The 57,349-nt window shown below is 70.0% G+C and carries 52 protein-coding genes, 3 tRNA genes and 1 pseudogene (1 of these 56 only partly in view); 38 read left to right on the top strand and 18 right to left on the bottom strand.

Annotated elements, in window-relative coordinates; translation table 11 throughout:
- Positions 1-455 carry the beginning of a homoserine O-acetyltransferase gene (locus H976_RS0104595; protein ID WP_027860589.1) on the bottom strand. It extends 757 nt beyond the left edge of the window, so only the first 455 of its 1,212 coding nucleotides appear in the window; its start codon is at positions 453-455; its stop codon lies off the left edge, out of view.
- 88 nt (positions 456-543) lie between these two features.
- Between H976_RS0104595 and H976_RS0104590 the strand changes: the two genes are divergently transcribed.
- Positions 544-1,092 (top strand): OsmC family protein, encoded by a 549-nt coding sequence (locus tag H976_RS0104590; RefSeq protein WP_027860588.1) that lies wholly within the window; start codon positions 544-546, stop codon positions 1,090-1,092.
- Between the two features lie 4 nt (positions 1,093-1,096).
- Positions 1,097-2,353, top strand: a complete 1,257-nt coding sequence (locus H976_RS0104585; protein WP_081682658.1) for an NAD(P)-binding domain-containing protein — start codon at positions 1,097-1,099, stop codon at positions 2,351-2,353.
- A 297-nt stretch (positions 2,354-2,650) separates the two neighbouring features.
- Here H976_RS0104585 and H976_RS24510 read toward each other — a convergent pair whose 3' ends face one another.
- The gene (locus H976_RS24510) at positions 2,651-3,601 is read right to left on the bottom strand and encodes a LysR family transcriptional regulator (protein ID WP_051276176.1); all 951 of its coding nucleotides are present in this window, start codon (positions 3,599-3,601) and stop codon (positions 2,651-2,653) included.
- 311 nt (positions 3,602-3,912) lie between these two features.
- Here H976_RS24510 and H976_RS0104570 point away from each other — a divergent pair, with 311 nt between their 5' ends.
- From H976_RS0104570 to H976_RS0104535, 8 genes are all read left to right on the top strand, one after another.
- Complete coding sequence (locus tag H976_RS0104570; protein WP_027860586.1) at positions 3,913-5,307, top strand: LLM class flavin-dependent oxidoreductase; 1,395 nt, start codon at positions 3,913-3,915, stop codon at positions 5,305-5,307.
- Complete coding sequence (locus H976_RS24505) at positions 5,304-6,755, top strand: NtaA/DmoA family FMN-dependent monooxygenase (protein WP_081682657.1); 1,452 nt, start codon at positions 5,304-5,306, stop codon at positions 6,753-6,755. The genes H976_RS0104570 and H976_RS24505 overlap by 4 nt, the downstream gene beginning before the upstream one ends.
- 25 nt (positions 6,756-6,780) lie before the next feature.
- Positions 6,781-8,430 carry an ABC transporter substrate-binding protein gene (locus H976_RS0104560; protein ID WP_036224530.1) on the top strand — a complete coding sequence of 550 codons (1,650 nt, stop codon included), beginning with the start codon at positions 6,781-6,783 and terminating at the stop codon, positions 8,428-8,430.
- A gap of 7 nt (positions 8,431-8,437) precedes the next feature.
- On the top strand, positions 8,438-9,445 hold the full coding sequence (locus H976_RS0104555; RefSeq protein ID WP_051276174.1) for an ABC transporter permease: 1,008 nt from the start codon (positions 8,438-8,440) through the stop codon (positions 9,443-9,445).
- On the top strand, positions 9,442-10,296 hold the full coding sequence (locus H976_RS0104550) for an ABC transporter permease (RefSeq protein WP_027860583.1): 855 nt from the start codon (positions 9,442-9,444) through the stop codon (positions 10,294-10,296). The genes H976_RS0104555 and H976_RS0104550 overlap by 4 nt, the downstream gene beginning before the upstream one ends.
- Positions 10,293-11,966, top strand: coding sequence for an ABC transporter ATP-binding protein (locus tag H976_RS0104545; protein WP_051276172.1), 1,674 nt, complete (start codon positions 10,293-10,295; stop codon positions 11,964-11,966). The genes H976_RS0104550 and H976_RS0104545 overlap by 4 nt, the downstream gene beginning before the upstream one ends.
- A complete protein-coding gene (locus H976_RS24500) occupies positions 11,963-13,213 on the top strand; it encodes an acyl-CoA dehydrogenase family protein (RefSeq protein ID WP_051276170.1) in 1,251 nt (416 codons plus the stop codon). Before H976_RS0104545 ends, H976_RS24500 begins: the two co-directional genes overlap by 4 nt.
- 126 nt (positions 13,214-13,339) lie before the next feature.
- Entirely contained in the window at positions 13,340-13,837 is a 498-nt protein-coding gene (locus tag H976_RS0104535; RefSeq protein WP_027860581.1) for a flavin reductase family protein, read from the top strand.
- Between the two features lie 297 nt (positions 13,838-14,134).
- Here the strand turns inward: H976_RS0104535 and H976_RS28505 are convergent, their stop codons facing one another.
- Both H976_RS28505 and H976_RS0104525 read right to left on the bottom strand, forming a co-directional pair.
- Positions 14,135-15,457, bottom strand: coding sequence for an ATP-binding protein (locus H976_RS28505; RefSeq protein ID WP_027860580.1), 1,323 nt, complete (start codon positions 15,455-15,457; stop codon positions 14,135-14,137).
- Positions 15,454-16,116, bottom strand: coding sequence for a response regulator transcription factor (locus tag H976_RS0104525; RefSeq protein ID WP_027860579.1), 663 nt, complete (start codon positions 16,114-16,116; stop codon positions 15,454-15,456). The genes H976_RS28505 and H976_RS0104525 overlap by 4 nt, the downstream gene beginning before the upstream one ends.
- A gap of 91 nt (positions 16,117-16,207) precedes the next feature.
- On the opposite strand from H976_RS0104525, the gene H976_RS0104520 reads away from it, so the two are divergent.
- From H976_RS0104520 to H976_RS24480, 6 genes are all read left to right on the top strand, one after another.
- Entirely contained in the window at positions 16,208-17,788 is a 1,581-nt protein-coding gene (locus H976_RS0104520) for a hypothetical protein (protein ID WP_027860578.1), read from the top strand.
- Positions 17,785-18,555, top strand: coding sequence for a polyprenol monophosphomannose synthase (locus H976_RS24490; protein WP_081682655.1), 771 nt, complete (start codon positions 17,785-17,787; stop codon positions 18,553-18,555). The genes H976_RS0104520 and H976_RS24490 overlap by 4 nt, the downstream gene beginning before the upstream one ends.
- On the top strand, positions 18,542-19,216 hold the full coding sequence (locus H976_RS28500; RefSeq protein ID WP_196803950.1) for a GtrA family protein: 675 nt from the start codon (positions 18,542-18,544) through the stop codon (positions 19,214-19,216). Before H976_RS24490 ends, H976_RS28500 begins: the two co-directional genes overlap by 14 nt.
- Complete coding sequence (locus H976_RS0104505; protein ID WP_051276166.1) at positions 19,149-20,138, top strand: phytase; 990 nt, start codon at positions 19,149-19,151, stop codon at positions 20,136-20,138. Before H976_RS28500 ends, H976_RS0104505 begins: the two co-directional genes overlap by 68 nt.
- Positions 20,139-20,267: 129 nt before the next feature.
- Entirely contained in the window at positions 20,268-22,019 is a 1,752-nt protein-coding gene (locus H976_RS0104500; RefSeq protein ID WP_027860576.1) for a hypothetical protein, read from the top strand.
- 81 nt (positions 22,020-22,100) lie between these two features.
- Positions 22,101-23,072 carry an FKBP-type peptidyl-prolyl cis-trans isomerase gene (locus H976_RS24480; RefSeq protein WP_036224528.1) on the top strand — a complete coding sequence of 324 codons (972 nt, stop codon included), beginning with the start codon at positions 22,101-22,103 and terminating at the stop codon, positions 23,070-23,072.
- 9 nt (positions 23,073-23,081) lie between these two features.
- On the opposite strand, the gene H976_RS0104490 is transcribed toward H976_RS24480, so the two are convergent.
- Both H976_RS0104490 and H976_RS0104485 read right to left on the bottom strand, forming a co-directional pair.
- Positions 23,082-25,535 carry an FAD-dependent oxidoreductase gene (locus H976_RS0104490; RefSeq protein WP_027860575.1) on the bottom strand — a complete coding sequence of 818 codons (2,454 nt, stop codon included), beginning with the start codon at positions 25,533-25,535 and terminating at the stop codon, positions 23,082-23,084.
- A gap of 1 nt (position 25,536) precedes the next feature.
- The gene (locus H976_RS0104485) at positions 25,537-26,463 is read right to left on the bottom strand and encodes a choline/ethanolamine kinase family protein (protein ID WP_036224694.1); all 927 of its coding nucleotides are present in this window, start codon (positions 26,461-26,463) and stop codon (positions 25,537-25,539) included.
- Positions 26,464-26,499: 36 nt separating this feature from the next.
- Between H976_RS0104485 and H976_RS0104480 the strand changes: the two genes are divergently transcribed.
- On the top strand, positions 26,500-27,954 hold the full coding sequence (locus H976_RS0104480) for an NAD-dependent succinate-semialdehyde dehydrogenase (protein WP_027860573.1): 1,455 nt from the start codon (positions 26,500-26,502) through the stop codon (positions 27,952-27,954).
- Positions 27,955-28,041: 87 nt separating this feature from the next.
- Here H976_RS0104480 and H976_RS0104475 read toward each other — a convergent pair whose 3' ends face one another.
- Positions 28,042-28,266, bottom strand: a complete 225-nt coding sequence (locus tag H976_RS0104475; RefSeq protein ID WP_027860572.1) for a DUF2630 family protein — start codon at positions 28,264-28,266, stop codon at positions 28,042-28,044.
- Between the two features lie 43 nt (positions 28,267-28,309).
- Entirely contained in the window at positions 28,310-28,666 is a 357-nt protein-coding gene (locus H976_RS0104470) for a UBP-type zinc finger domain-containing protein (protein WP_027860571.1), read from the bottom strand.
- 116 nt (positions 28,667-28,782) lie between these two features.
- Here H976_RS0104470 and H976_RS24475 point away from each other — a divergent pair, with 116 nt between their 5' ends.
- Positions 28,783-30,213, top strand: a complete 1,431-nt coding sequence (locus H976_RS24475; RefSeq protein ID WP_036224525.1) for a carboxyl transferase domain-containing protein — start codon at positions 28,783-28,785, stop codon at positions 30,211-30,213.
- 69 nt (positions 30,214-30,282) lie between these two features.
- Here the strand turns inward: H976_RS24475 and H976_RS24470 are convergent, their stop codons facing one another.
- The gene (locus H976_RS24470) at positions 30,283-30,831 is read right to left on the bottom strand and encodes a TetR/AcrR family transcriptional regulator (RefSeq protein WP_155917956.1); all 549 of its coding nucleotides are present in this window, start codon (positions 30,829-30,831) and stop codon (positions 30,283-30,285) included.
- The gene (locus H976_RS0104455) at positions 30,828-32,162 is read right to left on the bottom strand and encodes a cytochrome P450 (protein ID WP_027860570.1); all 1,335 of its coding nucleotides are present in this window, start codon (positions 32,160-32,162) and stop codon (positions 30,828-30,830) included. Before H976_RS0104455 ends, H976_RS24470 begins: the two co-directional genes overlap by 4 nt.
- Before the next feature lie 47 nt (positions 32,163-32,209).
- Here H976_RS0104455 and H976_RS0104450 point away from each other — a divergent pair, with 47 nt between their 5' ends.
- Positions 32,210-33,073: an oxygenase MpaB family protein gene (locus tag H976_RS0104450; protein ID WP_027860569.1), complete on the top strand. Its 864-nt coding sequence runs from the start codon at positions 32,210-32,212 to the stop codon at positions 33,071-33,073.
- Between the two features lie 2 nt (positions 33,074-33,075).
- On the opposite strand, the gene H976_RS0104445 is transcribed toward H976_RS0104450, so the two are convergent.
- Positions 33,076-35,076, bottom strand: a complete 2,001-nt coding sequence (locus H976_RS0104445) for a prolyl oligopeptidase family serine peptidase (RefSeq protein ID WP_027860568.1) — start codon at positions 35,074-35,076, stop codon at positions 33,076-33,078.
- 39 nt (positions 35,077-35,115) lie between these two features.
- On the opposite strand from H976_RS0104445, the gene H976_RS0104440 reads away from it, so the two are divergent.
- The gene (locus tag H976_RS0104440; protein WP_027860567.1) at positions 35,116-36,285 is read left to right on the top strand and encodes an acyl-CoA dehydrogenase family protein; all 1,170 of its coding nucleotides are present in this window, start codon (positions 35,116-35,118) and stop codon (positions 36,283-36,285) included.
- A 201-nt stretch (positions 36,286-36,486) separates the two neighbouring features.
- Positions 36,487-37,896 (top strand): DEAD/DEAH box helicase, encoded by a 1,410-nt coding sequence (locus tag H976_RS0104435; protein WP_027860566.1) that lies wholly within the window; start codon positions 36,487-36,489, stop codon positions 37,894-37,896.
- A gap of 9 nt (positions 37,897-37,905) precedes the next feature.
- On the opposite strand, the gene H976_RS0104430 is transcribed toward H976_RS0104435, so the two are convergent.
- Positions 37,906-38,115: a hypothetical protein gene (locus H976_RS0104430; RefSeq protein ID WP_027860565.1), complete on the bottom strand. Its 210-nt coding sequence runs from the start codon at positions 38,113-38,115 to the stop codon at positions 37,906-37,908.
- Positions 38,116-38,228: 113 nt separating this feature from the next.
- On the opposite strand from H976_RS0104430, the gene H976_RS24465 reads away from it, so the two are divergent.
- The 3 genes from H976_RS24465 (at position 38,229) to H976_RS0104415 (ending at position 40,676) form a co-directional block, all read left to right on the top strand.
- Positions 38,229-39,134, top strand: a complete 906-nt coding sequence (locus tag H976_RS24465) for a pirin family protein (RefSeq protein ID WP_036224522.1) — start codon at positions 38,229-38,231, stop codon at positions 39,132-39,134.
- A gap of 61 nt (positions 39,135-39,195) precedes the next feature.
- Complete coding sequence (locus tag H976_RS0104420; RefSeq protein WP_036224519.1) at positions 39,196-40,095, top strand: homocysteine S-methyltransferase family protein; 900 nt, start codon at positions 39,196-39,198, stop codon at positions 40,093-40,095.
- A complete protein-coding gene (locus tag H976_RS0104415) occupies positions 40,092-40,676 on the top strand; it encodes a DNA-3-methyladenine glycosylase I (RefSeq protein WP_027860563.1) in 585 nt (194 codons plus the stop codon). The genes H976_RS0104420 and H976_RS0104415 overlap by 4 nt, the downstream gene beginning before the upstream one ends.
- A 10-nt stretch (positions 40,677-40,686) precedes the next feature.
- Here the strand turns inward: H976_RS0104415 and H976_RS24460 are convergent, their stop codons facing one another.
- On the bottom strand, positions 40,687-42,507 hold the full coding sequence (locus H976_RS24460; protein ID WP_231388788.1) for an MDR family MFS transporter: 1,821 nt from the start codon (positions 42,505-42,507) through the stop codon (positions 40,687-40,689).
- A gap of 163 nt (positions 42,508-42,670) precedes the next feature.
- On the opposite strand from H976_RS24460, the gene H976_RS0104405 reads away from it, so the two are divergent.
- Together H976_RS0104405 and H976_RS0104400 are read left to right on the top strand one after the other, a co-directional pair.
- A complete protein-coding gene (locus H976_RS0104405; protein WP_036224516.1) occupies positions 42,671-44,086 on the top strand; it encodes an amidase in 1,416 nt (471 codons plus the stop codon).
- A 1-nt stretch (position 44,087) separates the two neighbouring features.
- Entirely contained in the window at positions 44,088-44,984 is an 897-nt protein-coding gene (locus H976_RS0104400; protein WP_027860561.1) for an alpha/beta hydrolase family protein, read from the top strand.
- A gap of 64 nt (positions 44,985-45,048) precedes the next feature.
- Here the strand turns inward: H976_RS0104400 and H976_RS0104395 are convergent, their stop codons facing one another.
- Positions 45,049-45,384 carry a hypothetical protein gene (locus H976_RS0104395; RefSeq protein WP_027860560.1) on the bottom strand — a complete coding sequence of 112 codons (336 nt, stop codon included), beginning with the start codon at positions 45,382-45,384 and terminating at the stop codon, positions 45,049-45,051.
- Positions 45,381-46,157 carry a thioesterase family protein gene (locus H976_RS0104390; protein ID WP_027860559.1) on the bottom strand — a complete coding sequence of 259 codons (777 nt, stop codon included), beginning with the start codon at positions 46,155-46,157 and terminating at the stop codon, positions 45,381-45,383. The genes H976_RS0104395 and H976_RS0104390 overlap by 4 nt, the downstream gene beginning before the upstream one ends.
- A gap of 118 nt (positions 46,158-46,275) precedes the next feature.
- Here H976_RS0104390 and H976_RS0104385 point away from each other — a divergent pair.
- From H976_RS0104385 to H976_RS28490, 5 genes and pseudogenes are all read left to right on the top strand, one after another.
- Positions 46,276-46,348 (top strand) — tRNA-Thr (locus H976_RS0104385).
- 55 nt (positions 46,349-46,403) lie between these two features.
- Positions 46,404-46,477: transfer RNA gene (locus H976_RS0104380), tRNA-Met, on the top strand.
- Positions 46,478-46,519: 42 nt separating this feature from the next.
- Positions 46,520-46,690 carry a 50S ribosomal protein L33 gene (gene rpmG / locus H976_RS0104375; RefSeq protein ID WP_027860558.1) on the top strand — a complete coding sequence of 57 codons (171 nt, stop codon included), beginning with the start codon at positions 46,520-46,522 and terminating at the stop codon, positions 46,688-46,690.
- 74 nt (positions 46,691-46,764) lie between these two features.
- Positions 46,765-47,796: a UDP-N-acetylmuramate dehydrogenase gene (locus H976_RS0104370; protein ID WP_027860557.1), complete on the top strand. Its 1,032-nt coding sequence runs from the start codon at positions 46,765-46,767 to the stop codon at positions 47,794-47,796.
- A 40-nt stretch (positions 47,797-47,836) separates the two neighbouring features.
- Positions 47,837-48,490, top strand: a pseudogene (locus H976_RS28490) (TMEM175 family protein).
- Between the two features lie 12 nt (positions 48,491-48,502).
- On the opposite strand, the gene H976_RS30565 reads toward H976_RS28490, so the two are convergent.
- From H976_RS30565 to H976_RS0104345, 3 genes are read right to left on the bottom strand one after another with little or no spacing between them, the layout of a single operon-like run.
- Positions 48,503-49,216 carry a DUF4190 domain-containing protein gene (locus tag H976_RS30565; RefSeq protein WP_231388787.1) on the bottom strand — a complete coding sequence of 238 codons (714 nt, stop codon included), beginning with the start codon at positions 49,214-49,216 and terminating at the stop codon, positions 48,503-48,505.
- A complete protein-coding gene (locus H976_RS0104350; protein ID WP_231388786.1) occupies positions 49,213-50,286 on the bottom strand; it encodes an adenosine deaminase in 1,074 nt (357 codons plus the stop codon). Before H976_RS0104350 ends, H976_RS30565 begins: the two co-directional genes overlap by 4 nt.
- A gap of 8 nt (positions 50,287-50,294) precedes the next feature.
- The gene (locus H976_RS0104345) at positions 50,295-51,587 is read right to left on the bottom strand and encodes an aminotransferase class I/II-fold pyridoxal phosphate-dependent enzyme (protein WP_027860553.1); all 1,293 of its coding nucleotides are present in this window, start codon (positions 51,585-51,587) and stop codon (positions 50,295-50,297) included.
- A gap of 136 nt (positions 51,588-51,723) precedes the next feature.
- Here H976_RS0104345 and H976_RS0104340 point away from each other — a divergent pair.
- From H976_RS0104340 to H976_RS0104310, 7 genes are all read left to right on the top strand, one after another.
- Positions 51,724-51,796 (top strand) — tRNA-Trp (locus H976_RS0104340).
- Positions 51,797-51,855: 59 nt separating this feature from the next.
- Positions 51,856-52,086, top strand: a complete 231-nt coding sequence (secE, locus tag H976_RS0104335; RefSeq protein WP_036224513.1) for a preprotein translocase subunit SecE — start codon at positions 51,856-51,858, stop codon at positions 52,084-52,086.
- Positions 52,087-52,149: 63 nt separating this feature from the next.
- Entirely contained in the window at positions 52,150-53,148 is a 999-nt protein-coding gene (gene nusG / locus H976_RS0104330; protein ID WP_081682651.1) for a transcription termination/antitermination protein NusG, read from the top strand.
- A gap of 198 nt (positions 53,149-53,346) precedes the next feature.
- Entirely contained in the window at positions 53,347-53,775 is a 429-nt protein-coding gene (rplK, locus tag H976_RS0104325) for a 50S ribosomal protein L11 (RefSeq protein WP_027860550.1), read from the top strand.
- Between the two features lie 71 nt (positions 53,776-53,846).
- Complete coding sequence (gene rplA, locus H976_RS0104320) at positions 53,847-54,560, top strand: 50S ribosomal protein L1 (RefSeq protein ID WP_027860549.1); 714 nt, start codon at positions 53,847-53,849, stop codon at positions 54,558-54,560.
- A gap of 144 nt (positions 54,561-54,704) precedes the next feature.
- Positions 54,705-56,717 carry a hypothetical protein gene (locus H976_RS0104315; protein WP_027860548.1) on the top strand — a complete coding sequence of 671 codons (2,013 nt, stop codon included), beginning with the start codon at positions 54,705-54,707 and terminating at the stop codon, positions 56,715-56,717.
- A complete protein-coding gene (locus H976_RS0104310; protein ID WP_027860547.1) occupies positions 56,714-57,220 on the top strand; it encodes a hypothetical protein in 507 nt (168 codons plus the stop codon). The genes H976_RS0104315 and H976_RS0104310 overlap by 4 nt, the downstream gene beginning before the upstream one ends.
- Positions 57,221-57,349 lie beyond the last annotated feature (129 nt).

Raw genomic sequence — 57,349 nt, 5'->3', positions numbered from 1 at the left:
GCGACCGTGATCACCGGGAAGTCCGCGCCGTACGGCGCTCCCGTCGCCGGGTCGATCGAGGACGGCCCCGTCGTGCCCTTGCAACCGCCGAGCAGGTTGGTCGAGACCACGAAGTAGCGGTCGGTGTCGAACGCCTTGCCGGGGCCGATCATCCCGTCCCACCAGCCCAGTCCCTTGGGAGCCGCCCCATCGCGCTCCTCGGCGGCGAACCCGTCGCGGGTGCTCTCCTCGGGCGGGGTCTTCGAGACCCCAGCGGCATGCGCGTCGCCGCTGAGCGCGTGGCAGACCAGGATGACGTTGTCGCGCTCGGGGGAGAGGGCGCCGTAGGTCTCGTAGGCGACCCGGACCGGGTGGAGGTCTCGCCCGCAGTCGAGGCGCACCGGCTCCGGCAGGTCGACGTACTGCGTCTCGACACTTCCGACCGAGCCCGTCATGCTCGTGGAGGAGGCCGCCATGTGCGCGATCGTATCCGCCTCGCCGGTATATTCTCCGGTAACCCTATCGGGTAAATAGACAAAAGGCTGAAAAGGGGTATCACGCGACATGACCACCACCGACAACGGCGTCAACGTCCAGGCGCTGCTCGATGCACGCGAGGTCTTGAAGGGCGCGCCAGAAGCCGCCCAGTTCACCTGGAAGGCCACCTCGGAGTGGCAGAACGGCGTGCACACCACCACGAAGATCCAGAACTTCTTCGGGCTCGGCGCGGAGCAGAACCACAAGGCCGAGACGGTGCTGGACGCCGACCACCCCGAGGTCTTCGCGGCACCCGACGACGCCATCACGCCGATCGAGTACCTCCTCGTCGGGCTGACCAGCTGCCTGACTGCCGGGGTCGCCTCGGTGGCGCAGAACCGGGGCATCCAGCTGCGCTCGGTGAAGGCGACCATCGAGGGCAACCACGACATCCGCGGGATCCTCGGAGCCGACAGCGACGTGCGCAACGGCTTCAACGACATCAAGGTGAACTTCTCCATCGACGCCGATGCGTCGCCGGAGGAGATCGAGGCCCTGGTCGCCCAGTCGCAGAAGCGCTCGGCCGTGTTCGACGCCCTCACCAACCCCACGGACGTGACTGTCGCGGTTGTCTGAGGACGTGTCGCGACAGGAGGCCCCCGAGCGGGTTTCCACCGTCGTCATCGGTGCCGGCCACGCGGGACTGGCCGCCAGCCAGGTCCTCAGCGAGCGGTCGATCGACCACGTCGTGCTCGAGCGCGGCGACGTGGCGAACTCCTGGCGGCACGAACGCTGGGACTCGCTGCGGCTGCTCACCCCCAACTGGCAGACCCGTCTTCCGGGCCTTCGCTACGAGGGCCCGGACCCGGACGGCTACCTGAGCATGGCCGAGGTGGTCGAGCTCATCGAGCGCTTCGCCAAGCTCGCCGACGCGCCCGTGCGCACCGCCACCAACGTCACGTCGGTTCGTCGTACCGACGACGGGTACGCCGTGACGACCAGTCGGGGTGACCTCCGCTGTCGCGCGCTGGTGATCGCGACCGGTGCCTGCAACGTGCCCGCGGTGCCGGGGTTCAGTGACGCGGTGCCGGCCTCGGTCGAGCAGCTGACCACCTTCGACTACCGGAGTCCCGAGCAGCTGCCCGACGGTGGCGTCCTGGTCGTGGGGGCGTCGGCGACCGGTGTCCAGCTCGCAGCGGAGATCCGTCGATCGGGTCGGCCGGTGACGCTGTCAGTGGGGGAGCACGTCCGCCTGCCGCGCACCTACCGCGGCCGCGACGTGCTCTGGTGGATGGATGCCTCCGGGGTCTGGAGCGAGCGGTACGACGAGGTCGACGACCTCGAACGGGCCCGGCGGCTGCCCTCGCCCCAGCTGGTCGGGACCCCCGAACGAGCCACGCTCGACCTGAACGCCCTGCAGGACCTCGGTGTCGAGCTCGTGGGTCGCTGGGCGACCGTGCGCGACGGCACCGCGTTGTTCTCCGGCGGGCTGCGCAACGTGTTCTCGCTCGCGGACCTCAAGATGCAGCGCCTGCTCGGCACCTTCGACGACTGGGCACGAGAGCAGCTGCTCGACGCCGAGCTCGACCCGCCCGAGCGGCCCGAGCCCACGCGGGTGCCGTCGTCGACGCGGTGGCAGCTGGACCTGAACAGCGGCGAGATCAGCTCTGTCCTCTGGGCGACCGGCTACCGGCCCGACTACTCCTGGTTGGAGGTGCCGGTGCTCGACGCCAAGGGCCATCTGATCCACGACGGCGGGGTCGTCGACAGTCCGGGTGTGTACGTGCTCGGCCTGCCGGTGCTGCGGCGGCGCAAGTCGACCTTCATCCACGGCATCGAGGACGACGCGCGCGAGGTGATCGACCACCTCGCCGGTCACCTGGCCGGTGGTCGTTAGCAGCCCGGTCGCCAGCCGAGGGCAGGCCCGAGCCTGGTCGCGATGTCGGTGCGGATCTGGACGTAGTCGGCGTGCTCGAAGGAGAAGGGCAGCGCGAAGGCGACCTCGTCGACCTCACGGAACCCGGCGTGCGCCTAGAGCTCCTCGGCGATCTGGTCTGACGTGCCGACCAGGTCGGGTGCGAACATCAACCGGCCGGGACCCTGCGGTGTGGTCGTCCGGGCGAGGCGCGCCTCCGCGTACTCCGCGTACTTCGCCCGCTGCTCGCTCGAGGCGCTGTGGGGGGTCCGGCACGCGTCACCCGACCTGCGCCGTGCGCCCGAGGTCCTCGTCGCGCCCGGCTCGTTCCGACCTCAGCTGCTGTGCGCGGAGCTGGAACTCCGCGATGAGGGCCGCGACCGCGTCGGGGATCACCCGCTGACGCCGGTGCTGCAGGCTCAGCCGCACCACCGTGCGGTCGCCGGCGATCGGCCGGGTGGTGATCAGTCCGACGCGCTCGAGCGGGTCGCCGGCGACGCTGTAGTCGGGGAGCACGGTGACGCCGAGCCCATCGGCGACCATCACCTTGCCCATCTCGGCACCGTCGGTGCTGTGCCAGCTGGCGGGCAGCTGGGCGCCGAAGAGCCGGTGGGCGAACCGGTACATCAGGTAGCCCGACCGCATCGCGACGAACCGCTCGGCCCGGAGGTCGTCGACCGTGACCTCGGCCTGCTCGACGAGGGGATGGTCGCAGGACAGCACCGCCACCGGGCTGCCCTGCAGGAGCTCGATGCCGGCGAGCTCGGGGGACACGTCGTCGCCGCCGAGCAGGTTGATGATCCCGATGTCGAGTGTGCCCTCGAGCAGGTCCCGGTGGATCTCGGCATGCTGCAGGTTGCGGACCTCGACGCTGACGCCGGGGAACCGCTGCTGGAAGGCCTGGATCGCCGGCAGCAACAGGGTGGACGTGCCGGCGTTGACGGTACCGATCCGCATCACCCGCACGGCTGCGGTCTGGTCGCCGGCGGCAGCGCGCAGCCGCTCGGCGGCGTCGAGCACCTCGACGATGTGTTGGAGGAGCTCGCGTCCGGTGGCGCTGATCCGGGTGCCCGAGCGCCGCCGGTCGAGCAGGGTCACCCCGAGCTCCTTCTCCAGCTTGGTCAGCGACTCGCTGAGGGCCGGCTGGGAGATGTGCAGGTGCTCGCTGGCACGACGCAGTGATCCGTACTGGGTGACCGCGGCGACGTACTGAAGCTGCTCGATGCGCATCAGGGCTCCAGGTGATCGGTGGACACGACGGGGTGATCGGCAGAACCGAGCGCGTCCGATTCGGGTTTCAATATCTACTAAGTCTATCGTCTTTCATGACACAGGAACCCCCACGACTCGTCTACGCAAGGAGGTGGTCGTCACATGCCCGTCAACCAGCTGCTGCTGTTCCGCACCACGGTGCGGCTGCACGTCGACCTCCTCCTGACCGCCAGCTGTCTGTGTCACTGAGCTGATCGCTCCGGGCTCTCCGGATGCGGTTGGTGATCCGCCCAGTCCCCCGAGAGACCCCGACAGCCCGGAGACACGCCATGCCCCAGAACCCTCCCCGCCCCCTCCACTTCGCCGCGTTCGTGATGAACACGACCGGCCACATCGTCCAGGGAACCTGGCGCCGCCCCCACGCCCGGCAGACCGACTTCAACAGTCTCGACCACTGGGTCGATCTTGCGAAGACGCTGGAGCGCGGCAAGTTCGACGCGATCTTCTTCGCCGACGTCGTCGGGCTCTACGCGCCGTACCGCGGGGACGAGCGGAAGTACTTCGAAGCCGGGCTGCAGGTCCCGAGCAACGACCCGTCGGTGCTGGCCAGCGCGATCGCGTATGCCACCGAGCACCTCGGCATCGCCTTCACCGCCTCGATCCTGCAGGAGCACCCGTTCAACTTCGCCCGGCGGATCTCCACCCTGGACCACGCCAGCAAGGGCCGGATCGCCTGGAACATCGTCACCAACTACCTGCCCAACGCCTCGCGCAACTTCGGCCTGGAGGGCCTCACCGCGCACGACGAGCGCTACGCCTGGGCCGACGAGTACGTCGACGTCACCTACAAGCTGTGGGAAGGGTCGTGGGAGGAGGACGCACTGCTCCAGGACCCGGTGACCGGCATCCACGCCGACTACGACAAGGTCCACCGGATCAACCATGAGGGGCCGCGCTACCGCGTCGAGGGCCCTCATCTCGTCACCCCGTCACCGCAGCGCACCCCCCTCCTCTTCCAGGCCGGCGCGTCCGAGGCAGGGCGCACGTTCGCTGCGAAGAACGCCGAGGCCGTGTTCATCCAGTCGCCCAACCTCGACTCGGCTGCCCGCGACACCAGCGACATCCGCTCACGCGCGGTGCAGCACGGTCGTCGCGCGGAGGACCTCAAGTTCTTCCAGGGCCTGTACGTCGTCCCGGGCTCCACCGAGGAAGAGGCCAAGCGGATCGCGGCCGAGCTCGACGAGTGGATCGACTACGACGCCCAGCTCTCGCACATGTCCGGGGCGGTCGGCATCGACTTCGGCCACGAGGATCTCGACAAGCCGATCGGCGAGCTGCGGACCGAAGGGGTCCAGTCGATCGTCGGCTGGATCAAGGACCTCGTGACCGACCGGCCGGCCACCCTGCGCGACGTCGCCCACTACACCGCGACCAACAGCCGCATCGTCGGTACGCCGGAGCAGATCGCCGACCGGCTCGCGAAGTGGCAGGCCGCCGGGGTCGACGGCATCAACCTGGTCAACGCCGAGATCCCCGGCAGCTATGAGGACTTCGTCGACCAGGTCGTCCCGGTGCTCCAGGCACGCGGCCTGGCGCAGACGGAGTACGCCGAGGGGACGCTGCGCCACAAGCTCTTCGGCCAGGGGGACCGGTTGCCCGAGCGACACCAGGCCGCGCGCTATCGCGGCGCGTTCGCTCCCGTCCGGGTGGCGAGCGCGTTGTGACCGAGCCCAAGAGACTGGTGCTGAACCTGTTCGAGATGAACTGCGTCAGCCACATCACCCACGGCCTGTGGCGCCTTCCCGACAACAACCGCGAGCGGTTCAACGACATCGAGTACTGGACGGAGCTGGCCACGCTGCTGGAGTCCGGCGGCTTCGACGCGGTGTTCCTGGCCGACGTGGTGGGCACCTACGACACCTTCCGGGGATCGGCTGACACCGCGATCCGGCAGGGACTGCAGATCCCGAACAACGACCCGTCGGTCGTCGTACCCGCCATGGCCGCGGTGACCAAGCACCTCGGCTTCGGGATCACCTTCTCCACGACCTACGAGCCGCCGTTCGCGTGGGCTCGTCGCGCCTCGACCCTCGACCACCTGACCAAGGGCCGCGTGGGCTGGAACATCGTCACGTCGTACCTGCCCAACGCCGCGCGCAACCACGGCCTGGAGGGCGAGGTCGAGCACGACAACCGGTTCGAGCGGGCCGACGAGTACCTCGACGTGCTCTACAAGCTGTGGGAGGGGTCCTGGGACGACGACGCGATCACGGCCGACCACGAGAACAACGTTTTCGCCGACCCGGCGAAGATCCGCCCGATCTTCCACGAGGGCACCTACTTCAAGGTCGAGGGCCCGCACCTTCCCTCGCCGAGCCGGCAGCGCACACCGGTGCTGTTCACCGCCACGCAGTCGGCGGCGGGGACCGCCTTCGCGGGCAAGCACGCCGAGGTCGTCTTCACCGGCGGCCCGAGCGAGGAGTTCGTGAAGCGGACGGCCGCGTCGCTGAAGCAGGCGGCCGTCGACGCCGGCCGGGCACCCGGCGACCTCAAGGTGATCACCACGGCCGGCGTGATCGTGGCACCGACCGAGGAAGAGGCGCGGGCCAAGCTGGCCCGGTTCCAGGAGCTGTCCGACCCGGAGGGCTACCTCGCCCATGCCGGGCTGCCGTGGGACCCCACCAGCTACCCCGCCGACCTGCCGGTCGACCAGGTGCCGGACCTGGCCGAGGGTCGGGTCGGGCGGTTCCGCCAGGTCGAGGCGGGCCAGACCGTCGGTGACTTCCTGGCCGGCTTCGGTGACCTCGCGCGGCACCCCCTGTTCGTCGTCGGTACGCCGGACCAGGCGGCAGACGCGATCGAGCACTGGCTCGACGAGGTCGGCATCGACGGCATCAACCTCCTCCAGTACCACACCTTCGACACGGCCAGGGACTTCATCGAGCTCGTCGTGCCCGTGCTGCGCGAGCGTGGCCGGCTGCGTGCGTCGTACGACGAGAGCGAGTCCCTGCGCGACCGGATCTTCGGCGAGGGCGACCGCCTCCCCGAACGGCACCACGGCGCCCGCTACCGAGGCGGCGCCCACCTCCCTGTCTCACCAGCCACCAGCGACACCCCCAGCGACACCCCCAGCGACACCCCGCCCCGGGCCGAGCAGCAGCTCAGCGCCTGACCCCGAGAAAGAGAAGACACCGCCCATGACCAGTCCGTTCCCGCTCCGCCGTACCCGCCGCGTGGTGGCCGGGTTCGCAGGCCTCGTCCTGCTCGCCTCCGGCCTCACCGCGTGCGGCGCCGCCGCCGCCGAAGGGGGTGGCACCAGGGTCAAGGGTGGAACGATCACCTACGCCCACGTCCAGGAGCCGCCGTGCATCTTCGGTGGCTGGATCCAGCAGGCCTACATCTCGCGCCAGGTCCTCGACGGCCTCGTCACCGAGGACCAGGACGGCTCCGTCAAGCCGTGGCTGGCGACCTCGTGGGACGTCTCCCCGGACGGCCTGACCTACACCTTCACCCTCAAGGACGGTGTGAAGTTCACCGACGGCACCCCGCTCGACGCCGCCGCCGTGGCCTACAACTTCGACCAGTTCGAGAACACCGACCTCAACGGCACCGCGAAGGTGTCGATGGAACCCTACTACAAGTCCGCCGAGGCGATCGACCCCACGCACGTGGCGATCCATCTCACCCAGCCCTACCCGCAGTTCCTCACCCTGATCACGCAGGGCTACTTCGGCATCGAGTCGCCGACGGCGCTCAAGACCCGGTCCAAGGAGGAGAACTGCGAGAAGCCGATCGGCTCCGGCGCCTTCACGGTCGAGAAGTGGAAGAAGGGCCAGGAGGTCATCTTCAAGAGGAACCCGAACTACACCTCGTGGCCGTCGACGGCCAAGCACGAGGGCCCGGCGTACGTCGACGAGATCAAGTGGAAGTTCGTCCCGGACGGTGTCTCGCGCTACGCCTCGCTGACCACCGGCCAGAGCGACGTCATCTACGAGGTTCCGACGGTGAACTGGAAGGACGCGCAGTCGAGGTTCAGCAACACGATCCGCTACATCACGCCCGGCAAGCCCGTCTCCTTCTACCTGAACACCAAGGCCGGCGTCTTCACCGACAAGCTCGTCCGGCAGGCCTTCGCCTACGGCGCCGACCGCAAGGGTGCGGTCGAGGCCGGCTTCCACGGCGTCATCCCCTACGAGGGCAACCCGTCGGTCAGCCAGTCGACGCCCGACTACAACGAGCAGGCGGCCAAGGCCTACGCCTACGACCCCGACAAGGCCAACCAGCTGCTCGACCAGGCCGGGTGGAAGAAGAACGCCGACGGAGTGCGCACCAAGGGCGGCAAGCCGCTGACCGTCAAGCTCGTGTACGGCGCCGGCTTCATCTTCACCTCCGAGGGAGCCACCGTGCTCCAGGCCCTCCAGGAGCAGTGGAAGAAGGTCGGCTTCGACGTCAAGCTCGTCCCCGCGACGATGGCCGAGCTGTGGGGTGGCAAGTACGCCGACCCGTCGACCTTCGACGCGACGCCGTCGTACTGGACCAGCCCGAGCCCGGCCATCCTCTGGATCGTCTGGCGTCCGAACACCGAGAAGGCACCGAACGGCAACAACCGCTCCTTCTACAACAACGACCAGCTCTCGAAGGTGATCCAGGCCGCGAACACCCAGACCGATGCGGCCAAGGCCTCGACGCTCTACCAGCAGGCGCAGCAGATCATCCAGGACGACGCAGCCGGCGTCGGTCTCTACACCCAGAACACGCTGATCGCCGTGGCCAACGACCTCAAGGGGTTCTGGGTGGAGAAGAGCCAGGGCGAGCCGATCTTCTCCGACGCCTACTTCGTGAAGTGAGGTCGAGATGACGACTCTCGCTCCGGACGTGCTCGCCCCGGTGACCCCGACGGCGCTGCCCGCACGACGCTCCGTGCGGGCGGCCCGCCGGGCCGCTCTCAAGGCGGCTTCGGCAGTGGCGGTGCTGATCGCCGCGGCGTCCGTGACGTTCTTCGCCCAGCTGGCCATCCCGGGTGACCGCGCCACGATCATCCTCAACCTCCAGAACGGCCGCGAGCAGAAGTGGTCGAGCTCGGAGCTGTCGCCGGTCAACGAGAAGTTCGGGTTCGACCATCCGTTGCTCACGCAGTACCTGCACTACGTCGGTGGGTTCTTCAAGGGCGACCTCGGCACGTCGTACACGCAGTACCGGCCGGTGACCTCGGTGATCGGCGCCCAGATCCTGCCGACCCTCGTGCTCACCGTCGGCGCCCTGGTGGTGGCCTGGATCTTCGCGCTCGTCGTCACCGTGCTCACGGTGAGGCGGGGCCGGGCGGTGACGGGCATCGGCTCCTCGTTCGAGGCCTTCACCGCCAGCCTGCCGCACTACTGGGTCGGGGTGATCCTGCTCGTGGTCTTCGCCGTCAAGATCCCGATCTTCCCGGTGATCGGCGGTGACGGGCTCTGGGGCACGGTGCTGCCGGTGCTCACGCTGGCCATCCCGCTGTCCGGGTTCCTGGGCCAGGTCACGCGCGACGAGTTCGACAAGGTGCTCGACCAGCCGTTCATCACCACGGCCCGCGCCCGCGGGATGGGCGACACCGCGATCCGGTTGCGGCACGCCCTGCGTCACGCGGTGCTGCCGGCGATCACGCTGTCGGGCTGGGCGCTCGGGGCGCTGATCTCGGGCGCGGTCATCGCCGAGAACATCTACGGTCGTCCGGGCATCGGGCAGGTCCTGGTGACCGCGGTCAACACCCGCGACGTCCCGACCGTCGCCGGGATCGTGCTGGTGGTGGCAGCGGTCTACATCGTGGCCAACCTGCTGGTCGATCTCGCGTACGCCGCCGTCGACCCGAGGCTGCGTGCGTCATGAGTGCCGCGACGCTCAGCCCCGCCCGTCAGCGGACCGGCATCCGGCTCGCCGTACGACCCGCCACGGTCATCGCCGGTGCCTTCGTCGCGCTGGTGCTGCTCGCAGCCGTGGCCCCAGGGCTCCTCGCCAGCGGCACTCCGACCCAGATCGACCTCACCAACGCCCTGGCGACCCCGTCGTGGAGCCACCCGTTCGGCACCGACGAGGCCGGTCGTGACCTGCTCACCCGGGTCATCTACGGGACCCGCCTCTCGCTGGGCATCGGGCTCGGGGCCACCGGCATCGCGATGTCGCTGGCCATCGTCCTCGGCTTCGTCGCCGGCCTGGCCGGTGGCTTCGTCGACACCGTGATCACCCGCGTCCTCGAGGTGTTCTTCGCCTTCCCGGCGCTGCTGGCGGCGCTGCTGGTGATCGCGATCTTCGGGCCCTCGGTGACGACGTCGATCGTCGCGGTCGGGCTCGGCTCGATGCCGGGCTATGCCCGGATGGTGCGTGGACAGGTGCTGAACGTGCGGCAGGCCGGCTACATCGAGTCCGCGCATGCCCTCGGCCACGGCCGCTGGACGGTGCTCCGCCGCCACCTGTTCCCCAACGCCATGCGGCCGCTGGTCGCCGTCGCGACGCTGGGCGTCGGCCAGTCGATCGTGTGGGCCTCCAGCCTCGCCTTCCTCGGGCTCGGGGTCCCGCCACCCAGCCCGGAGTGGGGCGCGCTGCTCGACGCCGGGCGTCTCTACATCACGACCTCATGGTGGCTGGAGGTGCTGCCGGGACTGGTCATCGTGCTGTTCGCCCTGGCCGTCACCTCACTGGGCCGCACCCTGCAGCACCGACTGGAAGGAGCGGCCCGATGACGGTCGTCGCATCGAAGCAGGCCTCCACCCGGCAGGTCGCCCCGGGGCAGGCGCTGCTCAGCGTGCAGAACCTCCGGGTCGCCTTCGGCGAGACCGAGGTCGTCAAGGGGATCTCCTTCACGGCCAGGCCGGGCAGCTGCCTGGCCATCGTGGGGGAGTCCGGGTCGGGCAAGAGCGTGACGGCACGGACCCTGGTCGGCCTGACCGGTGGCGACGCGCGCGTCGCGGCCGACCGGCTCGACCTCGACGGCACCGACCTCCTCGCGCTCGGCGAGCGGGCGTGGCGTCGTACGCGGGGCAAGGAGATCGGCTTCGTGCTCCAGGACGCGCTCGTCTCCCTCGACCAGCTCCGCCGCGTCGGGGCCGAGGTCGGCGAACCGCTCGAGCTGCACGACTGGGGCGACCGGCGCTCCCGTCCCGAGCGGGTGGTCGAGCTGCTCACCTCGGTCGGCGTACCCGAGCCGGAGATGCGTGCCCGGCAGCGCCCCTACGAGCTGTCGGGAGGTCTGCGCCAGCGGGCGTTGATCGCCTCGGCGATCGCCCTCGACCCGCGGCTCGTCATCGCCGACGAGCCGACCACCGCCCTCGACGTGACCGTGCAGGCCCAGGTCCTCGACCTGCTCGCGGCCTCCAAGGAGCGCGGCACCTCGATCATCCTGATCAGCCACGACCTGTCCGTCGTGGCGCGCCTGGCCGACGAGGTCGCGGTGATGCGCGACGGCGAGATCGTGGAGCACGGCGTCAGTCGGCAGGTGCTCTGCGACCCTCAGCACGAGTACACGCGCGCACTGCTCGACGCCGTACCGTCCGAGCACACCCGTGGTGTCCGTCTGGTCCGCGGGACCTCCCCCAGCACGCCTCGGGAACGACGTCCCATCGACCGCGGCCGGCCACTGCTCGAGGGTCGGCACCTGACCAAGGTCTACCGCGGACCCGACGGCGTGGACCGCACGGTCGTCGACGACGTCTCCTTCGAGCTGTACGCCGGCGAGACGCTCGGCATCGTCGGGGAATCGGGGTCCGGCAAGACCACCACCGCCCGGATCGCCCTGGCGATGCTGGAGGCCGAGGGCGGCGAGGTGCTGCTGCGCGGGGAGCCGTGGAGCACGCTGACGCAGCGCGAGCGCCGGCCCCTGCGCAACCGGGTGGGTGTGGTCTACCAGGACCCGCTGAGCTCCTTCGACCCACGCTGGAGCGTCGGCCGCATCGTCGCGGACGCCCTCTCTCGCGGGCCGAACCCGCCCAGCTCCGCCGAGGAGCGACGCACGCGGGTCCTCGGCCTGCTGCAGAAGGTGGGGCTGGGCGAGCACCAGGTGGACGTCGGTCCCCTGCGGCTCTCCGGAGGCCAGCGTCAACGGGTCGCCATCGCCCGCGCACTGGCACCCGAGCCCGAGCTCATCGTGTGTGACGAGCCGGTCTCCGCGCTCGACGTGTCGGTCCAGGCGCAGGTGCTCGATCTGCTGACCGATCTCCAGGACGACCTCGGCGTCAGCTACCTGTTCATCTCCCACGACCTCGGTGTCATCCACCACATGAGCGACCGCGTGCTGGTCATGAAGGACGGCAAGGTCGTGGAGCGCGGGACTGCCGACGACATCTTCACCCGGCCGCAGGATCCGTACACCCAGCGCCTGCTGACGGCCCTGCCCCGGCTGGAGCAGGCGTCATGACGGAGGTGCAGGTCCGCGAGGAGGCGCCCGATCTCGACGGTCTGCGCGCCCGCTTCGGGCCGGTCTTCGCGAGGATCGCCGCCGGCGCACCCGAGCGTGAGGCCGACAGACGGTTGCCGTTCGAGCAGGTCGAGTGGCTGCGCGAGGCCGGTTTCGGCAAGCTCCGCGTCCCCCGGGAGTACGGCGGGCTCGGCGCCACCCTGCCGCAGTTCTTCCGGCTGCTGATCGAGCTGGGCGAGAGCGACTCCAACATCCCGCAGCTGTTGCGTGGCCACGTCGGCTTCGTCGAGAGCCGGCTGTTCCACCAGGACGCCGACGTCCGTGACCGTTGGCTGCGCCGGATCGCGTCCGGCGTACTCGTCGGGAACGCGCAGAGCGAGCAGGGCAGCAGCTCCTTCTGGCAGAACGCGACCACCATCAGCCCCGCCCCCGAGGGGAAGGGCTGGCGACTGTCGGGCAAGAAGTTCTACTCCACCGGCAGCCTGTTCGCGGACTGGATCCACACGACCGCCACGGTCGACTCCCAGCACAGTGCCACCGTGCTGGTGCCGACGTCGGCGGACGGCGTGACCCGGATCGACGACTGGGACGGCTTCGGGCAGCGCCTGACCGGCAGCGGCACCACCGTCTTCGACCAGGTGGAGATCCACCTCGACGACGTGGAGATCTACCCCAACGGGGAGCTGCCCGGCACGCACCTCATCGCGTTCTTCCAGCTGGTCCACCTGGCCACGCTGGCCGGGATCGGTCGTCGGGCGGTGGCCGACACCGTCGCGTACGTGCGCGGCCGGACCCGCAACCTCGCCAACCCGGCGTTCCCCTCGCCGAAGGACGACCCCCAGGTGCAGGAGGTCGTGGGTCGCGTGGCCTCTGCCTCCTTCGCGGCCGTGGCCACCACCCTGGCCGCCGTGGACGCGGTCGATGCGGTGGTCCGGGCCCAGGAGACGGGGACCGCGACGCCCGACCTCTACGACGCCGCGGACGTGGCCACCTTCAGTGCCCAGGGGCAGGTGGTCGACCTCGTCCTGGGCCTGACGAGCGAGCTGTTCGAGGTCGGCGGCAGCTCGGCCGTGACCGACCGCTTCGCCCTGGACCGGCACTGGCGCAACGCCCGCACCCTGGCGTCGCACAACCCCGTGATCTACCGCTCGGCCATCGTCGGTGACCACGCCCTGAGCGGCACCAGCCCAGCCGGGGCGATAGGCCGTTCCTGGCAGCAGGCGCAGCGCCCGGAGGGAGGGCGGTGATCGGTTCTGCCTATCACCCGATTCCTGACTCCGTGGGTCAGATGCGGCACCCGGGCTCGCCTTCCGGAGTTAATACCACCAAACTAGTAGACAAATAGTCATGCCGTCCGCACGGGAGGTGGCGCAGTGACCGAGCTCATCACCAACCAGGACCTCGACCCCGCCAGGCTGCGCGAGGCGTTCGGGATCTTCCCCACCGGGGTCGTCGCCGTGGCCGCCGAGGTGGACGGCCTGCTCGTGGGCCTGGCAGCGAGCTCGTTCACGAGCGTGAGCCTCGACCCGCCCCTCGTCTCGTTCTCGATCTCGAGGACCTCGAAGACGTGGCCCGACCTGCGGCGTTCACGGCACCTCGGGGTGACCGTCCTTGCCGACCACCAGAGCGCCGTGTGCCGGCAGCTCGCCGGTGCGCCCGAGCATCGTTTCGTCGGGGTTCCCGTGCGGATCAGCGACGACGGCGCCGTGACCCTCGACGGGGGACTGGCGCGTTTCGAGTGCACGATCCACGCCGAGGTAGAAGCCGGCGACCACGTCGTGGTCCTGCTGAGGCTCCATGCCGTCGACCAGAGCGACACCAGCAGTCCGCTCGTCTTCCACCGGAGTGGGTTCGGCAAGCTCGCCGTCTGAGGTCGCACACCCGGTGAGCCGGCCCGGTGCCTCCAGGACCACTGGCGCCTCGCGCGGGGGGTGCACGAGGCGCCAGCGGCGTACGTCGCCCAGCCGGAAGCTCTGAGCCGAACCCCAGACCGGCATGCCGAAGCATGCCGAGGTGAGTTTGGGAAACCGCCCGTCGATCCGTGGGATCTACGGGCGGTCACGTACCTGGATCGCGTCTCGGTCGCCCTCGACGCTGGGCAAAGAATGGTGCACTCGGGGGCACCTGCGCGAGCCACCGCCCACCGCGGTCTAGTTCAGGACAAAGCGTCAGCTCCGCGGCAGGGTCAGGGTGAAGGTGGTGGGGTCCGCCACCGAGGTGACGTCGACCTGCCCGCCCAGGGTCTTCGCCACCCGTCGGGCCAGGGCGAGGCCCAGTCCGGCGCCCGGGCTCGCGTCGTCCCGGGTGCCTGCGCCGAACAGGTTCTCCGGGTCGCCGACGAGCCCGGGTCCGTCGTCGGACACGTGGATCGAGGCGGTTCGGTCGGCGACCGAGGCGCTCACGGTGACCCGGGACGAGGCATGTCGCAGTGCGTTGTCCACCAGGGGCGACATCGCCCTGGCGGCCAGCTCCGTGGTCGCGGCGAGGGTCACCGCACGATCCGGCGCACCGACGTCCTCCAGGAGCCGGCCGTTCGACCCGGGGTGCGCGTCGAGCACGGCCGTGACCACCTCCCGGACGGTCGTCCGGGTCCCCGTGTGCTCGCCACCGCGGGCGATCTGGAGCAGCGCGGTGATGGTCGCTCCCATCTTGTCCACGAGCGCGACCACCTGCTGGAGGTGCTCGACCTCGGGTCCGCCGGTCGCCTTCATCAGGGCGAGCTCAGCCTCGCCGCGGATGCCGGTCAGCGGGGTGCGCAGCTCGTGGGCGAGCTCGGAGGTGAGCAGCTGCTCGCTGCGCAGCGCTCCCGCGACGCGGTCGAGCAGGATGTTGAGGGTGCGCGCCAGATGGGCGATCTCGTCGCCGCTGCCCGGGTCCTCGAAGCGGGCATCCAGGGCCTGCTCGCTCCATTCGTCCGCCAGGGCAGCCATGTCCTCGACCGGGGTGAGGGTGCGGCCCACCGTCCAGGCCGCGATCCCGGTGGCACCGGCCGTGACGATCAGCCCGAGCAGGACGAGACCGATGATGATCTGGGTGCGGGTCTCCTCGTAGGGCTCCAGACTGCGGGAGACCACCAGCACCCCGGAGCCGGGCGTGGGCCCGCCGATCTCCACCGGGGCTGCCAGGAACACACGCTCGTTGCGCACGACGCGCGTGCGGTGGTGAACCTGGCCCAGCTCGTCGGCGACCGCCTGCGTGCGGGCCTTCACCCGGGGCCCGATCAGCGTCGCGCCGTCCTGGTCGTAGAGCCAGGTGGTGTCGTCGATCGAGTCGTCCGGCGCCTCGAGTGCCCCTTCCGGTCCGTTGGCGGAGTTCTCGATCCCGGACGAGATGACGCTCAGCTGATCGCTCAGCGAGGCGTCCACCGAGTTGTGGGTGATCGCGTTCAGGGCGAGTACGACGGTGCTGACCATCGCCGCCATGGCCAGGGCCGAGACCAGTGCGGTCGTGATGACGATCCGCGTCCGGAGCGGTCCACCGGCTCGCCTCATCGCAGGACGAACCCGACGCCGCGGACGGTCTCCAACGAGACCGGTGAGTCGATCGCGGCCAGCTTGACGCGCAGCCGGCGGATGTAGGAGTCGATGGTGTTCTCGCTGACCATGGCGCCCTCGGGCCATCCGGCGAGCACAGCCGCGCGTCGTCGTACGACGGTGCCGGGCTGGGCCGCGATCGCCGCCAGCATCCGGAACTCGGTCGGGGTGAGCCGCTGCTCGAGCTCCCCGTGCCGTACGGCGTACCGGTCCGGGTCGAGGTGCAGCCCGGTGACCTCGGTCGGGAGCGGTCGGCTCCGGCGGTGCAGTGCCTCGATGCGCACGAGCACCTCGGACAAGGCGAACGGCTTCGGCACGTAGTCGTCACCCCCGGCGTGGAAGCCGGACACCCGGTCGTGGACGGCGTCGAGGGCGGTCAGGAACAGCACCGGTGCGTGCTGGCCCTCGGTCCGGAGCGCCTGGCAGACGTCGCGGCCGTCGGCGTCGGGGAGGCCGATGTCGATCACCAGGACGTCCACGCCGGACGACGGTGTCAGGTTGCGCAGGGCCTCCTGACCGTTGCGGGCGATGACCACCTCGTGCCCGTTCATGCGCAGGGCGTCGGACAGCACCCGGCGTACCGACGCGTCGTCCTCCACCACACCCACCCTCGTCACCCCTCCATGCTGCCGTACGTTCACGCACCTGCCGCCGGACACGGGACGAGTGGTCAGGTTGCGTTCAGGTCGTCGGGGTGACCGTGGAGTCATGACGAGCACGATCGACGGGCGTCCGGCCACCGCCGGAACACTGTCGCGGCGCAGCGGCCCAGCCAGGCCGTGGCTGCGACGAGCCCGGCGGCTGCCCGTCGAGTGGGTCGTCGTCCTCGTGGCGGTCGGCCTGCGCCTGCCGCTGCTGTCACGCCCACCGTCCCCGGACGAGGCAGGTTTCCTCCTCGTCGGAGGGCAGTGGCACAGCGGTGGGACGTCGTTGTACGGCGACTACTGGGTCGACCGGCCGCCCCTGCTGATCACGCTGTTCCGGATCGCAGCCGACGCCGGCGGCCTGGTGCCGCTGCGGATCCTCGGGTGCCTCGCCACGGTGCTGACGATCCTGGGCGTCGCGCACCTCGCCCGCCGACTGGGTGGCCCAGGCGCCGCCGGCTGGGCAGCCCTCGCGGCCGGGGTCCTGCTCGTCAGCCCGCTGACCGGCGCCCAGTCGGTGAACGGCGAGCTGCTGGCCGCGCCGTTCGTGATCTGGGGCATCGTGGCGGCGGTGCACGCCCTTGGTGGAGGACGCCATGCCCGGGTGCTGGCGGCTGCCGCGGGTGCCTCCCTGGTGTGCTCGGTGATGGTCAAGCAGAACTTCGTCGACGTCGTGGTGTTCGCCGCGGCCGCCGGGCTCATCGCCCTGTGGCGGCGAGAGATCACCGCCGCGTGGGCCAGGACCCTGGTCGGCGGGTTCGTCCTCGGCGCCGTCGGTGCGCTGGCCGTCCTGCTGCTCTGGACTGTGGCGAACGGCACCTCGCTCGGCGGCGTCTTCGACGCCATGTTTCCGTTCCGCCTCCAGGCGGGCCGGCTGCTGGCCTCGCCCGCCAACCTCGGATCGCGTGCCCGGTTCGACGCCTTGCTCGTCTCCTGGTCGATGTGCGGCGGCGCCCTCGCCATGCTCGTGACGGCGTGGGCGCTCTGGCGCCGTCGCCTGGGCGGGACCGTCGTCTGGGCACTGGCGGTCACCCTCTGCTTCGAGATCGTGTCGGTCCTGGCCGGCGGCAACTACTGGGACCACTACCTGATCCAGCTGGTCGGCCCCCTTGCCGTGCTGGTCGGCGTCGCCGCTGCCCGCACGGTGGTGTCGGCGCGGGTCGTGCTGGTCGCGTCGGCGATCGTGGGCGTCATCGCCTGGTCGGTGGCCTTCCCCTGGCAGGGCAAGTCGCTCTCCTCGAGCGTCGGGTCGGCCATCGGCGCCGTGTCGGCACCCGACGACACCATTGTCACCATCTACGGCCACTCTGATCTCGACTTCGCCACGGGCCTCTCTTCGCCGTACCCCTACCTGTGGAGCCTGCCGACCAAGCTGCGCGACCCGCAGCTGCAGACGCTCACCGACGTGCTCAGCGGTCCGCAGGCACCGACCTGGTTCGTCACCTGGGCGCGCGTCGGCTCATGGGGCGTGGACAGCAGCAGCGTCTCGCGGGTGCTGGCTGCGCGTTACCACCCGGTGGCCCACCTGCACGGTCGCACCGTTTATCTCCGCAACGGGCTGCGCCGCGTCGCACCTGTGTTCCTGGGGCCCGTCCCCCCGACCCCGCCCATGATCACCACATCCCTCGAGGAGCTGCTGCCATGACGCCCGTCGTCGTGATCCCGACCTACTGCGAAGCCGCCAACGTCACGGCCGTCCTCGACGGAGTGCTCGCGGCCTCGCCCGACTGCGACGTCCTCGTCGTCGACGACAACAGTCCCGACGGCACCGCCGCGCGCGTGCGGTCGCACCCGCAGTTCCGCCTCCGCGTGCACCTGCTCGAGCGCCCGGGCAAGGGCGGTCTCGGAGCGGCGTACCGCGCCGGGTTCGCGTGGGCACTGGAGGCGGGGTACGACGCCGTCGTACAGATGGATGCGGACCTCTCACACCCGCCGGACCGGCTGCCCGCCCTGCTGGAGGCACTGGACATGGCCGACGTGGCGATCGGATCGCGCTACGTCCGTGGGGGAGCGGTCCGCGACTGGCCGCTGCGCCGCCGGCTGATCTCCTGGGCCGGCAACGTCTACGTGCGCCTGGTTCTCGGCCTTCCAGTGCGCGACGCGACGGCCGGGTTCAAGGCCTTTCGCCGCGAGGCTCTGCTGCGCATCGACGTCCTCGACTCGGTGTCGAACGGCTACTGCTTCCAGATCGAGAACACCTGGCGAGCCAGCCGTGCAGGCCTCGCCGTGACCGAGGTCCCGATCACCTTCAGCGACCGTGGCCTGGGGGAGTCGAAGATGAGCTCTGCCATCGTGCGCGAAGCACTGCTGCGGGTGGTGGTGTGGCGCTGGCGCGAGCTGACCGGTGCGACGACCGCGGTTTCCGGTCCGCCGGCGACAGAGCCGGTGGGTCGTCATGATGCGGTTGCCTGACGTCGTACGACGGATCCCGCTGTCTCCCCAGGTGCTCACCTTCCTCGTGGTGGGCGGGGCCGGTTACGTCGTCGACGTCGCGGTCTTCAACCTGCTGCGCTCGACCGCGACCCTCGGCGCGTGGGACCCGTCCGTGGCCCGCATCCTCGCCGTCGCCGCTGCGATGGTCGTGACCTACCTCGGCAACAGCCTGTTCACCTGGCGCGGCGAGAGCTCTGGCAACCGGCGGCGCGAGGTCGGCCTGTTCGTGGTGTTCAACCTGATCGGACTGAGCATCTCGGTGCTCACCCTGACGATCTCGCACGACCTGCTCGGGCTCACCAGCAGGCTTGCTGACAACATCTCTGCCAACGTGGTGGGACTCGCGCTCGGCACGTTGTTCCGCTACTGGTCCTACAAGACCTTCGTGTTCGCGCACACTGGGGCTGGTGGAGCAACGGCCGACGAGTCGACGTTGGTACTGGTGAGCCAATCGAAGGGATCGGGACCCGATGAGACTCGGCAGCACGACTTCCGCACTGATCGTGGTGGCGGCGCTCGCGCTCAGTGGCTGCGGTACGCAGAACGAGCCGGGTTCCTCGAACGGGGGCCGGGTGACCTCGACGAAGGTGGTCGAGGTGCCCGCCGACGCCGAGACCCAGCCGATGCAACACTCGGGTGACTCGGCCGACGACCCCGCCATCTGGGTGAACACCCAGGATCCCGCCAAGTCGCTCGTGATCGGCAACGACAAGCAGGGCGCCCTCGAGACCTACGACCTCGACGGCTCGCTGGTGCAGAGGATCGTGGCGCCCACCAAGTTCTGGGGCAACGTCGACGTCCGGCAGGGCGTCGAGCTGGGCGCCGGCACGGCCGACGTCGTGGCCGCGGCCAATGCCGGAGTCCGCCTGTACCAGGTCGACCCCACCACCCGGCAGCTGTCGCCCATCACAGCGGGCGGTGCGTCGCTCGACACCGCCGGCGGAGAAGGGGTCTGCCTCTACGACCGGCCGGGCGGCCTGCTCTACGTGTTCATGGTCAACATCTCCGGCGACACCCGTCAGTTCGCCCTCGAGGACGACGGCACCGGGCACCTCAGCGCCAAGCAGGTCCGCCACTTCAAGGTCGGCTCGGAGGCGGAGGGCTGCGTGGCCGACGACGCGAATCGCGCGCTCTACATCGACGAGGAGAACGTCGGGACCTGGAAGTACGGCGCCGACGCGGCCGCCGGCGAGCACCGCACCATGGTCGAAGCGGTCAAGCCCAAGGGCCACCAGATCAACGACATCGAGGGGATCACCCTGGTCGACGACGGCGCCGGCAACGGACTCCTGATCGCCTCCTCCCAGGGCGACCAGGAGCACGAGTCCTACTTCAGCATCCTCGACCGCCGGAGCGGCGCCTTCCGCTCGGCCTTCCGCATCGTCGACGGCCCGCAGGCCGACGGCTGCTCGCACACCGACGGCGTCGCAGCAACCTCGCGTTCGTTGGGACCGGACTTCCCCAACGGTGTCTTCATCTGCCAGGACAACGTGAACACCTCTCCGGGCAAGGCAGGCAATCAGGACTTCAAGCTGACCCGGTTGGAGAAGATCCGCCCCTGACGCCCGGCTTTGCTCGGGCTAGACCGCGGCGTTGTGCATCACGCAACCGTTGACACCGCAGAGCCCGACCGCAACGGTCGAGCGACCAGCAGGGGCCCCGCGTCCCTGACCGGGCGACGGGAGCAGCAGATGCGCAGCACCAGGATTCTCGCGATCGGCACGGCGGTGGTCGCCGCGGCGCTCTCCCTGACCGGCATGGCAGCAGGGGCCTCGGCAGGCGGACCGAAGCACGGGCCGCCACCGGCGAAGCGCGTGGTGATCGTGCTGTTCGACCAGATGCTGCCGCAGTACGCCGACCAGTTCCGGATGCCCAACTTCCGCAAGGTTCGCGACGCAGGCGTCTACTACAACAAGGCCTACCTCGGCTACATGGCCTCGGAGACGGTGATCGCGCACAACGTCATCCCGTCGGGCCTGCTGCCGAAGAACATGGGGTACACCGACGAGGCCTACCGCGACCACGGCGACCTGTTCGGCAAGGGCGCCGACCAGATGCACATCACCGGCGACTTCAGCCTGGATGACTTCGCGACCGTCCAGAAGTACCACGGCCAGCCCTACCCAAAGCTGGCGGACTACCTGCACACCGCCAGGCCGGGCACGAAGTTCATCACCGTCGGTGAGAAGTCGTACGCCGTGGAGACGGCCACGGGCGCGAGCGGCGACATCGCCGTGCGCCTCGGGAGCCGGAAGACCGACTACACCACGGCCATCGGTTGCAGCAACCTGGCGATCCCCGGGTTCCCGGACAACAAGGCGTGGCGTGGCCCCACGGGAAAGAACGTCCCGCCCTACCTGCTCGAGCGGGACGCTACCGACCCGACGATCTGTGGCCGCTACTTCATCAACTCCGACTCGGCCAACCACTACGGCACCAAGGACGCTTTCCCGTCCTACCTCTACCCCTCCGACGGCAACCGCTACTGGCCGGGGAACGATCCGAAGCATCTCGGCGGCGACACCTGGGCGGCCGATGCCGCCATCACGATGATGAAGAAGGAGCCCTGGTCGGGCATGTTCATCACGCTGGGGGCCATCGACAAGGCGGCGCACATGTGGGGAGCCCAGGCCGACGTGGCACCCAAGCACTGCTCCACGCTCGCGGAGCGGACCCACGTCAAGTGCGCTGCCGAGAACGCCGACGTCCAGCTCGGCAAGATCCTCGACGAGATCAAGAAGGTCGACCGGGCCAAGGGTGGCAAGACGCTGGTCGTGCTCACGGCCGACCACGGTGCGACGTACGGCAAGAACTTCCTGGGCAAGCAGACGTCCGGCGCAGGCGACAGCAACTGGTACTACGCACCGTCCGACCTCGGGGTCTGGGACGCGGGGTCCCTGCCCACGGCGCCGGACACGGAGACCTACTCCGACCCCTCCGATGCCGTGAAGAACCTCCTCGACGCCGACGGCAACGTGCAGTTCTCCTACCAGTCCACAGCCATCGAGACCTGGCTGAGGGACTACTCGACGGACAAGAAGAAGGCGAAGGCGTCCACCATGCTGGCGATGCCCGGCGTGATCGCGTCGTACTGGCACAACGGCAACCACTTCTCCCTCCGTGGGACCAACTCGATGACCTCCTCGGAGAAGGCGTGGTGGCAGGCGCACGGGCAGGAGATCGTCGACACGATGGCCTCCGACGACGGCCCGGACGTGGTCGGGCTGCTGCACGACAAGACCAGCTACGGCGTGTACGGCGACCACGGTGGCGCCCAGGAGACCGTGCAGCGGGTCCCCATGGTCTTCTGGACACCGGGGATCGACGACCGGTCGACCGGCGAGAAGTTCCGCACGCCCGACGTGCTGCCGACGATCCTGAAGGCCATGGGCATCCAGCAGACCAGCCCGACCGACGGGAAGGCGCACGTGCTCGACGACTGACCTCACGGGTGGCGCACAGCAGACGTTCAGGGTCGGCGGCTATCGTCCTTGCGCTACGCCACCCACCGGAAGGTCCGACCCTTGCTTCGTCGTCTCCACCGCCCTGCGGCCGCCCTCGTCACAGCGCTCCTGCTCGTCCCGGCCCTTGCGGCCTGTGGCAGCAGCAGCTCCGACAAGGACAGCCCGTCCTCCGCGACCGCAGGACTCGACGCGGTCTCCATCAAGGGCGAGGTGGGCAAGAACCTCACGGCGACCTGGCACACGAAGGTCTCCAAGCCGACGTCGACCAAGGTCACCACGCTGGTCAAGGGCACCGGTCCGAAGATCGCCAGCGGTGACACGGTGAGCGCATACCTGTGGATCGGGAACGGCAGCACCAAGAAGGAGGCCTACAGCGACTACGCCAACGGCACTCCCGAGTCGATCCCGAACAACGGACAGCTCGGTGCCGTGCTCGGCAAGCTCTTCGAGGGCGCGACGTACGGCTCCCGGGTGGCGGCCGTGACGACGCCGACCGACCTGCTCGGCACCGCCTCCGGCAGCTCGCAGCTCGGCATCGGCGCGAACGACAACCTCGTGGTGGTCGCCGACCTGGTCAAGAAGGCAGCGGTCTCACCGACGCCCTCCGACGACAAGGCGCACGACGCACCCGCGTCCGAGCTGCCGAAGGTCGTCGAGACGAAGGGCGAGCCCACGGCGCTGGACTGGTCCGGCATCGCCAAGCCGTCGCTGAAGACCCCGGTCCAGCGACTCGTCCTCAAGAAGGGCACCGGGGCGACGGTCAAGGCGTCGGACACCGTCACCGTCAACTACCTCGGCGAGACCTACAAGGCCAAGAGCCCCTTCGAGTCGAGCTTCACCAGCACGCCGTTCACCCAGCCCCTGAGCGGACTCATCCCCGGCTGGAAGATCGGCCTGACCGGCATGAAGGTCGGCAGCCGCGTCCTGCTGCAGATCCCGCCGGCCTACGCGTACGGCGCCCAGGGCAGCGGCGCCAAGATCCCGCCGAACGCGACGCTGTGGTTCGTGATCGACGTGGTGAAGGCCAAGTAGGTCCAGCACCTAGCCCTTGATCCGCTCGCCGTCCGGGTCGAGCAGCGTACGCAGCGCGACCCGGACGGGCCAGCGGGAGCCGTTGACGTCCACCTCGAAGCTGCTGCTGGTCACCCAGTCGCGGTCGACGATCCCGCCCTCGGGGTCCCACACGTAGGCCAGTCCGACGCAGGCGCCGAGGGTCTCGCCCCACGCCGCCGACATCACCTGGCCCGACGGCGTTCCGTCACGCAGCACCAGCTCCCCGCCCCAGAGCATCGGCTCCGCACTCTCCACGACGAAGGAGACGAGGCGACGCCGCGGTCCCTCCGCACGGGCGCGCTCGACGGCCTCACGACCGAGGAACGCGATGTCCGTCTTGAGCTTGCAGGTGAACAGCAGCCCGGCCTCGAGCGGACCGTAGTCGGGGGTGAGCTCGCGACCGAAGGCGCGGTAGCCCTTCTCCAGCCGCATCTGGTCGATCGTGTAGTAGCCGCCGTTGCGGACGCCGAGGTCCGACCCGGCGTCGAACAGGTCCTCGTAGACACCGACGGCGAACTCGACCGGCACGTAGAGCTCCCAGCCCAGCTCGCCGACGTAGGTGATCCGGGTGGCGCGCACCGTCGAGTAGCCCAGGCTGATCTCGCGGCTGGACCCGAACGGGAAGGCTTCGTCGGACAGGTCGGCTCGGGTCAGGCGGGACAGCAGCTCGCGTGACTTCGGACCCATCACCCCGAGGACGGCGTACTGCGAGGTGACGTCGACGAGGGTGGCCCGGCGGTCACCGAGCTGGCGCCGGATGTGGTCCTGGTCGCGCTCGGTGGTGGCGGCACTGCTCACGACGAGGTACTCGTCGGGCGCGACCCGGCTCAGCGTCACGTCGGACTCGTAGGTGCCGCGCGAGTTGAGCAGGCCGGTGTAGACCGTGCGGCCGACCGGCACCGCGACGTCGGCGGTGCAGATCCACTGCAGGGCGGCCTCGGCGTCCGGCCCGATCAGGCGGTACTTCGAGAAGGAGGTCTGGTCGAAGACGGTCACGTTCTCGCGGGTGTTGGCGTGCTCGGCGGAGGTCCAGGGCAGCCAGTTCTGCTTGCCCCAGGAGTACTCGATCTCCGGCTCCTCGCCCGCCGGCGCGAAGAAGTTGGCCCGCTCCCAGCCCATCCTGCTGCCGAAGTTGGCGTTGGCCGCGACCAGGTGGGCGTAGAGGGGCGAGCGACGGAACGGCCGCGCCGTGCGCATCTCGCGGTTGGGCCAGGGGACGGCGTAGTGCAGCCCGAGCACCTCGGCCACCCGGTCGTGCAGCCACTGGTTGTTGCCGTTGAACCGCGCGAAGCGGCGTACGTCGACGCTGGTGAGGTCGAGGGTGGGCTCGCCCTCGACGATCCACTCGGCCAGTGCCCGGCCGGCTCCGCCCGCCGTCGCGATGCCGACGGAGTTGAAGCCGGCACCGACGTAGAACCCGCGGACCTCCGGTGCCTCGCCGAGGATGAACTGGTTGTCCGGGGTGAAGCTCTCGGGTCCGTTGTAGAACTTGCGGATCCCGGTCTCCTCCAGCGCCGGTACCCGGTGCACGGCACTCTCCATCAGCGGCGCGAAGTGCTCCCAGTCCTCATCGAGGAGCTGGAACTCGAAGGGGTGGGGGAGCTGGTCCGGCGAGACCCAGGGCTTGGCGTCCGGCTCGAACCCGCCGACCACGAGGCCACCGACCTCCTCCTTGAAGTAGGTGTAGCCGTCGGGGTCGCGCAGCACCGGCAGGTCGGGATGCACGCCCTCGAACGGGTCGGTGACGACGTAGAAGTGCTCGGCGGAGTGGAGCGGCACGTTGACCCCCGCCAGCGCACCGACCGCCTTGGCCCACTGGCCGGCGCAGTTGACGACGACCTCGGCCTCGACGTCGCCGGCCTCGGTGCGGACGCCGACGACCCGGCCGTCCTCGAGGAGTACGTCGAGCACGCGGGTGTGCTCGACCACCCGTGCTCCGTGTTGCCGGGCGCCTCGGGCCAGGGCACCGGTGAGGTCGGCGGGGTTGGCCTTCCCGTCGCCGGGCAGCCAGATCGCGCCCTGCAGGTCGTCGACCCGCAGGATCGGGACCCGGGCGTGCGCCTCCTCCGGCGTGAGCAGCTCGCACTCGAGGTCGAAGGCAGCCGCCGTCGCCGCCGTACGCCGCAGCTGGGTCATCCGGTCCTCGGTGCGCGCGACCGTCAGGCCGCCGCAGCGCTTGAAGCCGGTCGACAGCCCCACCTCGTCCTCGAGCTGGGAGTAGAGCTCGGTGGAGTACTGCACGATGCGGGTGCCGCTCTGGTTGGCCCGCAGCTGGCCGACCAGCCCGGCCGCGTGCCACGTCGTACCCGACGAGAGCTGGCCCTGCTCCACCAGCAGCACGTCGGTCCAGCCGAGCTTGGTCAGGTGGTAGGCGACGCTGGTGCCGATCACGCCGCCCCCGATGATCACGACCCGGGCGCGGTCGGGGAGTGGGGCCGCCACGTCAGTCGTCCCTCGTCGCCTGCTCGAGCACCTTCTCGAAACCGGGGTCGTCGAACTCGGCGACCGCGCGGTCGTACTTCTCCATCGCCCACTCCCAGAAGTCGAAGTCGATCGTGCTGACGGAGCTCTGGATCGATCCCCAGAGGGTCCAGCCGTACTTGGACATCAGTCCCCAGAGCCTCGCCCGGGCCACTCGATGACGGAGCAGCTCGCCGTCGTACGCCTCCATCAGCTCGTCGAGCTGTTCGTCGGCCAGGTTGGCCTCGCTCCACAGGTTGCCGAGCTCGAAGCAGGGGTCGTTGTTGCCGGCGTACTCGTAGTCGATCAGCCAGATCTTCTGGCCGTCGTCGATGAAGTTGCCGGCCAGCAGGTCGTTGTTGCACGGCACCGTGGCGACGGGCTTGGTGCCGAGCGCCCGCTTGATCTGCTGGGCCTGGTCGGCGAACTCCTCGTAGCGGTCGGGCAGCCGGAACCCGTGCTCGTGGGCGATGGCGAGGTAGCGCGGCTGGATCTCGAACATGTCGAACTCGTTGACGAACCGCGGTCCCTCGTGGAGCTGCCTGCAGGCCGCGGCGACCCGGGTGAGGTGACCCCCGTCGCGCAGGTCGTCGTCGGTGAAGGTGTGGCCCTCGATGAACCCGACGACGAGCAGTCGCGGGTCCTCGACGTACTCGATCACCGGGGCTCCGACCCCCGCCTCCGCCGCGGCCTCCGAGTTGCGTCGCTCGGCATCCCGGTCGATGGCGAGCAGCTCGCTGCCGGCCTGGGCGATGCGTACGACGACCGACCCGTCCTCGGTCGTCACCTTGACGTTAACGTTGGTGAGACCGCCGGAGAGCTCCTCGACCTGGCGCTCGCGTCCGCGCAGGCATGCGACAGCGTCGAGAGCCGCATCGTGGGCGGGATCGTGGGCGGGATCATGGGCCACGAGCACGACCCTAGGGCTTGGTAATACGTTGGAGCCATGAACGAGCGCGAGACCCTGGACAAGGTGCCCACCGGACTCTTCATCGGTGGTGAGTGGCGAGACTCCTCCAACGGTGCGACGACCGACGTCGAGGACCCGGCCACCGGTGAGACCCTGACGACCGTCTCTTCCGCCACGGCGGAGGACGGCAAGGCGGCGCTGGACGCCGCCGTCGCGGCCCAGCACGACTGGGCGGCCACGGCACCGCGCGAGCGGGCCGAGATCCTGCGGTCGGCCTTCGACCTGATCACCGAGCGTGCGGACTACTTCGCCATGCTGATGACGCTCGAGATGGGCAAGCCGCTGGCGCAGTCCAAGGGCGAGGTCACCTACGGCGCGGAGTTCTTCCGCTGGTTCTCCGAGGAGGTCGTCCGCATCGCCGGGCGCTGGGCCACCTCACCGGACGGCAACACCCGGCTGATGACGATGAAGCAGCCGGTCGGCCCGGTCCTGATGATCACGCCGTGGAACTTCCCGCTCGCCATGGGCACCCGCAAGATCGGCCCGGCGATCGCGGCCGGGTGCACGATGGTGGTCAAGCCGGCCCAGCAGACGCCGTTGACGATGCTCGCGTTGGCCGACCTGATGGCCGAGGTCGGTCTGCCGGCCGGCGTCCTCAACGTCATCTCGACCCACGACACCGGCGAGGTGATGGAGCCCCTGATCGGGGACGACCGGCTGCGCAAGCTGACCTTCACCGGCTCGACCCCGATCGGCAAGATGCTGGTCAAGCAGTCGGCCGACCAGCTGCTGCGGGTCTCGATGGAGCTCGGCGGCAACGCGCCGTTCCTGGTCTTCGCCGACGCCGACCTCGACAAGGCCGTCGAGGGCGCGATGCTGGCCAAGATGCGCAACATGGGTGAGGCCTGCACCGCCGCCAACCGGTTCCTGGTCCACGAGTCCGTCGCCGACGAGTTCGCGACCAGGTTCGCCGAGAAGATGGCCGCCGAGAAGGTCGGCCGCGGCACCGAGGACGGCGTCACCGTCGGCCCGCTCATCGACGCCAAGCAGCGCGACAAGGTCGCCGAGCTGGTCGACGACGCCACCAGCCGTGGTGCCTCGGTGGTGACCGGCGGCTCGACCACCGGCGACAAGGGCTACTTCTTCGAGCCCACCGTGCTCACCGACGTCTCGGCCGACGCCGACCTCTTCCGCGAGGAGATCTTCGGACCGGTCGCGCCCATCTCCACCTTCTCCGAGGACGAGAAGGCGATTCAGATGGCCAACGACACCGAGTACGGCCTCGTCGCCTACGCCTTCACCACCGACCTCGGCCGGATGATCCGGGTCAGCGAGGGCCTGGAGTTCGGCATGGTCGGCATCAACCAGGGCATCGTCTCCAACCCGGCCGCCCCCTTCGGCGGCGTCAAGCAGTCCGGCTTCGGCCGCGAGGGCGGCCCCGAGGGCATCGAGGAGTACCTCTCGGTCAAGTACGTCGGCATCGCTCCGTAGTACCGGATAGTCCAGAACGCTCGACCGCTCGGCGGCGTACCGGGAGCGGCTTTTCGTTTTGGACTATGGGCGTTCTTGGACCAGCTGTTACTGCCGGTAGTTCTCCACGGTGCCGACCGGGCGCACCTCGGAGTCGTCGGGCTGGCCGAACTCCCGGCGGGCCTGGCGCTGGCGGAGCAGGTCCCAGCACTGGTCGAGCTGCTCCTCGAGGTGACGGATGCGCTCCGCCTCCCCGCCGCTGTCCCGGAGTCGGTGCTCCTCGTCGACGAGTTCGGTGATCTGCTTCAGGAGGTCACTGTCCGATGCGCTCATGGGAGCCAGCATCTGCCGGGGCCACGGCTCCGCACAAGCCGGTTCACTGGTGGATGTGCTCCATCCAGTCGCGCGGGACCCGGCCACGGGGGCCGGGCACGGTCTCGGCGACGGGTCGCGACGTCGGAGGAGCCAGCTCGGGGCCGTCGAAGGCCTGGCTGGACTCGTAGTCCCAGAACCAGTCCTCGCCCGGCTCGAAGCTGCGGATGATCGGGTGCCCGGTCGCGCGCGCATGAGCCGTCGCGTGCTGCGCGGGCGAGGTGTCGCAACAGCCGACGTGTCCGCAGGTCGCACAGCGCCTGAGGTGGACCCACCAGCCGGCCGGGTCCGCGGCGTCACAGTCCGCGCATCCGGTCCCGCTCGGGGGTACGTCGACATCGATCGCCTCGTGGTCGGTCATCGGGTCTCCTGTTCGTGGGGACTGTCTCGCCGTCGTGCTCCAGTGTCCCCCGGGGAGCGACATCAGGGGAGAATCTGGCTCGTGCACCCCCACCTCGCCGACTCGGACACGACGCCGTGAGCCAGCGCTGGTCGGCCCACGAGCTGATCGACCTCGTGCTCGATCCCGGCTCCTACGAGTCCTGGGACGAGCCGGTCGACATCAGCCGCCACCCGGCCGGCTACCAGGACGAGCTGCGCGCCGCCGCCGAGCGGGCCGGCACCGACGAGTCCGTGATCACCGGCCGTGGGCTGGTGCGCGGCCGCCCGGTGGCGTTCGTGGTCAACGAGTTCTCCTTCCTCGGCGGCTCCATCGGCCGGGCCGCGGGCGAGCGGATCGTTGCCTGCGTACGACGCGCCACCGCCGAGGGACTGCCGCTGCTCGCCACCACCGCCTCGGGGGGCACCCGGATGCAGGAGGGGACTCCCGCCTTCGTCCAGATGGTCGCGATCTCCCGCGCGGTGATGGCGCACCGGGCGGCCGGGCTGCCCTACCTCGTGCACCTGCGCAACCCGACGACCGGCGGCGTCTACGCCTCGTGGGGCTCACTGGGCCACGTGACGGTCTCCGAACCGGGTGCCCTGGTCGGGTTCCTCGGCCCGAAGGTCTACGAGGCGCTCGAGGGCAAGCCGTTCCCCGAGGGGGTGCAGCGGGCCGAGAACCTCGCCGAGAAGGGCGTGATCGACGCCGTCGTCTCGACCGAGGACCTGCCCGTCCTGATCGACAAGACCCTCGCCGTGCTCGTCGACCCGCCCACGGACCCAGTGCTGCCGGTGCGGTCCGACCAGTCCTGGTCGAGCCGGCCGGTCTGGGAGTCTGTGGAGCTGACGCGGTCGGAGTCGCGACTCGGCGTACGCGACGTGTTGAGGTACGGCGCGACCGGGACCCTCGCGCTGAACGGCACCGAGGAGGGCGAGCAGGACGCCGCCGTACTCGTCACGCTGACCAGGCTCGACGGACAGCCGTGCGTCCTGGTCGGCCAGGACCGGGTCCGCCAGACGGCGGAGAAGCCGCTCGGCGCCGCCGCCCTGCGCGAGGCCCGACGCGGCATGCGGCTGGCCGAGGAGCTGGGTCTGCCGCTCGTCACCGTCATCGACACCCCGGGTGCCGAGCTGTCGCAGGCGGCCGAGGAGGGCGCCATCGCCGGCGAGATCGCGCGCTGCATCGCGACCCTCACCACCATGACGGTGCCGACCGTCTCGGTGATCCTCGGCCAGGGCACCGGCGGCGGGGCGCTGGCGCTCCTCCCCGCCCAGGTCGTCATCGCCGCCCAGAATGCCTGGCTCTCACCGCTGCCGCCCGAGGGTGCCAGCGTCATCCGCCACGGCGACCTCGACCACGCCGCCGAGATGGCCGAGGCCCAGGGCATCGGCGCGGCCGCCCTGTTGGAGAGCGGCATCGTGCACCGCGTCGTACCCGAGCTCCCCGACGACGACCCGGAGTCCCTCGCCACCGCCGTCGCCGCCCGGATCGCCCAGGAGCTGCGGAGGATCGGCCAAACCGGATAGTCCCGTGTGTTCGGACCCTTCTGCAGTGCGAAAAGGGGTCCGTTCACTCGGGACTATCGGGCTTCGGGTTCAGCTCACCAACGGCGCGAGGTAGCGGGCGGCGTAGGCGCGGACGGCTTTCTCGTCGGTGACGTCGAGGCCGCCGCGGGGGTTGAGCAGGTAGGTCCACGCGACGCGGAGCATCAGCTCGGCCACCGTGAGCAGCTCGTCGTCCGGCATCGTGGCGCCGGCTCGGCGCAGGGTGTCCGCGACGCGTCCGGCCGAGCCGAGGACCAGCGAGCTGTGCGAGGCGGCGCCGGCGGCGGTGATCAGGTCGGGCTCGCTCTCGGCGAGGCGGGCGAGCAGCGGGATCTCCCGCGTCAGCCGCAGGCCCTGGGTGAAGCACTCGACGACCGCCTCGCGGGGAGGCAGGTCGGCGGCGACCCGGTCGAGCTCGGTCAGGAAGTCGTCGAACTGCTGGAGCAGGACGGCCTCGAGCAGGACGTCCTTGTTGGGGTAGGCGCGGTAGAGCGTGCTGCGACTGACCCCGGCCGCGCGGGCGACGTCCTCGACGTTGGCCCGACGCACGCCGTACTGCTCGAAGACCTGGCGAGCCGCCTCGAGCATCGCGACCGTCACAGTCGTTCCAGCCGCACGGGTACGCCGTCGCGGGGGTACGGCAACGCGGTCAGGTCGATCGGCCACACGTAGTCGTCGGGCACCGACCAGCGGTAGCCGCGCAGCAGCTCGTGCATGATCGCCCGCACCTGCATGCCGGCGAAGTGCATCCCGATGCACTTGTGCACCCCGGCGCCGAAGGGCTCGAAGGCCAGCCGGTGCGAGCGGTCCTCGCGACGGTCGGGCGCGAACCGGTCGGGGTCGAAGCGCGTCGGATCCGGCCACAGCTCGGGCAGGTAGTGGTTCATGTACGGCGACACGGTGACGAACGCGCCGGACGGGATGTGGTAGCCGTCGAGTGAGGTCTCCCGCACCGCGACCCGAGGCAGCGAGGGCACCGGAGAGCACAGCCGCATCGACTCCTTCATCACCCGGTCGAGCACGTCGAGCGCCAGCACGCCGTCGTAGTCCAGATCCCCAGCCGCCATGGACTCGGCCCGCGCCTGCTCCTGCCAGTCGGGGTGCTTGGCGAGGTGGTAGGCCATCGAGCTCAAGGTGATGGTGGTGGTGTCGTGGGCCGCCATCAACAGGAAGATCATGTGGTTGACGATGTCGTCGTCGCTGAACTCGTCACCGTCCTCGCTCTGCGCGCGGCACAGCTGCGCGAACAGGTCGTCGCCGCCGTCGCGTCGCTTGGTCGGCAGGTGCGAGCGGAAGAAGTCCTCGAGGAAGGCCCGCGCCTTGAGCCCGCGGGCCCACGGGCCGCCGGGGATCGGCTTGCGGATGACCGACGTGCCGGCCCGCACCGCCGCGATGAACGCCTTGTTGACCTGCTCCTGCTCCTCGCGGGTGAGGTCGACGCCGACGAAGGTCTCGAGTGCGAGGTCGAGTGTCAGTGCCTTGAACACGTGGTGCATGCGCACCGGCTGTCCGCCGTCAACCCACGCGTCGGAGAGCTGGGCGAGGTTGCGACGGATGTGCGGCGCCATCACCGCGTGGTAGCGGCGCAGTGCGTCGTTGGTGAAGGCGTGCTGCAGGATGCGCCGGTGGTGCAGGTGCTCGTCGAAGTCGAGCAGCATGATGCCGCGGTGGAAGAACGGTCCGATGAAGTGCGACCACGCCGGGCCGTTGGCGAAGGTCCGGTCGCGGTTGACCAGCACCTGCTCGGCCAGGTCGGCGCCGGCGGTGACGTACATCGTCACGCCGAACACCTTGAGCCGGTAGAGCTCGCCGTACGTCTCGCGCAGGAACTCGTTGTGGCTGATCGGGTGGTAGCGCAGCTGCAGCAGGTGGGGCAGGCCGAGCACGGGACCACGCGCCTGCTTCAGTCCAGCCCGGGTGGTGACCGTCATGGCGCCTCCGCTGGCATGTTGAGACAAATCTGTGTCAATGTATCACCGTGACGACGGCCCAGCGCGTTTCCGCCGACAGCGCCGAGGCGCTGCCGCTCGGTCCCGACTCGCTGACCTGGCGCTACTTCGGCGACCACCGGATGGCGCTGCTCGGTCCGCGAGCGGCCGTCCTGCAGAACATGCTCCCGGCGCTCGGCCAGGGCGTGGAGGACCACTCGGTCTGGTTCGCCGAGACGCTGGCGCGACTGCAGCGCAGCATCCCGCCGATCTTCAACACCGTCTACGGCGCCGACCCGGAGACCAGCGGCCACGAGGTCCGTGACTTCCACAGGCCGATCAAGGGCCGGCTGCCCGACGGGTCGCCGTACAGCGCGCTCAACCCGGACACCTACTACTGGGCGCACGCCTGCTTCGTCGAGCACCTGATCACCGCGACCGACACCTTCATCCGCCGGCTCAGCGAGGAGGAGACGGAGCAGATCTTCCGCGAGTCGATCACCTGGTTCGAGCGGTACGGCGTCAGCTCGCGGAGCACGCCGCAGACCTACGCCGAGTTCGTCGACTACTTCGAGCACGCGCTCGAGGAGCGGCTGGTCGCCCACCGCACCGCGTCGTACGGCGTGGGCTACGCGACCAAGGGCTGGCCCCGTCCGCAGCGCGTCCCGGCCGCGATCTGGTGGCTGGTGAGGGGGCCGGTCAACGCGGTCAGCTCGTCCCTGACGATCGGCGGCCTGCCACCGCGCGCCCGCGAGATCCTCGGCCTGCCGTGGGACGAGAAGCGCGAGCAGCGCTACCAGCGGTTCGCCTCGGTCAGCCGCGCGATGAACGGCCTCTACCAGCGGTTGCCGGGTCGTCACCGGATGCACCCGATCCCGCTGCGGGCGTTCGCGCGCGAGGGTCGGCGCGCCTGACGCTAGAGGTTCTCCACCTCGACGTGCTCCGGGTCGTCCGCCGGGGTGTAGCCCCAGACCTGGCCGAGGAAGGACAGCTCGAGCTCGGCCGCCCGGACGATCGACGCGGGCTCGCGGAAGCCGTGGCCCTCGCCGGGGAACATCGCCAGCGCGACCGGCCGGCCGACCGCCTGCAACGCCTCGAACATCACCCGTGCCTGCGAGGGCGGTACGACGCGGTCCTCCTCGCCCTGCAGGAGCAGGAGTGGGCTCGTGATCTGGTCGACGTGGTGGATCGGCGAGCGGGCGTCGTACGTCTCCCGCGCGGCGGGCCAGGGTCCGATGAGCCCGTCGAGGTAGCGCGACTCGAACTTGTGCGTCTCCTTGGCGAGCAGCGACACGTCGGCCACGCCGAACAGGCTGACGCCGGCGCTGAACGTGTCGTGGAAGGCGAGACCGGCGAGGACGACGAACCCGCCGGCCGACCCACCGCGTACGCCGAGACGCGACCCGTCGACCACGCCGGTGTCGGCGAGGTGGCGGGCACCGGCCACGCAGTCCTCGATGTCCGCGACGCCCCAGGTGCCGCGCAGCCGCTCCCGGTAGGCGCGGCCGTAGCCGGTGGACCCGGCGTAGTTCACGTCGAGCACGGCGAGCCCGCGCGAGGTGAAGAAGCTGACCGAGTGTCGCGGCACCGCAACCGCCGCCGAGGTCGGCCCGCCGTGGGCGGTGACGACCAGGGGAGGGAGCTCGCCGTCCGGTGCGTCGGCCGCGGGATGCGTCGGCCGGTAGAGGAAGCCGTAGGCCGTCTCCCCGTCGTGGCCGGGCCAGCTGACCGCCTCCGGCTCGGGCGTGTACGCCGGGTCGGGTGCCGCGCCCCGGGCCTGCACGACCGCCAGCTCGCCGTCGGGCAGTGCGATGGTCACGGTCGCGAAGCCGAGCTCGGTGTGCCCCGCCTCGCAGACGATGCCGCCTGCCCAGGGCGAGAGGGTGCTGGCCGAGACGAGCGGGAGGGCGAGGTCGGTCCTCTGGCCCGGTCGGTCGGGGTCGAGCACGGTCAGTCGTCCCAGACCGTCGACGTGGCGTACGGCGGCCAGGCGGCCGTCCGGCGTACGTGTCATCGACCGCGTGCGCAGCACCCACGAGGGGTTGCCGTACTCGCTGCCCGGGTCGGCCAGGGCCACGGCTTCCCCGGCGCCGGTGAGGTCGACGAGATGAGGCACCGACCAGCCGTCGGGGTCGGAGATGAAGGCGAGCCGGTCACTGTCGACCCACACCGGTTCGACCGCCGTGCAGCCGTCGCCACCGCCGACCCGGCGTACGTCGCCCAGGTCACCCGAGTCGTCGAGGTCGGCGACCCGCACGGACGCCTCGTCCCAGGGCATCGACGGGTGCGACCACTGCACCCAGGCGAGCCGACGGCCGTCGGGGGAGAGCACGGGGTCGATCACGAAGTCCGGCAGACCGGGGTCGCCCGAGTCGTCGGCCGCAGGACGAGGCGTGCTGCGACGTCGTCCGGCGACGACCACGCTCCCGAAGCCAGGTTGGGCGGCGTCGAGGGGGAGGCGGACCAGCTCGTTGACCGGCTCGAGGCCATCCACACGATGGTCCTCGCGCACCGCGAAGCAGACGCCACGGGCGGTGTCGATCTCCATCGCCGACCAACGCACTCCGGCCCCGTCGACGGCAGGGGTCAGCGCCCGCGGCTCCCCGTCGAGCCGCCACAGCTGCTGGGTGGCGAAGTCGACGGCGAGCACGATCCCGTCCCGGACGGTCCAGGCGCCCCCGCCGTACTCCTGCACGCGCGAGCGCACCGACATCCACTCCGGTGAGACGTCGGTGGTGGTGCCGTCCGCGCTCCGGCGGGTGAGGATGACGCGGCCGCCGCTCTCGGGACGCGTCTGCAGGAAGTAGAGGTCGTCGCCGTCGGCGCGTGGGTCCGCGGACACGCCACCGGATGCGACCAGGTCGGTCGGGGAGATGGGGGAGGGCCAGGAACCGTAGGGCAACGCAGCTGTCGGCATGCCTGCATCCTGCATGATGGCGCCGTCTATCTTGGCCCCATGGCCGACCGCTCGCCGCTGGGACTGCTCGACACCGACTCTCTGGTGAACGAGGAGGATCGCGCCATCCAGCAGACCGTCCGCAAGTGGGTCGACGACCGGGTGCGCCCGCACATCGCCGAGTGGTACGAGAACGGCACGGCCCCCGTGCGCGACATCGCCCTCGAGCTCGGCGATATCGGTGCCCTCGGCATGCACCTCGAGGGCTACGGCTGCGCCGGCACGAGTACGACGGCCTACGGGCTGGCCTGCCTGGAGGTGGAGGCCGGTGACTCGGGCATCCGCTCGCTGATGTCGGTGCAGGGCAGCCTGGCCATGTTCGCGATCCACGCCCACGGCTCGGAGGAGCAGAAGGAGCAGTGGCTGCCGCAGATGGCGAAGGGGGAGAAGATCGGCTGCTTCGGCCTGACCGAGCCGGACTTCGGCTCCAACCCAGCCGGGATGCGCACCCGCGCCAAGCTCGACGGGTCCGACTGGGTGCTCGACGGATCGAAGATGTGGATCACCAACGGCTCGATCGCCGACGTCGCCGTCGTGTGGGCCCAGACCGACGAGGGCATCCGCGGTTTCGTCGTACCCACCGACACCGAGGGTTTCTCCGCCCCCGACATCAAGCAGAAGATGTCGATGCGGGCCTCGGTGACCAGCGAGCTGGTGCTGGACGGCGTCCGGCTCCCCGCCGACGCCATGCTGCCGAACGTCAAGGGCCTGCGCGGCCCGTTGAGCTGCCTGACCGAGGCACGGTTCGGCATCATCTTCGGCTCGATCGGAGCCGCGCGTGACTGCCTCGAGGCGACGCTGCGGTACGTCGGGGAGCGGGAGATCTTCGACAAGCCCCTCGGCGGATTCCAGCTCACCCAGGCCAAGCTGGCCGACATGACCGTCGAGCTGGGCAAGTCGATGCTGCTCGCGCTGCACCTCGGCCGGCTCAAGGACGACGGCCGGATCACCGCCGAGCAGGTCAGCTTCGGCAAGCTCAACAACATCCGCGAGGCTCTGGCCATCGCGCGCGAGTGCCGAACGATCATGGGCGCCGCCGGGATCACCCTGGAGTGGCCGATGATGCGGCACGCCAACAACCTCGAGTCGGTGCTCACCTACGAGGGCACCTCGGAGGTCCACCAGCTGGTGCTGGGCAAGGCCCTCACCGGCCAGGACGCCTTCCGCTGAGTCGAGGGTCACAGCGCCGCGTTGGCCAACAATGCGGGTGATTCGGGCCCGATGCCCTACTCTTGAGTCACAAGGATCGTCCAGTCTCACCTCGATCCTGATGCGTGTCGCAGCACTCGTGCTCCACGTCGCCCGAACACCAGACGGAACCAGCGTCTACGGCTGTGGTGGGACTTACACACAGTTAGCGAACCTTTCCCCTTGTCTTCCTTCCTCGAGCTCGGCGTCCCCGCCGACCTGTCCGACGTGCTTGCCTCGCAGGGCATCACCGACCCCACTCCCATCCAGGCAGCGACGCTGCCCGACTCCCTCGGCGGACGCGACGTCCTCGGCCGCGGCCGCACCGGCTCCGGCAAGACGCTCGCGTTCCTGCTGCCGCTGGTCGCCCGGCTGGACGCGTCCCGCTCCCGTCGTACGCCGAAGCGCCCGCGTGCGCTGATCCTCGCGCCGACCCGCGAGCTGGTCGCCCAGATCGACGCCGCGCTGGCGCCGCTGGCAGCCGTGCACGGGCTCCGCACCCGCACCGTCTTCGGCGGTGTCGGTCAGAACCCCCAGGTCACCGCCATCCGTCAGGGCGTCGACTTCGTGCTCGCCTGCCCCGGTCGCCTGGAGGACCTGATCAAGCAGGGTCACGTCGACCTCGGCCAGGTCGAGGTCACCGTCCTCGACGAGGCCGACCACATGGCCGACCTCGGCTTCCTGCCCGCCGTACGCCGCATCCTCGAGCAGACGCCTCGCGGTGGTCAGCGGATGCTGTTCTCCGCCACCCTCGACTCGGGTGTGAACGTGCTGGTCAAGCGCTTCCTCACCAACCCGGCCACCCACGAGGCCGACTCGGCCCAGTCGCCGATCTCGACGATGGACCACCACGTCCTGCACGTGCACCGCGACCACCGTGTCTCCGTGCTCGTCGACCTCACCAGCGCTCCCGGCCGCACGGTCGTGTTCACCCGCACCAAGCACGGCGCCAAGAACCTGGCCAAGCAGCTGAACTCGCGGGGCGTGCCCACCGTCGAGCTACACGGCAACCTCGCCCAGAACGCGCGCACCCGCAACATGGAGGCCTTCCACTCGGGCAAGGCCAGCACGCTGGTCGCGACCGACATCGCCGCGCGCGGCATCCACGTCGATGACGTGGCCCTGGTCGTGCACGCCGACCCGCCGGCCGAGCACAAGGCCTACCTGCACCGCTCGGGGCGCACAGCTCGAGCCGGTGCCGCCGGCACCGTGATCACGCTGATGACCGACCAGCAGGTCAAGGACGTCCGCGACCTCACGCGCGCGGCCAAGATCTCCCCGACCACCACCAAGATCTCCGGGCCGAGCCACCCGGTGCTCGCCCAGCTCGCCCCGGGCGAGCGCGTGCTCGTCGCCGGCGGGCTCAAGGACGACCGACCGGCCGAGGACCGCAACCAGTCACGTGGCGGTGGCGGCGGTGGCCGTCGTCGCAGCGGTGGTCGTGGCGGCCAGGGCTCCGGCCGGTCGCAGGGGGAGTCACGTTCGCGTCAGCAGGGTGGTCGCTCGCGTGGCGGCAACCGTGGCTCCGCCGCTGCCCCGAAGAGCGGCGGGCACAGTGCCGCGTCGTTCAGCAGCAACCGTCGCGGCCGCTGACCAGGCTCCTCAGTAGCTTCCGGTCATCCGCTTGCGGGCGGCCTCGTTCGAGGCGTCGTTGAGGGCTGCGTAGCCGAGCGACGCGAGGTGGACGAGATCCCCGAGCTGGTGCACGCGGTGGCGCGGGAACCCGTTGACGCGGAGGAACTCGCGGCCGGCGAAGACCAGCAACGTCGCGGCGGCGAGGATCAGGACGGCGAAGGCGATGAAGAAGGTCATGCCCCTACTGTCCGTCGACGCTTCCGCGCTCACGAGTGGCAGAAATGACCATCTCCGCAAAGATCGCGCCAACGTGTTCCCGGCGCTCTCCGGGGCCGTGGCAGGCTGGTGGCATGGAGGTCCTGACCCCGCGTGACGTGCCCCTCGGCGGGCTCCGCGCGATGACCGTGCGGCGTACTCTCCCCCAGCGGCAGCGCTCCCTGGTCGGCGCCTGGTGCTTCCTGGACCACTACGGCCCAGACGAGGTCGACGGGTCGGGCGGGATGGTGGTGCCGCCGCACCCGCACACCGGACTGCAGACGGTCAGCTGGCTGTTCACCGGCGAGATCGAGCACCGCGACTCCGCGGGCCACCACGCGTTCGTGCGGCCCGGCGAGCTCAACCTGATGACGGCCGGGCGCGGCATCAGCCACAGCGAGTACTCCACCCCCGGCACCACCACCCTGCACGGCGCCCAGCTGTGGCTGGCGCTGCCCGACGGCGACCGACAGGTCGACCCGTCGTTCGAGCACTTCGCACCCACCCCGGTCTCCGGCGAGGGCTGGGAGGCGCGGGTGTTCATTGGTTCGCTGCTCGGGTCGGAGTCGCCGGTCACGACGTACACCCCGCTGCTCGGCGCCGAGCTCACCCTCGCCTCCGGTACGACGCTGACGGTGCCGGTCGATGCGTCGTACGAGCTGGGCGTGCTGGTCGACACCGGCAGCGTGCGGGTCGAGGGCAAGCCGCTGGCCGCACACGAGCTGGGCTTCGTCGAACCTGGCTCCGACTCGATCGAGCTGAGCGCCGACGGGGACGTCCGCCTGCTCCTGCTCGGCGGCCCGCCGTTCGGGGAGAAGATCGTCATGTGGTGGAACTTCATCGGCCGCGAGCACGACGAGGTGGTCGGCTACCGCGCCCAGTGGGAGGCCCTGCTCGCCGACGACGACCACACCCGCTTCGGCCTCCCCGCCGACGACCCCCTCGAGCCCCTGCACGCACCCCCGCTGCCCAACGCGCGGATGGTCAAGCGCGGCCCGTGAGGGGCGACTCCTGAGACTGCCCCACCAGCGACCTGTCAGGCCCACGACCTAGGCTCACCCCGTGACACACGAACAGACCCGACCCCGCACCAGCCTGTCCGACCTCGCCGCTGAGGGCACGGTGCTCATCGACGGGGGCATGGGCACCCTGCTCCAGGACAGCGGCCTCGACGACGGCGGCTCCGGGGAGCTGTGGAACGTCGACCGTCCCGAGGTGGTCCGCGAGGCCCACCGGGCGTACGCCCAGGCCGGTGCTCGCATCATGACCACCAACACCTTCGGCGGCACCCGCCCCCGACTGGACATGCACGGTCTCGGCGACCGGGTGCACGAGCTCAACGAGGCCGGTGCGCGCCTGGCCCGGGAGGTCGCCGACCAGCACGGCGCCCTGGTCGCAGGCGACCTCGGCCCCACCGGTGAGCTGATGGCGCCGCTCGGCACCATGGACGCCGAGGCGGCCCAGGCGATCTTCGCCGAGCAGCTGGCCGGTCTCCGCGACGGCGGCATCGACCTGGTCCTGATCGAGACGATGAGCGACCTCGCCGAGGTGGAGGCGGCCGTCGCCGCGGCGCGGGAGGTCACTCCCGACCTGCCGATCGTGGCCACTCTGAGTTTCGACACCAACCTGCGCTCGATGATGGGCGTGCGCCCCGGCGACGCCGTGACGGCCTTGGCCGCGGCTGGCGTCGACGCTGTCGGCGCCAACTGTGGTCGCGGTCCGGGCGAGATGCGCCAGATCGCCGCCGAGCTCGTGGCGGCGCGTCCCGCGGGACTGCTGCTCGTCGCCCAGTCCAACGCCGGCCTGCCGCAGGTGGTCGGCGATCACTTCGAGTACGACGCGACGCCGGACGACATGGCCGGCCATGCCACCGAGCTGCGCGACCTCGGCATCGACCTGATCGGCGCCTGCTGCGGCTCCACCCCCGACCACCTGCGGGCGATGAGCAACGCCCTGTCATGACCGACGGCACCGTCGTCGGCGAGGACGGCGTCGCCCGCTGCCCCTGGGCGGGGGGACCCGGCACCATGCGCGACTACCACGACACCGAGTGGGGCGTGCCGGTGCGCGGTGAGGGGGGGCTGTTCGAGCGGATGTGCCTCGAGGGCTTCCAGGCTGGGTTGTCGTGGTCGACGATCCTCAACAAGCGCGAGCGGTTCCGTGAGGTGTTCCACGGCTTCGACGTCGACCGCGTCGCCACGATGACCGACGGCGACGTCGAGCGACTGCTGACCGACACCGGCATCGTCCGCAACCGGGCCAAGATCGAGGCGACGCGCAAGAACGCCGTCGCGACCATCGCTCTGCGCGACGACGGCGGGCTCGAGTCGTTCGTCGAGCAGTTCCGTCCCGCCCGCGACCCCGAGCCGCGCGTCCCCGCCGAGGTCCCGACCACGTCACCGGAGTCGGTGGCGCTGTCCAAGGCGCTGCGCAAGCGCGGGTTCGGCTTCGTCGGCCCGACCACCATGCATGCGCTGATGGAGGCGACCGGACTGGTCGACACCCACCTCGTCGGGTGTCACCGCCGCGGCATCGCGCGGTGAGGTTCCCGGGCTAGCGGGGGTCCTGCGCCTCGTCGCTCGCCGTCGGACCGGCGTGCCGACCCTCGACCTCGTTCCCGACCGGCTCACCCACGACGGCATCCACCGGAGCCCGGTGCGATCCCTCGTCGGCCGCGGCGGCCGCCGCGGCGTCACGCGCCTGGTTGTCCTCCGCACGAGCAGCGGCGCTGGCGGACGTCGTACGCAGCTCGACCGGGGGCATCAGCAGCAGCACCAGGAACGCGACCAGCATGATGGCGCCGCCGCACAGCAGCACCAGGCTCATCGAGTCCGAGAACCCGACCTGGAACGGGTGCGCCAGCACCTTGTCCATGCGGCCGATGATCGAGGAGTCGTTCTGGACCGAGGTGAACACCTCCCCGTGGCCGGGGTTCTGCAGTCCTGCGAGCACCTGGTCGTTGACCGTGGAGTGCGGGATCTGGCCGGCGCTGGCGGCCTGCTGGATCCCGGGAGCCGCGGACTTGAACGCGTTCTTGATGTTGTCGCCCAGCGTGCTGAACAGCAGGGAGAGGAACACCGCGACTCCGATGGTGCCGCCGAGCTGGCGGAAGAAGGTGGCCGAGCTGGTCGCGACACCGATCTCGCGCGGGGGTACGGCGTTCTGCACGATGATCGTGAGCGGCTGCATGCACTGACCGATGCCGAGACCGAGGAACAGCATCCCGCCCATCACGATGAGCAGGCTGGTGTCGGCGCTGACGAACGACAGCGCGATCATCGCGACGCCCGCGAGCAGCGAACCGAAGATCGGGAACATCCGGATCTTGCCGGTGCGGGCGGTGAACTGACCGACACCGATCCCGGCGGTCATCATGCCGACCACCATCGGCAGCATCATCAGGCCGGCCTTGGTCGGCGACGCGCCGTGCACGATCTGCATGTACTGCGGGAGCACCGTGATCGCCCCGAACATGGCGGCGCCGACGATCACGCTGGCGCCGATGACGACCGCCACCGTGCGCATCTTGAAGATGCGCAGCGGGATCAGGGCGTCGTCGCGCATCCGCCGCTCGGCCAGCAGGAAGCCGACCACGCCGAGGGCGCCGATCGCGTAGCAGGTCAGTGACCGGGGCGAGCCCCAGCCCCACAAGCGCCCCTGCTCAGCCACGGTCAGCAGCGGCACCAGGGCGACGACCAGGGCCATCGCACCCCACCAGTCGATGCGGGCCTCACGGCGTACGTGGTGCAGGTGCAGGTTCTTGGTCACCACGACGAGGGCGGCGATGCCGATCGGCACGTTGACCAGGAAGACCCAGCGCCAGCCGGTGATGCCGAGGATCTCGTCCTGGCCGGCGAACAGGCCACCCGCGACCGGGCCGAGGACGCTGGAGGTGGCGAAGACCGACATGAAGTAGCCGGTGTACTTGGCCCGCTGCCGCGGGGACACGATGTCGCCGATGATCGCGAGCACCAACGTGAACAGGCCGCCCGCGCCCAGTCCCTGCAGGGCTCGCAGGGCGGCCAGCTGGTACATCGACTGGGCGAACGAGCACGCCGCGGAGCCGATGATGAAGACCGTGATCGCGAAGAGGAACAGCTTCTTGCGGCCGTAGAGGTCGCCGAGCTTGCCGTAGATCGGGGTGGTGATGGTCGAGGTGATCAGGTAGGCGGTCGTCGCCCAGGCCTGGATGGAGAGTCCGTTGAGGTCGTCGGCGATGGTGCGGATCGCCGTACCCACGATGGACTGGTCGAGTGCTGCGAGGAACATGCCGAGGAGCAGGCCCGACAGGATGGTCAGGATCTGCGCGTGGGTGTACTCGCCGGTCTCTTCGCCGGGCGTGCTGCCTTGCTGGGGCGTGGTGATGGTGGCCACGAAGGAGGAGCCTCGAATCGCTGGTTGGAATTCGTGTGGGTGTCGCTGGGTCCCGACCGCGTCCGGCCGACCTGTCCACGGTAGTTGACGACAGCAAGCAGTGGCACATCGTTTGACGAGGATCACGTCGCTCGGGGTCGGGGGCGCGGATAGGTTGTCCGCCATGACGACGGCGCCCACGCGAGTCCACGCCTTCCGTGACGACGCCCTGGGCGACCACGACGCCGTCGGGCTCGTCGAGGAGATCCGGTCGGGTCGGATCTCGCGCCAGGAGGCCGTCGAGGCGGCCGTGGCCCGCACCGCCGAGGTCGACGAGGTGCTCAACGGCCTGGCTGCCGACCGGTTCGTGGCCGCGGTGGCCGACGCAGCCGAGCCGCACGACGGCTTCTTCGCGGGCATCCCCTCCTTCGTCAAGGACAACAGCGACGTCGCCGGACTGCCGACCCAGCAGGGCACCCATGCGTACGTCGCCGAGCCGGCCGTCGAGGACGGTGACTACGCCCGCATGTTCGGCCTGATCGGGTGCACCGTGCTCGGCAAGACCCGCCTCTCGGAGTACGGCTTCAGCCCGAGCGCCGAGTTCATGGACGACGTCCCGGTCCGGAACCCCTGGCACACCGGGCACACGTCGGGGGCCTCCTCCGCAGGATCGGCCGCGTTCGTCGCGGCCGGGGCAGTGCCGATGGCGCACGCGAACGACGGCGGCGGCTCCATCCGCATCCCGGCCGCCTGCAACGGTCTGGTCGGCTTCAAGGCGACTCGTGGCCGTATCCCCGGCGACAAGCTGAACCGCGAGATACCGGTGCAGATCGTCCACGACGGCGTGGTCACGCGGTCGGTGCGCGACACCGCAGCGTTCGTCCGCGAGTCCGAGCGCGTCTACCGCAACCTCAAGCTCCCGCCGGTCGGCGACGTGACGCACCCGGGCAAGCACCGGGTCCGCATCGCGCTGGTGACCAACTCGATCGGCGGCCGGATGACCGACGACGAGACCAGCCAGACGGTCGAGAAGACGGCGGCCCTCCTTGAGGAGCTGGGTCACGAGATCGAGCTCCTGGAGGCACCGGTCCCGGACTACTTCGAGCACGACTTCCTGCTCTACTGGGCGACCCTCGCGCTCGCGCTGAGCGCCGGCGGCAAGTTCCAGTTCAACCGCACCTACGACCGCACCAGGAACGACAACCTGACCAAGGGCCTGGCCCGGCACGCGGCCAGAAACGCCTGGCGGCTGCCGATGGCGATCGCCCGGCTCAAGCGCTCGCACCGGATCAGCAAGCAGTTCTTCGCCAACCACGACGTGGTGCTCACCCCGACGCTGTCGCTGACCACGCCCGAGCTCGGCTGGCTCAACCCGTCGCAGTCCTACGAGACGGTGATGGGCCGGATCCTGGAGTGGGTCTCGTTCACGCCCCTGCAGAACGCGACCGGCGATCCCGCCATCTCGCTGCCGATGGGCACCACTGCCACGGGACTGCCGATCGGCGTACAGCTGGCAGCGGCGCAGGGCTACGACCGCCGGCTCCTCGAGATCGCCTACGAGCTCGAGGAAGCGCAGCCGTTCGCGCGGATCCAGGACTGAAGTGACCCGGCGGCCCTCACGCCGGGCACTGCTGCTCGGTGGGCTCGGCCTGGGTGCGGGTGGGCTGGCCCTCGTCGCCGCCGGGGTCGAGGACGGCGAGATCCCCGGGCGTCCCTGGATCCAGGAGACGTTCGGCCTCAACGGCGAGCCGGGCCGGGTCCCCGACGTACCTCCCGGGCGTGTGGTGGACGGGGCCTTCGTCTCCAAGGCACGCGGGGGAGTGCGCACCGGCTTCTCGATCGCCTACCCGCCCGGCGGCACGACTGCGCTTCCGGTGCTGGTCGTGCTGCACGGGCTCGGCAACGACCACCGCACGGCCATGAGCCCGCACCTCGGCCTCGACCGCTTCCTGGCGGCGGGTGTCCGCGACGGGATGGCGCCGTTCGCGATCGCCTCCGTCGACGGCGGTACGACGTACTGGCACCGGCGGCCGGACGGCGAGGACGCCGGGGCGATGGTGCTCGCGGAGTTCGTGCCGCTGCTGGGCCGGCGCGGGCTCGAGGTGAGCAGGATCGGACTGCTGGGCTGGTCCATGGGTGGGTACGCCGCCCTGCGACTCGGCGCCCAGCTGGGACCCGACGCCTGTGCCTGCGTGGCCGCCGAGAGCCCGGCCCTGTGGACCGACGGCGACGACGCCTCGGCCTCGGGCTTCCGCGACGCCGAGGAGTACGACGCGTACACCGTCTTCGGTCACCAGCAGGAGCTCACCGGCATCCCGGTCCGCATCGACTGCGGCACCGGCGACCCGTTCTACCGCGCCACCCAGGCGTACGTCGACGGCTTCCCGCCGGCCCACCGACCCGCCGCCCACCACCAACCCGGCGCGCACAACCAGGCCTACTGGCGCCGGATGGCCCCCGCCCAGCTCCGCTTCGTCGCCCGCCACCTCACCACCTGACCCGCCGGCTGCGTCATGCGAATTGGTGCCTAGAGCGCTCGATTCGTATGACCTCCCGCCGGGCTCACGCGGAGCGGAACCGGTCCCCGTCGAGCAGTGGGACCGAGGTGCTGGCGTCGAGCTCGGCGGCGATCACGACGTCGTCCCGGAAGCCGGCAGCCGTGAGCTCCTGGCCGCTCGGGCTCGCCAGCAGCCGGTCGAGCAGGTGTGGCCGGGCCTCACGGAAAGCCGCCCGGGCGGCCCGCGCGTCACCGTCGAGTACGACGTCCCGGGGCATCGCCTCGATCCGCTGGTCGATCGCGACGCTGAGCGCGGTGGAGAAGCTGAGCACGTCCACGACGACGGCACAGTCGCTCCCGGGCGCACCGGTCGCTCCCCAGTGGAGCGCGACGTGGGTCACGGCTGCCTCGGAGTCACCAGCAACGCCTGCGCCGATCGCGCGACGAGACCACGTTCGTCGTACACCTCCGAGGCGGCGAGCCCGACCGAGCCGCCGCCCAGGGTGGTCTCGGCCTTCAGGCAGACCCACTCTCCCTCCGGAGGCCGTACGACGTGCACGGTGAGCTCGGTGTTCAGGAAGTTCCAGTCAGCCGGGTCGAGAGCGGCCGAGGCACCCGAGGCCGAGTCGACACACGACAGCAACCGCTGGAGCGGAGTCAGCTCCTCACCGGGGAGCAGCGGCACCAGCGGGCGCATCCACACGACGGCCGGCCCGGGACGGGTGACGGCGCCCTCCACCCACCTCCACTCGACCGCGTCGAGATAGCCGCGGTGCCACGACGGTGGCGGGTCCTCGTGGTGGCCGTCGTCAGGCCCGTGCTCCAGCGGTACGACGGACGAGGCGGGTCCCTCGAGCACCGGGAACGCCCATCCCTGCGCCCGGGCGAGCACCCGACCCGACTCGTCGCTCAGCTCGGCCTGGCGCAGGGAGACGGTCCGTCCCGGCCGCAGCACCGACGACGTCACTGCCAGAGGAGCCACCGGCACCGGACCGAGCAGGTCCAGCGTGACGCGCCCGACCACCCGCGGCGTGCCCTCGTCGATCTCCTCGAGAGCCCGGCCGAGCAGCGCCGCGGGTGGTCCACCGTGCTGGGCCTGTGCGCTCCACGGGCCGGCGGTCGCGGGTGTGGAGGCGAACCGATCTGCTCCGAGGGACTCGTAGAAGGAGGTCACCGTCCGATGATGTCGGCCCGGTCACAAAGAGGGTCAACCACCCCCGCCGACCGATTTCAGGTATCGGTCCGCCCCTGTGTATTCTGCTCGCTGGCCCACGGAGCACGATCTGGGTCGTGCCCCTTTAGCTCAGTCGGCAGAGCGTCTCCATGGTAAGGAGAAGGTCTACGGTTCGATTCCGTAAAGGGGCTCTGGAAACTCTCCCGATCGCCAGCCGGAATGGATGGACGGTGGGGTGCGTTCCAAGGCGGGGTAGCTCAGGTGGTTAGAGCACACGGCTCATAATCGTGGTGTCGCGGGTTCGAGTCCCGCCCCCGCTACTCGCACGAGCAACACCCTCACAGCCAGGAAGAGGCACGAACGTGGCCAGCAAGAGCTCCGATGTCCGCCCCAAGATCACCTTGGCGTGCGTGGACTGCAAGGAACGCAACTACATCACCAAGAAGAACCGCCGCAACGACCCCGACCGGATGGAGCTGAAGAAGTTCTGCCCGCGTTGCCGCAAGCACACCGACCACCGCGAGACCCGCTGACGCGGTCGTCCAGCGACGCAGCGGCTCCCGGCACCGCCGGGGGCCGCTGCTGCTTTCTCCGCTAGTTTCGTGCCGTGCCCGAACCGCCCCCTGCGACCACGCTCGCCGAGCTGACCACGCTGCGCCTGGGCGGGCCGGCCACCGAGCTGGTGGAGGCCCACGACGAGACCGAGCTGGTCGAGGCCGTTCGCTCCGCCGATGAGCAGGGTCTGCCCGTCCTCGTGGTCGGCGGTGGCAGCAACCTGGTCGTCGCCGACAACGGTTTCGAGGGCCGGGTCGTCGTCGTACGCCACGGCGGGCTGAGCAGCGAGGGCGACGCCTGCGGTGGCGCGTTCGTCGAGGTCGGCGCCGGTGAGAACTGGGACGACGTCGTCGCCACCGCCGTCGACCGGGGCTGGGTCGGCATCGAGGCCCTGTCCGGCATCCCGGGCACGACCGGCGCCACCCCGATCCAGAACGTCGGCGCCTACGGCCAGGAGGTCAGCCAGACGCTGGCGCGGGTACGCACGTGGGACCGACTGTTCAAGGGAGTCCGCACCTTCGCGGCCGCCGACTGCGGGTTCGGCTACCGCACCAGCCGGTTCAAGAAGGATCCTGGCCGCCACGTGGTGCTCGACGTCACCTTCCAGCTCACCCTGGGCGACCTCGGCGCGCCGGTGGAGTACGCCGAGCTGGCCCGCTTGCTCGACATCCAGATCGGCCAGCGTGCCCCCGCGAGGGAGGTGCGCGAGGCCGTGCTCGAGCTGCGCCGCAGCAAGGGCATGGTGCTCGACGCGGACGACCACGACACCTGGAGCACCGGCTCGTTCTTCACCAACCCGGTCGTGCCGGCGGAGGCGGTGCCCGAAGGGGCTCCCACGTGGCCCCAGCCCGACGGTCTGGTCAAGACGAGCGCGGCCTGGCTGATCGAACGGGCCGGGTTCGCCAAGGGCTACGGCAACGATCGCGTGCGCCTGTCCTCCAAGCACACCCTCGCCCTGACCAACCGTGGTGGCGCGACCACGGCCGACCTCCTCGCCCTGGCGCGCGAGCTCCGCGACGGAGTCGAGCAGCATTTCGGCATCGTGCTGGTCAACGAGCCGGTGCTGGTCGACTGCGCGCTCTGACGAATGATCCGGCCGGTGCTCGACCGATGCACTAACTTCTGTGCGTGACTCGGATGTCATCTCGAGGGGCGGGTGCCGATCGGTGAGCACGCAGTACAACGAGCTGTCGGGCCGCAGCGTCGAGCGTCTCAGGGCCTTGACCGACGGTGTCTTCGCGATCGCCATGACCCTGCTCGTCCTCGATCTCCGGCTGCCCGAGAGCCGGGCGAACGATGATCACGAGCTCTGGTCTCAGCTGATCGGGTTGGGCCCGTAGTTCGCGGCGTTCCTGTTGAGCTTCACCATGCTGGGCACCTTCTGGCTGGCCGAGCACACATTCCTGGACCGCTGCACCAGGTCGGACCGGACGCTCGCCTGGATCTGCGTGCTCTATCTGTTCTTCGTCTCGACGCTCCCGTTCTCGGCCTCGACGTTGGCCGAGCACGTGGACCTGGCCGTTGCCGTGGGGCTCTACTGGGCGAACCTGGCCGGGTTGGGGGCCACCCTCGCCTGGCAGCTGTGGCACGTGCAGCGGGCCGGGATGGTGGACGACCGCGAGTCGATCACCCTGGTCCGTCGTCGCCTCGTGCTGGCCCAGGGCATGTACGCCGCAGCGGCCCTCGTCTCCCTGGCCAGTCCACAGTGGAGCATCGTGGCGCTGGGCGCGGCCCAGCTGTTCTTCGTGGTCTCGCCGCGGTTGCCGTTCCGGGCCTGACGGCTCAGCCGGCTAGATGCTGCTCCCGGTCGAGGTGTTGTCCGTGATGGCGAGCAGGATGGCGAGGATCACCAGGCCGAGCAGGACCAGGGCGAGCAGCACCGTGCCGATGATGCCCATGACCATGCCGGCCTTCGCCGTACCCTCACCACCCAGCTGCCCCCGTGAGGCCCGGATCTCCGTCAGGGCGTTGCGGCCGAGCGCCCACGCGAACGGCGCGGCGAGGAAGCCGATGCCGCAGGCCAGGAAGCCGAAGACCAGACCGGCGATCCCGAGCACCATCGACAGGGTCGCCTGGGGGTGGTTGGAGCGGGCGGGGGAGAAGGCGCCGTACGGCCCGAACCCGGGGTGCGGCGGTCCGGCATTCGGTGGCGGCGGGTAGCCGTACGGCGGCGGAGGCCCGTAGGTCGGCTGGCCCTGGTAGGGCTGCCCGTAGGTCTGCTGCGCGTAGGGCGGGTACGGCTGCTGGCCGTAGGGGGCCTGCTGGTAGGGAGCTTGCTCGTAGGGCGCTGTCGTGGGGTTGAACACCGCGCCGCCCTGCGCTGCGGACGGATCGGGGTCGCCCTGCTGGGTCTGCTGGCGTGCCTGCTCGGCAGCCTGGCGCTCCCAGTAGCCGACCGGCTGGGTGAGCTCGGTCCCGTCGTCGAGGTCGGCCCCGTCCGGCTGCTGGGCGTCGGGTTGCTGCCCCGCCGGCTGCTGCGGGTCTTCGCCCGGATAGGTGCTCATGGCGCCATTCTCCCCAACCACTCGTCGATCTCGCCCAGCCAGCGCTGCTTGTCCGTCTCCGGAGCCCGGGACGCCTGGAAGGACGAGCGTGCCAGATCGGCCAGCTGGGTGTCGGTGAGGTCGTGGGCGGCGCGCATCGTGGCGTACTGGCCGGCCAGCTGGGAACCGAACAGCAGCGGGTCGTCGGCCCCCAGCGCGATGGTCGCCCCGGCGGCCATCAGGTCCGGGAGCGGCACCGAGCTGAGGTCGGTGTAGACGCCGAGCGCGACGTTGGAGACCGGGCACACCTCGAGCGCGATCCCGCGCGAGACGATCAGGTCGAGCAGGTCAGGGTCCTCGGCGGCCCGGACGCCGTGTCCCAGCCGCTGGGCGTGCAGGTCCTCGACACAGACCCGGATCGACTCGGGCCCGAGCAGCTCGCCGCCGTGCGGGTCGAGCAGCAGCCCGGCCCGCTCGGCGATCCGGAAGGCCGGGGCGAAGTCACGGGTCGATCCGCGCCTCTCGTCGTTGGAGAGCCCGAACCCCACCACTCCGCGGTCGGCGTACTGCGCCGCCAGCCGGGCCAGCGTCCGTGCATCCATGGGGTGCCGGGTGCGGTTGGCGGCGATGACCACCGCCATCCCGATGCCGACGTCGCGCGACGCCTCGCGGACGGCGTCGAGGACGAGGTCGGTGAACGCCGTGATGCCACCGAACTTGGCGGCGTACCCGCTCGGGTCGACCTGGATCTCGAGCCACCGGCCGCCGTCGCGACGGTCGTCCTCGGCCGCCTCGTGCACCAGGCGGCGTACGTCGTCCTCGGTGCGGAGCACCGACCGGGCCACGTCGTAGAGCCGCTGGAACCGGAACCAGCCCTTCTCGTCGGCAGCCGAGAGGGTCGGCGGCCAGTCCTCGACCAGCGCGTCCGGCAGGTGGTGCCCGTCGCGCTCGGCCAGCTCGAGCAGGGTCGCGTGCCGCATGGAGCCGGTGAAGTGGAGGTGCAGATGCGCCTTGGGGAGCTCTGCGAGCGAGCGAACCGCGGACTCTCGGGCCTCGCCCTCGTCACGGTTGCGGTCCACAGGGACGCTCACTGCCGTTGTCAGCCAGCCAACTTCTCGGCGGCAGCCAGCAGCACGCAGGTCACGACTGCCTCCATCGCCGCCGTGACCTCCGGCAGCTCGGGGAAGGTCGGTGCGAGCCGGATGTTGCGGTCGCGCGGGTCGTCGCCGTTCGGGAAGGACGAGCCGGCCGGGGTGAGTGCGATGCCGGCGTCCTTGGCGAGCTGTACGACGCGCCCGGCGGTGCCGTCGAGCACGTCGAGGCTGACGAAGTAGCCGCCGGTCGGGTGGGTCCACTCGGCGATCCCGAGCCCACCGAGCCGCTCGATGAGGATGCGCTCCACCTCGGCGAACTTCGGCGCGATGATCTCGCGGTGCCGGGTCATGTGGTCGCGCACGCCCTGCGGCGTACCGAAGAACTCCAGGTGCCGCAGCTGGTTGAGCTTGTCGGGACCGATGGCCCCCTTGCTCAGGTGGCCGATGTACCACTGCACCGTCTCCGCCGAACCACCGATGAAGGCCACCCCGGCACCGGCGTAGGTGATCTTGGAGGTCGAGGCGAACATGATCGGCCGGTGCGGGTGGCCCGCGGCCGCCGCCAGGGTGAGCACGTCCGCGCTCTTGGCCTCGTCCTCGGTCAGGTGGTGGAAGGCGTAGGCGTTGTCCCAGAAGATCTTGAAGTCGGGCGCCGCCGTCTCCATCGAGGTGAGCCGGGCCGCCACCTCCTGGGAGACGACCGAGCCGCTGGGGTTGGCGTACGTCGGGACGATCCAGATGCCCTTGATGCTCGGGTCGGAGCCGGCCAGCCGGGCGACGGCCTCGGGGTCCGGGCCGTCGTCGTTCATCGGGACCGTGACCATCTCGATCCCGAACCAGCTCAGCAGCGTGAAGTGACGGTCGTAGCCGGGGACCGGGCAGATGAAGGTGACCTTCTCCTCCTGGCCCCAGGGGCGCTCGCTGTCCACACCACCCTTCAGCCACAGGTCGGTGAGCACCTCGCGCATCATCACCAGGCTGGAGTTGCCGCCGGCGACGACCTGCTCGGGCTCAACCCACAACAGCTCGGCGAACATCGCTCGCAGGTCACGGATGCCCTCGAGCCCGCCGTAGTTGCGGACGTCCACGCCGGCGGCGTCCTTGACGCTGGTGGGCAGCCGCAGCAGCTCGTCGGAGAGGTCGAGCTGGGCCGTCGACGGCTTGCCCCGCGTGAGGTCGAGCTTGTGGCCGCGCTCCTTGAGGGTCTCGTAGGCGCCCTGCTGCTCGGTCAGGAACGCCTCGATCTCCTCGGGGGAGCGGTCGGCCAGGGTGCGGGTCTGCTGGGTCTGCTCGGTCACGGTTCCATGTTCGCAGAGGCTGGTCGGGGGCGATCAGCGGTGTCCGACTCGCCGGTTCGACTTTGCCGGGAGCCTCCCCGTAGACTCACCGTTTGGTGATTCCGGCCATTGTTTTGGCGTGCCCGGAATGCACCGTAGGGCACTAGCTCAACTGGCAGAGCATCGGTCTCCAAAACCGAAGGTTGGGGGTTCAAGTCCCTCGTGCCCTGCGAGAGTCGCCAGGTGCGACAGCACCGCAGTCAGCAGACAACCGGAAGTGGGTAACAGCGTGTCGGACAGGTCACCGGTCCGCTCGGGCAAGGGCCGCGAGCGCACCAGCCCGGTCACGTTCTACCGCCAGATCGTCGCCGAGCTGCGCAAGGTGGTGTGGCCGACGCAGCAGCAGCTGGTCACCTACCTGATCGTGGTGCTGGTCTTCGTGACCGCGATGATCGCCTACGTGTCACTGCTCGACCTCGGCTTCGGCAAGGCCGTGTTCGCACTCTTCGGCGGCAAGTAGCACCCGGTGCCCGGGACGGGCACGACCAGGACCTTTTGAGCAAGACGAGATGACGGAGTAATCGTGTCTGAGCAGTACGACGAGCAGCCGGTCGACCAGGCGGGGGAACAGCCCGCCGAGGAGTCGACCGACTCGACCGACTCGATCGAGTCGACCGAAGAGGTCCTCACCGACCCCGAGACCGGCGAGACCGTGGCCGCGCCGCTCTCCGCGGAGTCCGTGGAGCTCTCCGAGGACCTCGACGACCTGACCGACCCGGCCGACGAGCCAGCCGAGCCTGAGACCGAGGAGCCGGTCGCCGAGGTTGCCCCTACCGAGGAGTCGACGGACGAGGCCCCGGCTGACGAGGCTCCGGCTGACGGGACTCCGGCTGACGGGACCCCGGTCGACGAGCCCGCCGATGAGCCTGCGGATGAACCTGCCGAGACGCCTGCGGCCGACCCCATGGAGGAGTTCCGGACCGCCCTGCGCGAGAAGGAGGGCGACTGGTTCGTCGTGCACACCTACTCCGGCATGGAGAACAGGGTGAAGGCCAACCTCGAGAACCGCATCACCTCGCTGAACATGGAGCACTTCATCCACGAGGTGATCGTGCCGACCGAAGAGGTCGCCGAGATCAAGAACGGCCAGCGCAAGCTGGTCAAGCGCACCGTCCTCCCCGGCTACGTGCTGGTGCGGATGGACCTGACCGACGAGTCGTGGTCCGCCGTACGCCACACGCCGTCGGTGACCGGCTTCGTCGGGCACAGCCACCAGCCGGTGCCGCTGAGCCTCGAGGAGGTCGAGAACATGCTCGCCCCCGCCGTCCAGGCGCAGGTCGAGGCCGCCGCGACGCCCGAGTCCGAGGGTGGGGCCCCCGCCAAGGCAGCCTCGCGCCAGCAGGTCGCGGTCGCAGACTTCGACGTCTCCGACTCGGTCATGGTGGTCGACGGCCCGTTCGCCACGCTGCACGCGACGATCACCGAGATCAACGCCGAGGCGCAGAGGGTCAAGGCCCTCGTCGAGATCTTCGGCCGGGAGACCCCGGTCGAGCTGAGCTTCACCCAGATCCAGAAGGTTTGAGGCCCAGGATCCGAGCTTGCGAGGATCCGAAAGGCCGAAAAGGTTGAGGAGCGACACGCACACTCGAGCGAAGCGAGAGAGTGCGGGGGAGCGTCTCGAAACCCGGTGAGACGGAATACGACGCCGCATCGGGGCAGTTCAAGAGCACATGTGGCAGGGGCACCAGCCCCGTCATGACCACGAGAGAGAGAAAAAGGAATGCCTCCCAAGAAGAAGATCGCTGCGCTGGTCAAGGTGCAGCTCCAGGCCGGTGCCGCGACGCCGGCACCGCCCGTCGGTACCGCCCTCGGTCCCCACGGCGTCAACATCATGGACTTCTGCAAGGCCTACAACGCCCAGACCGAAGCCATGCGCGGCAACGTCATCCCCGTCGAGATCACCATCTACGAGGACCGGTCGTTCACGTTCATCACCAAGACCCCTCCGGCCGCCGAGCTGATCAAGAAGGCTGCCGGCGTCGCCAAGGGTTCCGGGGTCCCGCAGAAGGACAAGGTCGGCAAGCTGACCAAGGACCAGGTGCGCGAGATCGCCACCACCAAGCTGCCCGACCTGAACGCCAACGACCTCGAGGCCGCGATGAAGATCGTCGAGGGCACTGCCCGCTCGATGGGCATCACGACCGACTGAACAACGTCACTGTGGCAGAGCCGCGCTGGCTCACATCGACCACAACTTTTCGAAGGAACAGAGGAAAAGACATGCAGCGCAGCAAGACCTACCGCGCGACCGCGGAGACGTTCGACCAGGACGAGCTCCACGCCCCGCTGGCCGCCATCAAGATCGCCAAGGGCGGCGCCAAGAAGAAGTTCGACGAGACCGTCGACGTGGCCATGCGCCTCGGGGTCGACCCCCGCAAGGCCGACCAGATGGTGCGTGGCACCGTCAACCTGCCCCACGGCACCGGCAAGACCGCTCGCGTCCTGGTGTTCGCCAACGGCGACAAGGCCGAGGCCGCCCGTGAGGCCGGCGCCGACATCGTCGGTGGCGACGAGCTGATCGAGAAGGTCAACGGCGGCTGGATCGACTTCGACGCCGTCGTCGCGACCCCCGACATGATGGGCAAGGTCGGCCGACTCGGCCGCGTCCTCGGTCCCCGTGGCCTGATGCCGAACCCCAAGACGGGCACGGTGACCCCTGACGTCGCCAAGGCCGTCTCGGACATCAAGGGCGGCAAGATCGAGTTCCGCGTCGACCGGCACGCCAACCTGCACTTCATCATCGGCAAGGCGTCCTTCTCCGAGCTCCAGCTCGCCGAGAACTACGCCGCCGCCCTCGACGAGGTGCTGCGGCTGAAGCCGGCCAGCTCCAAGGGTCGCTACATCAAGAAGATCACCGTCTCCACGACCATGGGCCCCGGTGTCCAGGTCGACCCCAACCGCACGCGCAACGTCGCGGCCGAGGACGACGCCTGATCCTGGCCAGTCCAGAGACTGACCCGATGGGGCCCGGCGCCGAGAGGCGTCGGGCCCCTTCGCGTCCCGGCCTCGCGGAAGGCTCTCCAGGAAGTCGGGCATTTCGGCGGGTTTCCCCGTCTCCTGTCCGGGTAGACCGCACTCGTGAACTATGCGGCAGACGGCGGCGGTGGCGGTGGCAGCGGCTCGGTCAGCATCGACATCGGGATGCTCACCGCGGCCCGCAAGTCGCTGACCACGCTCGCGCACGCGATCGACCTGCAGCGGTCACGGGCGACGCAGGGGACCCCGGTGGCACTCCCGTCGCTCCAGGACGGAGCCCGCGCGGCCCAGGCCGCCTCCTGGTTGACCGAGCAGGGACCCAAGCTGCAGACGCTGATCGACCTCGCGACCCTGCTCGACACCAAGGGGACAGGCTCCGCCAGCTACACCGGCTCCGGGTCGTTCAGCGACGCCGAGGACCGGCTCGGCCACGAGCTCGGCAAGCAGCTCAACGACCTCGACATCGACGACGCCGACGATCGCGCGCGCTACCAGAAGCTGGCCGACATGATGGCCACCTACAAGGACAACCGGTGGGTCACCAGCGCCACCCTGGACGAGCTGGGCACCGACGGTGCCCGCGAGCTGATCGAGAAGCTGGCCGCCATGACCGGCGACCCGCCCACCACCAACTACTGGCAGAACATCGGCCCGCCGGACTCACCCGGCGACGAGCTGCAGGCCCTGGCCCATCTCCAGTCGAGCGTCGCGTCCGGCCTGACCGGCATGCTGGGCAGCGCCACCAGCAACGACTGGGTCGACTCCGAGGACTGGGGCAAGGGCATCGCCCAGGACTGGGTGGTCGCCTCGATCCTGCTGCGCTCGGCCGACAAGAACAACACCGTCCTCGGCCCGAAGTTCACCCAGACCGTCGGTCACGAGCTGATGGACTGGGAGGCCGGCGACCCGATGCGCCACCAGGGGCTGACCGGGCTCGCGGCCACCTTCGGGGGCGAGACCCTCAACGACGACAACGGCGACGCCCTGCGCCAGCTGATCAAGGCCGGCGACAACAGCCCCGACTCGGCGCAGGCGATCATGCTCGACCACGAGCTGGCGTCGTACCTCATGCACGACCGGCTGACCTCCGACCACCTCGCCTCCTCGATGGACGACCTGGTCCGGATCGCGACCGTCGACTCGGCCATGGACCCGACCAAGCCGCGCGCGCAGAACGCCGCGGACATCTCCTCCTGGACGCTCCAGTACGCCGCCGACAACGATCTCGACGACAACTACGACGAGGAGCTCGGTGGCATCGTCGGCACCTACATCGCCGATGCCTACCAGTCGGTCGACGGGACCTATCCGATCCACCCCCCGGTGCCCCCCTTCCACGCCACGATGAGCAAGGACGACCTCACCGCCGTCCTCGACCACATCGGGGGCAACGACACCGCAGCCAGGATCATCGGCGACCACGCCACCCGGCTGAACCAGTACCTGATGAACAACGGCGCCCAGCTCTCCCTGGACGGTCGCGCGGGTGGCCATCCCGAGTTCAACCCGGACACGCCGGGCGACCCCCTGGTCGACCAGATCGGCTCGTCGTCGGCCTTCCGTGGCTTCCTCGAGGACGAGCTGGCCCACGGCATGGTCAAGGACGGCGCCGACGAGGCCGAGGCCCGCCGGAAGACGGCCGAGCTGTTCACCCTGCCGGTCGACTTCGTCCCGATGGACAAGCTCGGCCCGGCGGCTCCCCTCGGGGACTACCTGCTCGGAGACATCAAGGACCGCGTCATCGACGGCTACGTCGGCGAGCCCGAGCAGGCCGCCGCGGCGGAGGGCAACGACAACTACGAGGCGGCCCGCCACTCCACCCAGATCCAGGCGATGTACGCCGTGCTCAATGCCGAGAGCGACACCCAGCCGTCCTCAATGCCCAACGAGCTGCAAGCGGGACCGGACGGCTCCACCGTGTTCAGCACCTCGCTCCACGACGACTGGCCTCGCGAGAACGGCCACCTCAAGGCACCGGGGGACCTCACCGACGGGGAGGTCAGGACACTGATCTCCGAACACCAGCACGAACCCGGCATCAACGCCGTGGCATCCAATACGGTGAAGAACACGTGGGACAACTACCAGCACGACAAGGAGAACCAGGGCGGATGAGACCGGTCGTCGTGCTCGCCGCGCTGGCTGCCGTCGTCGGGGCGTCCGGGTGCGGGGGCGACGACTACCCCAGCTACTCGGGAAGCAAGGCGTGCGGGGTGCCGGCCGCCACGGTCACCGACGTGGTGGGCACCGACCAGTACAAGACCGTCACCAAGGGCGAGGCCCTGCCTCCCACCGGTGTCCGCTCCTACACCTGCTCGGTGAACCTCGCTGACCGCAAGAACGCGCTGACCGTGTCGGCCAAGCTCGCGTCGTCCAACGACATCGACAACCGCAAGCGGCAGATCGCGGCTTCCGACGAGAAGTTCCCGGTCGCGGGCGGCCAGGCCGGGATCGACGTGAGTGGCCAGGACTTCACGGCACTGTGGGTCTGCGACACTAAGGACCCCAACGGGACCGTCACCGCCTCGGTGAGCGCCGGCGACACCCAGGCCAGCGCCCAGCAGCGCCGGGCCCTGGTCACCACCGTGGCCGAAGAGGCGGGCACGGCCTGCGGCTGACCGGAGCGTACGACGATTTGGCCGACACCCGGCCAGCCCGTATCGTTGCCCGTCGAAGCCAAAGACCGCCGGTCGATCACATGTGATCCGAAGGTCCGCACGAGCGGGCGACCTGCGCAGGTGACACCG

This window comes from Marmoricola sp. URHB0036, assembly GCF_000426045.1.
In the GTDB taxonomy this organism is placed as follows: Bacteria; Actinomycetota; Actinomycetes; order Propionibacteriales; family Nocardioidaceae; genus Marmoricola.
This window is presented reverse-complemented; position numbering and strand designations above follow the sequence as displayed.

Coding starts and splice junctions, on each gene's coding strand:
- H976_RS0104590 (WP_027860588.1), top strand. CDS start 544: ATGACCACCACCGACAACGGCGTCAACGTCCAGGCGCTGCTCGATGCA.
- H976_RS24510 (WP_051276176.1), bottom strand. CDS start 3,601: ATGCGCATCGAGCAGCTTCAGTACGTCGCCGCGGTCACCCAGTACGGA.
- H976_RS0104570 (WP_027860586.1), top strand. CDS start 3,913: ATGCCCCAGAACCCTCCCCGCCCCCTCCACTTCGCCGCGTTCGTGATG.
- H976_RS0104560 (WP_036224530.1), top strand. CDS start 6,781: ATGACCAGTCCGTTCCCGCTCCGCCGTACCCGCCGCGTGGTGGCCGGG.
- H976_RS0104555 (WP_051276174.1), top strand. CDS start 8,438: ATGACGACTCTCGCTCCGGACGTGCTCGCCCCGGTGACCCCGACGGCG.
- H976_RS0104550 (WP_027860583.1), top strand. CDS start 9,442: ATGAGTGCCGCGACGCTCAGCCCCGCCCGTCAGCGGACCGGCATCCGG.
- H976_RS0104545 (WP_051276172.1), top strand. CDS start 10,293: ATGACGGTCGTCGCATCGAAGCAGGCCTCCACCCGGCAGGTCGCCCCG.
- H976_RS24500 (WP_051276170.1), top strand. CDS start 11,963: ATGACGGAGGTGCAGGTCCGCGAGGAGGCGCCCGATCTCGACGGTCTG.
- H976_RS28505 (WP_027860580.1), bottom strand. CDS start 15,457: ATGAGGCGAGCCGGTGGACCGCTCCGGACGCGGATCGTCATCACGACC.
- H976_RS0104520 (WP_027860578.1), top strand. CDS start 16,208: ATGACGAGCACGATCGACGGGCGTCCGGCCACCGCCGGAACACTGTCG.
- H976_RS24490 (WP_081682655.1), top strand. CDS start 17,785: ATGACGCCCGTCGTCGTGATCCCGACCTACTGCGAAGCCGCCAACGTC.
- H976_RS28500 (WP_196803950.1), top strand. CDS start 18,542: ATGCGGTTGCCTGACGTCGTACGACGGATCCCGCTGTCTCCCCAGGTG.
- H976_RS0104500 (WP_027860576.1), top strand. CDS start 20,268: ATGCGCAGCACCAGGATTCTCGCGATCGGCACGGCGGTGGTCGCCGCG.
- H976_RS0104480 (WP_027860573.1), top strand. CDS start 26,500: ATGAACGAGCGCGAGACCCTGGACAAGGTGCCCACCGGACTCTTCATC.
- H976_RS0104475 (WP_027860572.1), bottom strand. CDS start 28,266: ATGAGCGCATCGGACAGTGACCTCCTGAAGCAGATCACCGAACTCGTC.
- H976_RS0104470 (WP_027860571.1), bottom strand. CDS start 28,666: ATGACCGACCACGAGGCGATCGATGTCGACGTACCCCCGAGCGGGACC.
- H976_RS0104455 (WP_027860570.1), bottom strand. CDS start 32,162: ATGACGGTCACCACCCGGGCTGGACTGAAGCAGGCGCGTGGTCCCGTG.
- H976_RS0104445 (WP_027860568.1), bottom strand. CDS start 35,076: ATGCCGACAGCTGCGTTGCCCTACGGTTCCTGGCCCTCCCCCATCTCC.
- H976_RS0104440 (WP_027860567.1), top strand. CDS start 35,116: ATGGCCGACCGCTCGCCGCTGGGACTGCTCGACACCGACTCTCTGGTG.
- H976_RS0104430 (WP_027860565.1), bottom strand. CDS start 38,115: ATGACCTTCTTCATCGCCTTCGCCGTCCTGATCCTCGCCGCCGCGACG.
- H976_RS24465 (WP_036224522.1), top strand. CDS start 38,229: ATGGAGGTCCTGACCCCGCGTGACGTGCCCCTCGGCGGGCTCCGCGCG.
- H976_RS0104415 (WP_027860563.1), top strand. CDS start 40,092: ATGACCGACGGCACCGTCGTCGGCGAGGACGGCGTCGCCCGCTGCCCC.
- H976_RS0104405 (WP_036224516.1), top strand. CDS start 42,671: ATGACGACGGCGCCCACGCGAGTCCACGCCTTCCGTGACGACGCCCTG.
- H976_RS30565 (WP_231388787.1), bottom strand. CDS start 49,216: ATGAGCACCTATCCGGGCGAAGACCCGCAGCAGCCGGCGGGGCAGCAA.
- rplK (WP_027860550.1), top strand. CDS start 53,347: ATGCCTCCCAAGAAGAAGATCGCTGCGCTGGTCAAGGTGCAGCTCCAG.
- rplA (WP_027860549.1), top strand. CDS start 53,847: ATGCAGCGCAGCAAGACCTACCGCGCGACCGCGGAGACGTTCGACCAG.
- H976_RS0104310 (WP_027860547.1), top strand. CDS start 56,714: ATGAGACCGGTCGTCGTGCTCGCCGCGCTGGCTGCCGTCGTCGGGGCG.